The organism is Acinetobacter sp. UBA1496, from assembly GCF_002324975.1.
In the GTDB taxonomy this organism is placed as follows: Bacteria; Pseudomonadota; Gammaproteobacteria; order Pseudomonadales; family Moraxellaceae; genus Acinetobacter; species Acinetobacter variabilis.
In genome coordinates, this window is sequence record NZ_DCRI01000031.1 from 1 (window position 1) to 53,545 (window position 53,545).

The window sequence follows — 53,545 nt, forward strand, 5'->3', positions numbered from 1 at the left end:
ACGTCAGCCATTACGACGTCGATTGTCGCTAAATAAATGATTAAGTCAGATACAAGACTGCCGTTAATCACAGAAGGCATTTGCTGTAAATGCGTGAAAGTTGGTGTACGAATACGGGTACGGTAACTCATGGTTGACTTGTCTGAAGTCAGATAATAAGTCGACGCACCTTTCACCACCTCTGCCATCACAGATGATTCACCTGCAGGCATTACAGGGCCCCAAGAAACGCTTAAGAAGTGCGTAATCAAGGTTTCAATATCTTGTAATGTTTTGTCTTTTGGTGGTGGAACAGCCAGCGGATGGTCCGCTTTGTACGCGCCAGAAGGCATATTCTCTAGACACTGCTTAATGATTTTCAGTGACTGTTCGATTTCACGGAAGTGAACAATCACACGAGCATATGCATCGCCTTCGTACTCAACTGGCACTTCGAAGTCATAGTTTTCATAACCACTGTATGGACGGTATTTACGAACATCAAAGTCGATACCTGTCGCACGCAGACCAGTACCTGTTACACCCCATGCCAATGCAGATTTCGCATCGTACTGAGCCACATTACGGGTACGACCCATGAATACAGAGTTTTTCAGTGCTGCAGTATAGTATTCGTTCAAACGTTTAGGCATCCAGTCGAGCAAGTCTCGAACCAGTTTTTCCCAACCATTTGGCAAATCATGTGCAGTACCACCGATACGGAACCATGCTGGATGCATACGGTAACCAGTAATCGCTTCCACGATGTCATACACTTTCTGACGGTCAGCGAACATATAGAATACTGGGGTCATACCGCCGGCATCCTGAATCGCAGTACCGATGTACAGCAAGTGGTTATTGATACGGAACAGTTCCGACATCATGACACGAATACATTGTGCGCGGTCTGGCACAGTAATACCTGCCAGTTGTTCCACACCCATCACATACGGCATGTTTTGAGCACAACCACCTAAGTAGTCCACACGGTCAGTATAAGGAATGAATGAATGCCAAGTTTGACGTTCAGCCATCTTTTCCACACCACGGTGGTGATAGCCAATATCTGGCACACAGTCTTTCACTTCTTCACCATCCAACTGCAAAATTACACGGAACGCACCGTGCGCAGATGGGTGGTTAGGACCCAAGTTCAGGAACATGAAGTCTTCGTCTTTATTACCACGCTTTAAGCCCCAATCTTCAGGAACAAAGCGAAGGTGTTCTTGCTCGAAGTCTTGTTTGGCTTGGTTCTGCATATACGGTGTATATTCCGTTGCACGTGCAGAATATTCTTTACGTAGCGGGTGACCTTCCCAGTAGGTTGGCAACAAGATACGACGGAGCATTGGATGCCCTTCGAAATTGATGCCGAACATGTCATAAGCTTCACGCTCATACCAGTTCGCATTTGGCCAGATATTCGTTGCGGTCGGAATATTCAGATCGCTGTCGCTTAATGCAACTTTAATACGAATGTCACAGTTACGCTCTAAAGATAATAAATGATAGAACACTGTGAATTCTGACGCAGGCAAACCGTCACGGTGCGTACGTAAACGCTCATCTACTGCAGACAAGTCGAATAGCATCACGTATGGACGTGGCACGGTACGCAAGAACATTAGTACTTCTTGTACACGTGCGCGCTCAACCCAAACTGTCGGGAAATCCTCGAAAGTCGTTTGCACAAAGAAGTTCTCACCAAACTTGGTTTTGAGCTCTTCAATGATGGCAAATGCTGGGCGTGAATCAACTGCTGTTGATTCTGGCATAGCAATGTCAGTTTCAGCCATTGGCTTGGCTTCCTATTTAATACAAATTCAGTCAACCTAAACGACAACTACACCCATAGCGGGTGCACAACAAAAAACCGGTCGTTTAAATTATTTAATTTCATCCATAGAGCGTAAGTTCTTCACAGCCACACGCTGGTCTTTCTTACGGTCACGTTCCGGTATCATCTTTGGCTTATACACTGGCTTAAGATCATCACCGATTACCGCAGACAGCGGACGACGCTCTAATTGAATTTGGTCTTGTAACAGCATTAATGCCTGGATCAATGCTTCAGGACGTGGTGGGCAGCCCGGAACGTATACATCTACCGGAATAATCTTGTCCACACCTTGTACGACTGAATAAATATCGTACATACCACCTGAGTTCGCACACGCACCCATTGAAATAACCCATTTCGGTTCAAGCATCTGTTCATACAGACGTTGAATTACCGGAGCCATTTTCACGAAGCATGTACCTGCTACGATCATCAAGTCTGCCTGACGCGGTGAAGCACGGATAACTTCTGCACCGAAACGTGACAAGTCATGCACACCGGTCAAAGTCGTTGCATATTCAACGTAGCAGCAAGATGTACCAAAGTTAAATGGCCAAACTGAGTTCTTACGACCCCAGTTCACTGCTGTGTGCATTACATCCTCTAGGCGAGTCATGAACACATTTTTATTCACTTCTTCTTCTAGAAGCGGATCTTCTACAACGATACGCTCTTGAAGTGGATATTCATCAGCATTCGGATTCGCACGGGTTAATGTATATTTCATCCCGAGTTACTCCTTATCAGAGGGTTGAACTTGTGATTTTTTCACAAGACCAGATGATTGAGCTGGGATTTGACCAGTTGGATCCATAACCAATTCTTCAACAGAGTTGAAGCGCGTAATTTCTGCAAGATCCATATTTGGCGAACCAATTTTAGCTTTGTATCCTGCTGCTTTACGTCTGTCTGAAGGTGCCCAGTTCAGTGCGCCTGTCGATAATTCGTAAACCAAACCAACAAGTAAAACCAAAATAAAGATAGCTGCAGTTGCAAAACCAATCCAACCTACTTCACGAACAGAAGATGCCCATGCATACAGGTAAAGTGCTTCGAGGTCGAAGACTACAAAGAAAATTGCAACTAAATAGAATTTCGCAGACAAGCGGATACGAGCTCCACCTGCGCTGACTACGCCTGACTCAAACTGCTCCTGCTTGGCACGGCCCCATGATTTACCCCCGAGGAGTAATGGGACAGTGAGCATAAAGACGCATAAAAATGTAACGCCGATCACGAAGGCAATAATTGCCCATTCGTATGGAGTAATGGCACTCATGCGGGGATAACTCCTGGCAGGCCGATTTATTAACAAAGAATGTATGTATTGGCCTTCAAATACACCAAACACAAAATTAATCCCGCCAATTGTACCTGATTTTGGATTTCACTTGCTAGTTTATAAGCCTTAGTCTTTTGGATGATTTTTTAGACTTTCCTAATTTTATTCTGGCTTTAAGCTCAGAGAATCTCAACCGATCGTTTTTTTAAATTAAAGTTTAAATTTTCATTATTTTTTCTAAAACCAGATAGGCTTTTAAAGCTCTGCTTAGTTAAGCCTCACTCCTTTTACAGTGGCTGGCTACCCACCCAATGAAACGAAACTTATAAAGAATCAATCAAAAACATTTCACCTTTGCATAATGCCTCGAAAAAATCAGTGTGTTTTTAAAAGATGTTTAACATGAATGTTGTCATTCAATTAGAAGCCCCCTTTTCTACCCGCTCTCGGTAAGCCTTAAAAGAGCAATTGTGTATTTTTGCAACACGTCCAACAGTTTGATTCAGATTATGATATTTCTATTTTTAAATACACTATGACATTTATAAAGTAACAATAAGGAGTCCATGCATGTCTCTACGATTCACCCATAAACCTGATTATTTTTTCTTTGCTCAATTATTGATGCGACATGTAGAAAGCTATATCCAAAAACATCAGGATGCCAGCAATGCAATCTTTGACTTAGGGGATATTCATAAACTTTTCCAGACAGACTATGCCTCTTCCAGCATTAACCTAGACGGTATTATGAATATTGCCGATGAGTACAAGCTTGAAACCTTATCTGGTGACCAAAAGCTAATCCAAAGCTATCAGGTAGATGTTAAAAACAACAAGCTACTGATCAACTTCAATTCTGATGCCTTAAACAGCCTAAAAGAAGGCAAACCACTGATTGAACCGGATGCTACCATCCATGAATAATCCCCTTTAAATAGCCATAAAAAAACGATACCTATGTATCGTTTTTTCTCACCTAAACTCTTATTCTGATTGATCTGACACTTCAGCTTTTTCCGGTTTTTCGATCGGTTTTTGCTCGATTTTTTTACCGTAACGGCTGGCTGGCCAAATCATGATAAAGCGTGCACCACCCAGTGTCGGACTTTGATCGACCTGAATCTCTCCACCAAACCAGTAGGCAATCCGGCTGACAATAGACAAGCCCAAACCATACCCCCCTGAAGCACGGGTACGACTATCATCCAGTCGAGCAAAAGCTTCAAAGATACGAGCACGGTCAGCTTCCGGAATCCCCGGACCATCATCTTCTACACAGATATACGCCATGCCCTTAGCGTCTAGTCCGCCGCTGATCAGGATTTTTTGCTCACAGTAGCGTACTGCGTTCCCCACCAGATTTTGTACCACACGATGCAGGTAACGTCGTTCAGCTTCTACAGTCACAGGTACTGGCATCGGCAGTACTTCGACTTCTTTGCCAGTTTTTAAAGCATCTGTTTCGACTGCCACCTGATCCAACACTTCAAACAGATCAATATCTTCAAATTCAATTGAAGGCATGCCCTGTTCCAGTTTGGCATAGGTCATGATTTCATCGATCAAGGTATTTAAGGCTTCAATATCTTTATCGATCTGCTCAACCTGCTGCAAGCGATAATCATAGTCGTCTTCATCTGCCATCATTTCCACAGCAAAACGAATACGAGCAACAGGTGTACGCAGCTCATGCGATACGGCACGCATCAATTCACGCTGCGCTTCAATCAGACGCTGAATATGATCCGACATATTGTTATAGCTGGAAGCCAGCGTCGCCATCTCATCACTACCCTCTACCGGAAGACGTAATGACATATTGCCAGTTTTCATCTTGTTCAGGGCATAGCTCACTTCACGCAGTTTACGCTGCATTGGCACCAGCAGACCATAAATCCCCAGACTCAAGACAAACAGACTGAGCAAGGTAATCCCGGCAGCTAACTGGAATGGCATCCAGTTAAATAATGGCACTGGCCCCATTACCAGCACTTCAGACGTCGAGCTAGGAATAGGAGAAATGATCGAAATTGTAGTACCGCGAATTGAGGCACTATCACGATATAGAATAATGCTGTGATCTAGACGCAAACGTCCAATCTGCTCGGAATCTAGTGGCAGGCTCTGGACATTTTCGATCGAGATTGGATAAGAGAAATAGTCCTGAATTCGCTTCAGGTATTCTTTTTCCTGACCTGGGTAGTACACCAGATAATCCAGAATAAAGACCGGTAAAGCCTTCATCTGACGTTCAGTAATATTATCCGCCTTAATATAAAGATAATGACTTGGATCATCACGTAGCCCGATGACAATATAAGCTACCCCGGTTTTGGCATCCCAACGCACGACTGCCTTACGGTTAGCCAGACGTCGACCTTCCGCCCGGGTAATATCCACTTTACTGGATTCGACATAGTAGATCGGTAATTCCAGCAGATCAGACGCATCTGAAACCCAATCCATCTTTTGCTGCAGATTAGGCTGTCTCGCAACCCCCTCACTGATGATATACGCCATACCATCAGTCAGGGATTCACGATACTCCTGCGCACGCTGGTAGTTGATGATCTGTACCAGCAGATAGCTGAATACTGCCACCAGGACCACAAGCATTACCAGGCCTGCGTATATCCGCAAAAATATACTGTGTTTAAACACCTATTAATTATCCTGTTTATTCAGGCGGCTAAAGGCACCGATTAGATACCGTTAGTTTCTTTGACGAATAGATAACCTTTACTACGTACTGTTTTAATACGTTTTGGATTTTCAGGATCGTCACCAATCTTTGGACGAATGCGTGAGATACGCACATCAATTGAACGGTCTTGGCCGTCATATTCGATGCCGCGTAAACGCTCAAAGATATCTTCACGTGACAAGATGCGACCCGCATTTGAAGCCAGCAGCCACAACAGGTCATATTCTGCACTGGTAAAGTCAACCAGCTCACCATTCAAGGTCACTGAACGACCACCATTGTCGATGACCAGGTCATCAAATTCGATGCGCTGAGCCACTTCATCCTCAGGCACTTTGTCGGTACGGCGTAATAAAGCACGAATACGAGCCAGCAGGACACGCGGCTGAACCGGTTTAGCGACATAGTCGTCTGCACCCATTTCCAGACCTAAGACCTGATCCATATCTTCAGTACGTGCAGTCAGCATTAAAATCGGTTGATGATAATGTGGACGAACTTCACGACAGATGGTCAAACCATCAGCACCTGGCAACATGACATCTAGAACCACCATGTCTGGTTGCTCAGCAATAATACGACGAATAGCACGGTTGCCATCCGGCTCTACCCCAACCTCAAGACCATTACGGATGAGGTATTCTTGTGTTAAACGAGCAAGACGCTCATCATCTTCAACAATTAGAATTTTAGGTAACTTTTCTTCTTGGCTCATGTGTTGCCCCTTTATTTGATGGACGTATGCTACGGACGTATCCTTTTGAAATCCAATAGATACGTTTTTAATATGCTTGCAATATACACACGTTTACATTGTAAACAAGATAGCGTTCACCAAACCAATACATCAAAGTAGCATTTTGTAATATTTTATCGTGCACATTTCACTCGAATGTGCATTTAACTACCGTTTATCGGCTTATTTGCATCGATTACAGCTAAATCTGAACAAAATGTGACTAGTTGATTCAGGCCTTTTTAGTTATCCACAATGTTATCTATAAGCACTTTTTGCCAGCTTTGATATGCTATGCTTTGCCGGATAAGGCTTATGCAAGAATCAATAAAAATTGAGAAAAATATTTAGCAAAATGTCAATATTGATCTACCCTAAATTTTCCCGTATCTTGTGTTCAATTGATTTTATAACCACTAGGTCTTGTGTTTATTCCTCGAACACTGTGGCACGATTTTTGCCCAGTTCAAACGGTCCATAAACATAAAAATAGATGACAATGGAGCTATGCTAACATGAGCGTAATCACGTCCACTCCGGGTCAACTTCAGGTGATTAAACGCACCGGTGATGTTGCCGCTTTTGATGCAGAAAAAATTTCTGTTGCAATTGGAAAAGCATTTTTGGCAGTAGAAGGCCAGCAAAGTGCAGATTCGAGCCGTATACACGACCGTATCGAACAATTAACGGAAATGGTTCTGAATACATTCAAACGCCGTTTACCATCGGGTGGCACGATCCATATCGAAGAAATTCAGGATCAGGTTGAACTTGCGCTGATGCGTACTGGCGAACAGAAAGTTGCACGTGCCTATGTCATCTACCGTGAACAACGTTCTGAAGCACGCAAACAGTTAGGTGCCAACCATCACCCTACACTGCAAGTGACTGATGCAGAAGGCAAGTTAAAACCGCTTGACTTAAGCGAATTGACTGCGACTGTAACTCGCGCTGCTGAAGGCCTTGAAGGGATCGACGTACAGGCGATTGTCGATGAGACCGTAAAAAACCTTTATAACGGCGTAAAAGAGTCTGACATCTCTACAACAATGATGATGGCGACTCGTACTCGTATTGAGCAAGAACCTAACTATACTTATGTGACTGCACGTCTGTTGCGTGATGACCTGGTGGCGACCGGTTTAGATTTCTTGGGTCTATCCACTGATACCAATGAAGGTGATGCGCTTGAAACTTTCCTGAAAAAAGGAATTGAGTTAGAGCTTCTTTCACCTGAATTGTTAAACTTTGACCTGGCTAAACTGGCTGCAGCGATTCAACCAGAACGTTCAAACCAGTTCACTTACCTAGGTCTGCAAACCCTATTTGACCGTTACTTCATCCACTCAGATGGCGTGCGTTTCGAATTGCCACAATTGTTCTTCATGCGTGTGTCTATGGGTCTTGCCCTAAACGAAGATAACCGTGAAGACCGTGCAATCGAGTTCTATAACTTATTGTCTAGCTTCGACTACATGGCATCTACGCCTACTCTATTCAACTCAGGTACGCTACGTCCACAGTTGTCTAGCTGCTACTTGACTACGATTGATGATGACCTGTTTGACATATATGGCGCAATGCGTGATAACGCAATGCTGTCTAAATGGGCAGGCGGTTTAGGTAATGACTGGACTCCAGTTCGTGCCCTGAACTCTTACATCAAAGGTACAAATGGTAAATCACAAGGTGTGGTTCCGTTCCTGAAAGTAGCGAACGATACAGCTGTTGCAGTAAACCAAGGTGGTAAGCGTAAAGGTGCAGTATGTGCATATCTTGAAACCTGGCACCTGGACATCGAAGAATTTCTGGAACTGCGTAAGAACACGGGTGATGACCGTCGTCGTACCCACGATATGAACACTGCGAACTGGGTTCCTGACCTGTTCATGCAACGTGTATTCGAAGATGCAGAATGGACACTGTTCACACCTTCTGAAACGCCTGATCTACATGACTTAACAGGTGCAGAATTCGCTGAGCGTTATGCTTACTACGAAAGTATTGCCAAAGAAACAAACATGTTGCACAAGAAAATCCGTGCAAAAGATTTGTGGCGCAAAATGCTGTCTATGCTGTTCGAAACAGGTCACCCTTGGATCACATTCAAAGACGTATGTAACCTACGTTCACCACAACAACACGTGGGTGTGGTTCACTCTTCTAACCTGTGTACAGAAATTACCCTGAACACCAGCAAAGAAGAAATCGCAGTATGTAATTTAGGTTCGATCAACCTGGTACAACACGTTCAAGGCGGCAAGCTAGATCGTGAAAAACTGGCTCGTACAGTAAAAACTGCGGTTCGTATGCTCGATAACGTCATCGACATCAACTATTACGCGGTTCCACAAGCACGTAACTCGAACCTGAAACACCGCCCTGTCGGTATGGGTATCATGGGCTTCCAGGATGCGCTTTACGAAATGGGTATGGCTTACGGTTCTGACGCTGCGGTTGAGTTTGCTGATGAATCAATGGAAGTGATTTCTTACTACGCAATTTCAACTTCAAGTGACCTTGCTGTTGAACGTGGTACTTATGAAACATTCAAAGGTTCACTGTGGGATCAAGGTATTTTACCAATCGACTCACTTGACCTGGTTGCGAAAACTCGTCCAGAGCGTATGTTTGAAGTTGACCGTACACAACGTCTGGACTGGGACACTTTACGTGCCAAAGTTCAAAAAGACGGTATGCGCAACTCGAATGTGATGGCGATTGCTCCGACTGCAACCATTTCGAACATTTGTGGCGTGTCTCAATCTATTGAGCCGACATTCCAGAACCTGTATGTAAAATCGAACCTGTCTGGCGAATTCACTGTGATCAACCCTTACTTGGTACGTGCGTTGAAAGAACGTGGTCTTTGGGATGCGGTGATGGTCAACGACCTGAAACACTTCGAAGGTTCAGTACAGAAGATTTCTCGTATTCCTGAAGAGTTGAAAGCGATCTTCGCGACTGCGTTTGAAGTTGAGCCACGCTGGATTGTTGATGCTGCTTCCCGTCGTCAAAAATGGATCGACCAAGCGCAATCTCTGAACCTGTACATCGCGGGTGCAAACGGTAAGAAACTGGACATCACTTACAAGATGGCTTGGTTACGTGGTCTGAAAACGACTTATTACCTACGTGCATTGGGTGCGACTTCTGCTGAGAAATCAACTATTAATACTGGTGCATTGAACGCAGTTAAACCTGCAACCGTTGCGGCTCCTGTAGTTGCAGCGTCAGTGGTTGAAGAGAAAAAACCTGAAGCGCCTGTAGAGGAAGAAGGTTTCACTCAGGCAGCGCCAGTGCCACAAGCATGTTCAATTGACAATCCTGATTGTGAAGCTTGTCAGTAATCTGACGGGTTTCTAATCCACCCCGACCCTCCTTTATTAAAGGAGGGAGAAAGTCCCCTTTTTTAAAGGGGGATTTAGGGGGATTACGAAATTTAGGCAATAAAAAAGCCCTCTAGCGTCCGTCAAAACTAACTAGAAGGCTTTCAATCTCGAAGTGATACCAAGATGGTCACGACGAGGCTGGCATATGTGAATGCGATAGTGATTCTATCATCGAATTAGCTATCGAGCCAGTACAAGTCATCTTGATTTGTATGGGAGTAAGCGATATGTCACCTCGAAAGAAGTGTGTACATGTGCGTTCATACATTCGACGTCGATTGAATCGATTTGAGACTGTATGTTCACATTATCGTAGTAATCCTAAGTAATTAGGAGAATTTGGGAGATATCAATGTCTCCCAAATTTAAACCAAAGGAAACCTCAATGCCCCATATGACCCACAACTACATGTTAGGACTTGCGGCATTGCTGATTTCCTTTGGCATTACTTTTTATTTACCAATTGCTTATTTCTGGCTCAAAGTTCGCCAGCAGCGTAATCAAAATAAGTAGTACTCGGATTTTTAGCACAACTTCTTTTGGTTATGTCAGTTCTTTAGCTGATGCCAGAAAATGAAAAAGGGACATCGCGCCAACGATATCCCTTTTCCTGAAAGATATATGACTAACTTTCAGGCGATGACTTTTCTTACGAAAAAGCTAGGGAATATTTTCTACTAGTTTTCAGCCATCGTCAAATAAGTCTAAACACGATTGCTCAAACTATAGGAGTATTTCAAATGAGTAAGTCAAATGATCGCATGATTTATGAGAAAAATGGTAAATGGGTAAATAAAGCCAATGGTAACTCCAAAGCTTCATCTGCTCATGATACTCAAAAAGAAGCTTACAACTCAGCCCGATCTATGCTTCAAAAATCGGGTGGCGGTGAGATAACCATCAAAGGTAAAAATGGTCTAATTCGTGAAAAGAACACCATTTCGCCAGGAAACGATCCAAGAAAGATCAAAGGATAGTTCTCTTTAAAAAAACAGTAAAGATAGATATTTTACCTCGACTATGTCGGGGTAAAGTCAATGCAAAAACACAATATAAATTAATGATTTTATTACATTTCTTATTTCTATTAAAAAACAAAAGTATATCTATAAATTCGCTTATTTTTTATCTAATCACATTTGAAATAACTATCAAATTTGGGTAATGATAACTACAATATCTACAATTTTTTAATTAAAACTATTTCGCCCCTTTGAATACTTGAGCAGCACTTACTTTATTGTTACTCACAAATTCATCCAATGGAGCGTATAATTTTTGAGAGTATTAGTATGTCTATCCTCAGTTGGGACGATTTCGAAGATGATTCGCAAAAACCGGCTGCACCTGAACAGCAGCCTACGCCCGTCGAGCCGAAAAAAACGGCTAATCCGCAGATGGTATCTGATGCAAGCAACACATCGTCGAATGTGGCAGCTGCACAACCCGCTGCAGCCCCTCGAAGCGCAGGATCAAATTCAACCGATTCACTGGCAAGAGCATCTGCTTCCCTAGACCAACTGGACGTTGCGCCTGGTCTTGAAGAACTTGAGATGGGCGCACAGCGTGTACAGGTTGATGATAAACGTATGATCAACTGCCGTGCTGACTTGAACCAGTTAGTACCATTCAAATACGAATGGGCTTGGCAGAAATATCTGGATGGTTGTGCGAACCACTGGATGCCTCAAGAAATCAACATGAACCACGACATCGCGTTGTGGAAGTCTGAAAATGGCTTGACTGAAGATGAACGTACCATCGTGATGCGTTCACTTGGTTTCTTCTCTACTGCGGATTCACTGGTAGCAAACAATCTGGTATTGGCGATCTACCGTCATATTACCAACCCTGAATGCCGTCAGTACATTCTGCGTCAGTCATTTGAAGAAGCGATTCATACGCATGCTTACCAATACTGTATTGAGTCGCTAGGTATGGATGAAGGCGAAGTCTTCAACATGTACCGCGAAGTTCCATCAGTTGCACGTAAAGCGGCTTGGGGCCTGAAATATACCCAGTCTCTAAGTGATCCTACTTTCAAAACCGGTACGCCAGAAAACGACCAGATCCTGCTTCGCAACCTGATCGCGTTCTACTGTGTCCTTGAAGGTATCTTCTTCTACTGCGGTTTCACCCAAATTCTGTCTATGGGTCGTCGTAACAAGATGAATGGTGTTGCTGAGCAATTCCAGTACATCCTGCGTGATGAATCTATGCACCTGAACTTCGGTATTGATATGATCAACCAGATCAAGATCGAGAACCCGCATTTGTGGACTGCTGAATTCCAGCAAGAAGTGATTCAGATGATTCTTGAAGGTACCATGCTTGAAATCGAATATGCACGTGACACGATGCCACGCGGTGTATTGGGCATGAATGCCGGTATGATGGAAGAATACCTGAAATTTATCTGTAACCGTCGCTTGAGCCAGTTAGGCTTGCCTGAACAGTTTACTGGTGTGAACAATCCATTCCAGTGGATGTCAGAAATGATGGACCTGCGTAAAGAGAAGAACTTCTTCGAAACTCGCGTAACAGACTACCAAACTGGTGGTGCGTTAAGCTGGTAAGAAATATCACATGATATATAAAGTATTATGATCGAAAAAACCGCCTAAAATGGCGGTTTTTTTATTGGATGAATGCTCAACTTATTTCATCTTTTCAACGATTTGTTCAGCTTTTTTCAGATGTGTCGCTACCGCAGTACGGGTTTGCGTCAACATGCTTTTTAATTCCGCATTTTTCGCATTTGGAATCAATTGTGTGTCCAAAGTGTTCAGGGCTTTACGATGTACTTCAACTTGGCTCATCATATAGTCTTTATCAGCTGCAGATGGCTTGCTCAGGTCAGTAACAATCTTGTCACTATCACTTTGCAATGCCGTACTGAGACTGCTTGCTTGCGGAGTTAATTTTAAACGGTCTGCCAGAGCCTGACCTTTTTTCTCATTCGCTGTATGTTCGCTAATCATCATTTGCGCATACTTACGTGCGTCATCTGTTTTAAGTTTTGGCAAGGCTGTTTTTGACTGTTTGATTTCACCGTTATTGACCGTACTTACAACCTTAATCACTTGACTCTCGGTTAAATGCATTCGGCTGTCATTTGATGCTTTAGAATTTGCTTGAGCAGCAGTTGAAGATTGCTGATTCATTGCCATTGTTTGCCCAGCAGTGAATAGCAATACACCACTCATCGCAACACAGTTAATCATCTTCTTCATTGGAATAGCTTTCATCATGGCACCCTTTAATGTTTTATTAATTAAAAATGCCTTTATAAAATAGGTGAATTAGCTTAAAAACAGTGTAATGTTTAAGTCGTTTTATGAGATTAATATATAAGCGTTTATTAACTTAAGCAAAGTCTGTTGAGGATTAGTTTCTTATTCAAACTCTACGTAAAAATTCGCAATATATTCATATTGAGTAAAATACTAAAATTAATTAAGTTATTGATTTAAATTATTTTTATAAATCTTAGTATATTCTTAGCTTTATTAAATTTACTTCAGTTTTTCTTCCCTTGAATTATTGCTTTTTATTCAAAAAATTAAGAAAATCTAAATTTAATTAAACTATTCATTATCAGCTAAATCAACTTCTTATTAATCAGAATTTCTAGCTTTAGATAGTGAAAATTTATTACCTAAATATTTTTATAAAAGCTTGATCTCAAACTAAATTTCCTATGCTACTATCAGCCATATATGAATAATATTTATACAAATCCATAATAGCCAGAAGATAAATAGAGAGGGCTTATGAAAGGTTCCATCCTGGATTTTTCTATTCAAGATAATACGGGTTTTATCACAGGGGATGATCACAACCGCTACAGTTTTAGCGGTGCAGACTGGCGTGGACAACGCCCTCCATCACGCGGTGACCGGGTTGATTTTATTGTTAACTCAACCGGTCAGGCAGCAGATATTTATCTGGCTTTGGGCAGCTCGATTCATCTGGGAGAAAGCATTAGCAATCAGATTAACAAATATTCCAATCTGGATCAGGCTGAAGAGAATTATAGCAGTATCGACTGGTTTGTAAAATGTCTAACCAATTATGCAAATTTTTCTGGTCGTGCACGCCGTAAAGAATTTTGGTTCTTTATGCTGTTTTGTGTAATTTTAGGCATTATTAGTGAAGTCATTGATGCAGTTTTAGGGACCAAACCTTTGGTGAATGGCCTGCTAAATTTAGCTCTTTTACTCCCAAGTCTGGCTGTAGGGGCGCGTCGTTTGCATGACATTGGACGCTCTGGATGGTGGCAATTGCTTGTGCTTACAGGGATAGGAATAATTTTACTCATCATCTGGTGGGCAAGTGATACCAAAAAAGAAAATAATGAATATGGCGCTCCTGCCAAGTAATGGAACATTACATATCCCGTCTTGATACGGGATATGTTTATAGATTATTTAATTTAATATCAAAGCAATACGTGGGCAATTCATGCTGCAAGATCAGTTATCCAAACTTCCCAATGCAATATGGGTGCAAATTTATAAAGATAAAATGCAACTGATGGACAATGAGGGCACGATTGTGCAAACAATGGTCCCTTCCGTTCCCTATGCTCATGAACGCAGCATCATTGCCGACTTTAAGGCTGCCTCAGAAACCCTAAAACAGCTGGTATCTACTTCAATTGTTCAAAAACTTTGGGGCTCTACAACGCTGCTGCAAGTTATGGATATGCCTGAAGAGGGTCTGACAGCTCTTGAACAGCGTGCCTTGCTAGAGTTAGGTTATGAAAATAGTGCACAAAAGGTGATTCTGTATGATCCTGAAGGTCAGGAAATTACGAAAGCAAGCTTGAGCACCACGTATCCTAAAACCAATCTAAAAATCTTTCTGGTTATCTTAATTGTCGTCATTGCTGCTTCTATCTGGTTTTTAACACTTTAAATGCCCATGTAAAATTAAAAAATCCCGCATCAAGCGGGATTTTTTAATTGAAGTTCAATGACATCATAAATTTTTATGAATAATCCATTTTAAAAACTTCTGGTTAGATTGGATTATATTTAATGATGTCATCCAGCTGTAAAGTTGCACTGTCTACATTCTGCAATATCAGCAAATCAGCGCGCGCAAAGGTGGTATCGGTATCGGAACCATCACGATCGATCGTCACGACTGTATCATCTCCACGTTGTTCGAGCGTGATATAGTTCCCCAGATTTGATGCATCTACTGCCTGATCACTTAATAATGCAGAGACATCGATGGTATCACCTTCAACTGCATTGAAGTCAGTCCAGGTATCTGTACCATTGCCGCCTGTTGCATCAGCATTATTCAGTAAATAATAGATCGCTGTGTCTGCTCCTGCACCACCCGTCAGGATGTCATCACCTGCGCCACCCTGTAACAGGTTATCTGCTGGATCATCAGCATAGTTAAGAATCTGGTTTACGCGATCAATATTAATCACCAGACTTGCTGAAGCACTTTCCTGATCGGCCTGTCCCGCATTACGCGTTACTGTATATTCAAATACCTCACTGAGTAATGGGCTCTGTCCTACTGAACTATTGTATTCATAACTGAAATTACCATTTTCATAGAGTTTGAGCTCACCATACGTCCCTTCGATAAGGGTAAAGTTATCTCCCTCATCACTTAAATCGAAAGTTACTGGCTGCCCATTAATCTCAGTTAATACGCCACCCGCCCAATTTTCCGCTTGTGTGCCGTCGGCTGAAGTTTCCTGAATATTGCCTGTTGCACGGTAGATTTCTCTATTAACTTCGTAGACTTCAGCAGTGGTTCCACCAAATAGCATTAATGGATTACTTAAGGCTTCTTGAGCGATCAGGTCTATCAAGCCATCAACAGCAGATAAAACATCACCCAGCCCTAAAGTACTCAGCAATGTATTTAATGATCCTAGTAAGGTATTTAAACCAGTCGTCAGGCCAGTATCTTCAAGCACGGTATCTAGCAAAATATCGCTAACTAATGGTTCTACCAGGTTATCGAATAATGCCTGGCCTGCACCGTCTACCCCTTCTAAAATTCCATTTAGAAGCGCATCTAATGCTGTACCCAGTCCTAAGGTAGTTAATAGGAATCCTAATGCCCCGCCTCCATTTCCTGCAAGTAAACTCCCTACGGAGGTATTGTATACATCACCTAATATTGGGCGAACTAGTATGTTATCCAGAGCCAATGACAAAACTGAATCAACTGCTGTGGTTAAAGTATTTATAATTGGTACAGAAGAACCTGTAGTTAAATCCGATAACTCACGAAGTGTCAATTGCTCCAGAATTCCACGAGGATCAGCATTTTGGCCAGTCAAGGTAGCTTCCAGTAGACCTAATACGGTATCTGACACCAGATTGTTAACCGTGTTATCCCCTAAACTTGCTAGATCTATAGTGGTCAGGATATCTGCTAATTATGAAGAATCACCATATACAGAGACTTCATAGGTTCCAGCAGGCAAGTCATTAATATCTAGCTTCAATCCTTGAGTATCTGCCACTTCACCCAGTAGCTCCAGTCCCAATGCACCAGCAATCAAGCCGCCTTGACTGGTATTTGCTGAAGCGACCTCAAATTCTTCGCCAGTGGTTGTATTACGTACCACGAAAGTAAAGGCATTCGCCAAGCCAACCAGATTTTCTTGCTGTACAGCGATCACTACACTAGAAGTATTTTTCTCAATCGTAAAACCGACTACGGCAACTTCCGAAGTGCCATTGAGCACGTCGATACCACTACTATCACTATATGTTGCCACTACAGTCGCATCTTGTGATCCTTCCAAAATTGCGGACACATTATCATCGGTAAGATTCAGTAAACGTTCTGAATTATTTACAACTCCGTTGGGTAGATCCACTGTGCTAAAGCTTGCAGCATCGTTCCCTGCCAAGTCCTGAATCGCATTCTCATCATTCCCAGCAGTTGGATCGGTATATTCCACACTGACAGTCTGACCTGCTGCAATCACCGGACTGGTAATTAGCGTTAAGGTATTTCCATCGGCAACAATATTAATCACATCGACCGTAGTTTGATCTGGTGCGGTACCCACTGTAACGACCAGACTATCTAAAGGAGGTAAATTATCTGCATCTAAAGTTTCGTTAAAACTGAGTTCGATGTTACCATCAGCATTCACTTCGACAGCTAAAAGTACGGGCCCACTAATATCCGGATTCTGCACTCCCCCCACATCATCTGAATCCAGATCTTCTAATACATTCCCTTCTGAATCCTTAATTCCCTGATTATCGTCAGGTGTACTATCCTGATATTCAACCGTAACTTCTTGTCCGTCCCGGATCTCTGGTTCCGTAATCAGGATAATCTTATCATCTTGTACAATAATATCGGTGACGGGAATTTCTTCTCCATCCACCACCACTGTGAAATCTTCAGCGCGTGGATTTGAACCATTTATATTTTCATCGAAACTCAGTTCAAGCTGGCCTTCTTCATTTACAATGACGCCGGTTAACTTCGGCGGACTCATATCCCGATTATCCGAACTACTTCCTGAGGATGAGCCTCCACCTGCCGCTGCCGCAATAGCTCCTAGAGCCAGTGCCCCACCCAGCCAAGGTAAAACACCCGCACCTACGGTTCCACTCTCAGCCAGATCTCCTGTAAGCGGGTGATATTGAATCGTATCGAGCATTACCCCATTTTCATCGGTAAATTCCGCCCAGTACAATTGGCCTTCATGCTCAAAAACGATTCGATTATCATTCACTACATAATCAAAATAATTTTCGATCGTAATAGTTTCACCATTTTTAAAATGGATAACAGCCAAATTACCTTGACGCGTAATTTTTGCCACTTCATCAATCGTGGCATTTACCTTAATCACTGATTTTTAGGTTAAATTCAAAATATTAGTATTAATATCCTGAATTAATTCTCCATTTTCTGCCGACAATATCTGTATATTCGCCATATTATTCCCATCCTTTTTTATAATTTATTTATTGCTTAATTAAACGTGAAATACATAGCATCAAAATCAAGGGATGAGAATCTGAAAAATGTTATCTTTAACTTGTTACCAAATATTGAAAACATAGTGAAATAAATAAATTAAAAACTTATTATAAAATTAAGCTGTTGAATTTTAATATTTTAGCTAGATTTAATAAATAGATATTAAAATATGGCAAATATGTTTTTGTGAATTATAATTAAACTATGACATTCATCACATAAAATAAATTATTATATTTATGTAAGCCTAAAAAATATTAGAACAAAAGTATACAAATAATTAATCAAGTTAACGCAATAAAACAGATTTCTATTCAAAAAATAAAGTTAAAAATTATTGTTAATAATGAATATAAAAAATGCTCCTAAACATAGAAGCATTTTATTTTTAATGAAAATAAAAAATTATTTTAAATAGTTTAATAAATGACTAAAGTTCTCAATCGTATACTTGGGCTGTGCCTGCTGTAATTCAATTTCTGAACCATAGCCGTATTTGACTGCAATCGACTCAATCCCATTATGGCGGGCACCAAAAATATCATGCTCACGGTCACCCACCATAATGCATTGATCAGCCTGTATGCCTTGTTGTTCCAGGATATACTGAATCAATTCCCCTTTATTGGTCCGGTCGCCATTCAGCTCACTGCCATAAATCTCAGTAAAATACTGGGCCAGATTAAAATGTTCCAAAATCTGTTTGGCATAAACGGTTGGTTTTGCTGTTGCGAGAAACAGGCGATAACCACGGCGTTTAAGTTCCGCCAGAGTTTCAGCTACGCCTTCAAAGACGTGATTTTCATATAGACCAGTCACTGCGAAACGCTCACGATATGCCATTAGTGCCTGTTCAGCCAGAGTATCATCCGCATCTACATTCAGAATTTTGGCTAACGAAGCTTTTAGAGGAGGCCCAATAATCCAGTCAATATTCGTGTCTTCACTGATCGGATGACCCACCTTTTCCAGACCGTAGCGGGCAGAAGTCGTAATCCCCACTTTTGGGTCAGTTAATGTACCATCCAAATCAATTAAAATATTCTGAATCACACCTTGTCCCCTATGTTTGCAGCCGACATCAATTCATATCGTGAGTATAGCCAGATTTCTCTACCCTAAAGCAATTATTAGGCCATAAAAATAAGCCAATAACGCCCATTTTCAGGGTAGTCAACTCTATATTTTGATCAGATAAACATACGAAATTTTGCCTGACAGACAGTTCTTGCAAGTGATATAAATTAATATCGAGAGTTTGAATAAATTTGCCTATACTAAGGCAATTTTAGTGAATGAAGGACATCATTTTGCGACCTACCGTACTTTGCTTTTCAGGTTTAGATCCTTCAGGTGGAGCAGGCCTTCAAGCAGATATTGAAGCCATCGGTCAAAGTGGTGCTCATGCTGCAATTGCCTGTACAGCCCTGACCATCCAGAACTCGCAACAGGTCTTTGGTTTTGAAGCAACTTCAAAGGAATTACTGCTGGCTCAGGCCAATGCCGTGGTAAAGGATCTACCGATCCGCTGTGTTAAATCAGGCATGCTGGGTACTACTGAAAATATTGAGGCGCTGGCAGAATTTCTAACAGCGCATGCAGATTATCAGTATGTACTGGATCCGGTGCTGGTAGCCAACAGTGGTGGCTCACTCGGCAATCAGGCCACACTGGTCAAAGCGTTTAAACAACTGATTCCACTAGCCACGATTTTAACTCCGAATACAGTTGAGTTGCGTGCCCTAACAGGTGAACAGGATTTAGATCAAGCCACGCAGAAACTGTTTGAAATGGGTGCTCACGCGATTCTGGTTAAAGGCGGCCATGAAGATACTCCCGACTATATCCAGAACCGTCTATATATTCAGGGTGAATTGATCAACGAAACCCGTTGCCCGCGTCTGGAGGGTGAATATCACGGCTCAGGCTGTTCACTGGCGAGTTTCATTGCCGGACGTCTAGCCTTGGGTGACCAGTTGAAAACAGCCGTACAACATGCAGAAACCTGGTTATTTGGTGTATTAAAAAATGCGGAAATTCCGGTACCGAATGGTCAGCGGATTCCAAAACGCTTCTAATCTTCCCTAAATAAAAAAGCCTGAACGATTCAGGCTTTTTTATGGTGATTTTTTTCAAGAATGGACAAATAGACATGATGATCTTGTTACAATGAAATTTAAAACTTGCGCCTTAACCTGCCAGTTTCACAGGACGCAGTTTTTCAGTTTTCTCCTGAACAGGAACAGAAATATGTTGATAATGCAATTGCCACTGATCTTGCTGTTTGCTCAAGACCATGCTGAAGCGGCACCATTGTAAAGGAAAATATCGTTCCATCGCCGCATAGGCAATCCGGACATACCCATACACGAAAGCCATGTCATTATTGACCTGAATGGTGACCTCCTGCCGTTCAACGCGCATACCATTGTTGCGTATATATGGGCGGTACTGTTGCCATGCAGCCTGATAAGCCTCAATCCCTTTCAGCTCGGAGCTAATATCAATCAGACAGACATCTGGTCGGCAAAGTTGACGAATTTCGCTGAATTCAAGTGAACAAATAGCTTGATCCCATTTTTGTAAAAATGTCCTGACTTCCTGAGCCAGACATTCTTCCCCTATTATTTTCATTGAATACCTCTCTATAAGGTTTTATTCAGACTTGAAAACCGAGATTTCAAGCATCTCATCATTTTTCAGTCTTTCTTGTTTTTCATTATTTTTAATTATGTGGATGGGTTCTGGTTTTACCCATCCCCCATAGATTAGGTCAAAAGTGTGACCTAATACCTAAAATTACACCATTTTTTAATCATAGGCAAAATTTTCTGATCAACTGCAATCATCAGGTGAATTTTGACTGATTATTTAAATTTTTATGCTCTAGTTTTATTTATCGTTCTTTATATTTCAAAATTGCTTTGATACTTCTCAATTTTTTATTAAATTCTTATACATTCAAGATAAAGAGAGGAACTAGGAAAACTTCATTTCCTAGTCCTCACTTCAATCTAAAAAATTCAAATAATAGCTTTAGTGTAAGTTTCTTTGTCCATTTCCAGAATTTCAACACAGAGCTGAATCTTTAGCCCTGGCTGCGAGACAATGTGCTGCTGCATGACCTGAAGTACCAGCTTGGAAATTGCTTGACGAATGTCCAGACTACGACCAGTCAGGAGAGAAACTTTAGCATGCACATAAGCCTGATCTGTCTTCTGCTCTAGTCCAATCACAAAATCTTGCTGTACAATCGCCCGGCTTTTTAAATCATTCGGGTCATTAATATAACCGGCGTTAAATAAGGCCTGATGAATTGCCAACATTAAAGGTTGGGTTTCGAGCTGCTGAATATTATCTGAATATTCAAAATGAAGATGAGGCATAAAGCATAGATCCAGGCATGATATAGTGATCAGAAGAGATTGATCTTCGAGTTTGAGGAAGAAGCATAAACCTTCAAACCCGAAGACCGAAAGCACTCATTCGTATAAGAACGTATTAGGCTTTTTTCACATATTCAGATTTGAGCTTCATGGCGCCAATGCCATCAATTTTACAGTCAATATCATGTCCATCAGTTGCATCGGGTAATAGACGAATATTTTTGACCTTAGTCCCGACTTTAACCACTGAAGAAGACCCTTTAATTTTAAGATCCTTAATCAGCGTAACTGTGTCGCCATCAGCCAGCAGATTGCCATGCGCATCCTTGATGACCACGGGTTCCTCAGTTGCTTCCCCTTCTTTCCACTCATATCCACATTCTGGGCAGATTAACAAGTCACCATCTTCATAGGTATATTCAGACTGGCATTTTGGGCATTGTGGTAGAGCCATAGCAACCTCGACAAAATAAAAAAATAAAAGAAAAAACAAAAAATTAAAGCTGAATTATAGCATCTTTGGATAGGTTCATGCTCAAGCTTTAAAAGGATCTCCCGCTCAACTTAATTAACTGAACTTAACCATCCAAAATATGTGGATTGACCAGCCAGGACAAAAGCTGCAATGACTCTTGCCAGCTTAAGTAGCATGCAGATGGCGGTACTAGATCCGGATAACCCACCTGAATAATATGCAGGCTGGTGCCTACAGACACTTTTTCAAAGATGAGCGTGACTTCAATTTCACCTTTGACTTCAGGTGTAGAAAAGCAATCGGTATAGCGCAGTAGCTGGTTGGGAATAACTTCATGATAGGTGCCATGTAAATGATGCTGGGTACCGGTAGCAAAATTGGTCAGGGTGATTTTATAGCTGCCTCCCGGTTTGACTTCGGCATGCTCAACTCTGGCAGTGAAGCCATGCGGTGCCAGCCATTTTGCAATAGCATCTGGATGAATAAAGGCCCGGTACACCCGTTCCGGTGGCGCACTGAATACGCGATGCATTTTTAGGGTATAACTCATTTCGGCCTACCTTTTTTTCTTGTTCTTACTGAAAGATTATTTTTATTTATTATTCGGACGGATCATCCTGATTTCGTCGGCCTCAGTATTTAAATAACTGCCCAACATACTGTACGGCCTAAATATAATTGTTATCTATCCATTTTATAGGATGTATAACAAAAAACTACAGTTGACCCGACCAATACCGCAGGCGATAAAAAACCCGGCTTAACCGGGCTTGAATAAGGAAATTTTGATTAGCTGCTACGCAGTTTGCTTTCGCCCTCTTCCGGGTCGACTTCATCATCATAGACATAGGCCATACAGCCCCAGCCGTCATATTCACCCTGAAATTCAGCGGCAATTCTGGTAAACCATTGTTCCAGATCGACAATATTTTCATAGGTAGGCTGCATATAGACATGAATAGTAATTGTCCATTCCAGCGTATCGCTCTCCTCATCCTGATATAGGCTTATCTTTTGTTCTTCTTTAAGCAAGTTCAATGCACAGCGGTCAGCCTGTTCTTCACTATTAAAGGCTATCGAGAATTCAATTTCATGGTCGTCCTGCAGATCATCACCATCCTGATACATTTGCCACAGTACATGACCATTTTCATCGTCAGGGAATTTGTCATAATCGCGTGCCATAGAGATACCCTTATTATGATGTTTTATTATTCGATTCAGCTTAACTTATTTTATTTGAATTATCGAGTACAGAATATGAAAAAAAATTAACTTTCTCTAAATAACCAACTGAATTTTATCAATATAAATTTAATAATTTGAGAAAAAAAGCTGCATTTTCATCTAATTTAAAATACCTACATATCAATCTGCAGATTAAAAAATTTCATCGGTTGATTTGTCTTTTTTAATTGGAGTTAGGAAGCGATTACTGCAGATGGCTCAGACACTTGATTCTGTCGAAGCTCGAGTAAAATGGCGGCGAATTTAAGCTCTTCCAGACGTAAGTTCAGATAAGACTCCTGAATCATGGCTTGGCTCAAGCTTTGTCCTTTATAGTTCATCAGGCGATAATCATCTTTTAAGGATTGCAGCATTTCTCCCAGATTATGAGTATTTAACTGGGACAAATAGAATTCTGCCCTGCTATTAAATGCCAGACTCAAAATCTCGATGGTGCTCTTGCGACGGTCTTCATCAACATAGTTACAGCTAGCCATCTGCTGCTGTTCTTTGGCCTGCTCAATCTGTGTTCTGATAGTCAGTAAATGCCGAGCTGCATCAGTATCATTGTAGCCACTAATGAGCTGATCCAGAAGCTGCGTGACCGGCACATCAAAACCATGTTGATAGCCCTTGATCTTCTGCTCGAGAGCCTCAACTACTTCTTGCAGTCGCTGCTGTTCTTTGGCCTGCTGATAATAAGCCTGTAAAGCTTTTCGGGCCTGCTGCTCAATATCAGCTTCGGCCTGAGCCTGTAAACTCTGTAAATATGCTTTGACCTGAGCGATATAGGCTTTGAGATCATCCAGCATGATGGAAGCATCAAGCTTGGTTACTTCTACGAAATTTTCAGCCTGCAAACTGCGGTTAATAATGTACTGCTCGATGTCACAGATATCCTGATATTTTTTATATTTATTCAGTTCAGTTCTGGCGCTCCCCAACTGCATCCGTAGCTGGGTCATTTCATAATTTAATTCATCAACTTGTGTTTCATAATCAGCTAATTTACTGCGTGAATGATCCAGATTTTCCTGTAGAGACCGAATATTGTTTCTTGATAATTTCAGGCTATTGAATACCCCTAGTAATACAATGATTAAAACACTTGCGAGAACAAAGAGCGCGCCACTTAGCATCATCCTGTCCCTTACCCCTTGCACCATATATAGGCACTAAAAAATTAAAAATTTATGATGTTTTAAAGTTATTCTGCATAATTTAATGATGAGAATCAAAGATAAAAATTGACCATAAATATTTAATATATTTGATCTTTTAAATGATCTTTCACCTATAAAACCTTAATATTTTTATGCCTATCAATTTACTTAACATGAATCTGTTGGTGATAAGCGATTAGAGTGGTTTTTATTTTTATATCAAAAGTTATAAGATCGAATTTCGGATAGGCTGAAAATCTTGAGAAAAACCTAATAAAAATAGACAGATCAAACAGTTAAACTAAAGATAAAGTGATAAATCCCCCTTAAATGATTCCTGCAATGTTTTCTGGTACACATTTTTTATTTCAAAAATTCATTACTTGATAAGACATGATTCAGAACATAATTTTTCTAGAAAACTGTTTAAATTCAACTCCATAATTTTCCGATGATTGAAATAAATTCTAACATTTCTGTTGCAGCTTACTGAAATTCAAATATTTATCAGAATCTATATTCATTTTTTGAATGGTTAAGTCTCACTAAAATGGCGCAGGTGCAAGAATCTCAACTTTATGACCACTCAAGGGTTGAGTAAAAGTCAGTTCACTGGCATGCAAGGCCATGCGATTAAGAGCACTACGCGTTGGTTCCGGATGATAAATTTTATCGCCCGTAATCGGATGACCGATATGCAGCATGTGGACTCTGAGCTGATGTGAACGTCCGGTAATTGGCGTCAGTAATACCCGGCTGATGTCTTGCTCAGGCAGATATTCCAGCCGTTGATAGAGTGTTTTGGCAGCTTTACCCAGTTCAAAATGTACCATTTGCCGTGGGCGATTTTCCCAGTCAGTAATTAAAGGCACATCGACACTGCCCTCGGTCTGAATCTCTCCCTGTACCAGCGCAATATAGTGCTTGCTGACTGTACGTGCCTGGAACATTTTACTGACCGCCACTTCGGCTTCGCGATGTTTGGCAAACATCAGTATTCCGGACGTCGCCATATCCAGACGATGGGTAATTTTGGCATTCGGATAACGCTCTAGTACCCGTAGATAAGCACTGTCATGATGCTCAGGCAAACGTCCCGGAACAGACAACAAACCAGCCGGCTTCTCAATGACGACTAGATCATCATCTTCATACAGAATATGCAATGGGTCTTGAGGCGGCGCGTAGACAAAGTTGTCGTTAATAGGCATGTGCTGTAAGCATTCAGGAGAAAACGCGCAAAATAACAATGTCAGGGAATACTGTCAATCCAGCCCTGTTATAGAATCAATGCCCGACTAAGCTTTGGACGCTGCACTGATGGGAGATACTGAATGACCTGACTGATACTGGGTTTTCAGGCTGTCGAGATCTTCATTTAAGAATGTCATAAGATATTGCTGAACCTGTGACATAGTCAGACTGCGAAATGACACATAGTCTTTGTTTTTCAGGCTAAACAGTCCCAGAATTTTATGCTGAGCTTCGACTTCAATATCACTTTCCAGCCTGAACTCAAGCTGACCTGAGGGCGCCAGTTCATTTAGCGTGATCTGGATCGACTGTTCAGTATCGGAATCTGTTACGGTAAAAGTGGTAATGGCGGCTTGCATCTGTAATTGTAAAATCCGTAACTGTTGCCAATTGATGGACTTAAAAGTAGAGAGAATTTCTTCTGCCGATAAGCTGCCTAGCTGCTCTGCTTCGTCTTCTTCCTGATGCGGATAACTGATTTCTAATTCATATTTTTTCATGAGACGTGCCCCTTTCTTATATGTAAAATTATCATAGCATTCTGTTTTATTTTTCAAGGATATAATTTGTGAGCAAATATTAAACATATTATATTTTAAATTATTTATATCAAATACTTATAAACAACCGGTGACATTAGAATAGTATTTAAATAAAGGATAATTGAAAGCAATAGGCTACAAATAAAATAGATTAGATATGTGATTTTAATAGTATTTGATTGAATCTCAAATGAATTTAAAGCTATTTGAGGAAGAAGATAAGTGACTGGGTAAGGAAAGTATTAAGCAGTTTGGAGGAGAAGATTTATTATTAGAAGAGAAAATTTTGAGGGTGTTGGGAAAACATCTTGATGGTTTACTTCAACTATCACTCTTTGTAAGAAATGATCTTATAGCCTATAAACTTTTGGTCTATAGCGTCCTAAGCCGAATCGAGACCTTTTGGGTTCGTACTGCACTCGCGTTTTGCGCCACTCACAGCATGCTACTCTTTTCGATCCCATCACACCCTTGAGATATATAGTAGCCAAGCTGCGGTAAAATTAATTTCCTAAGATTTTTTAATTTTCCCAGTTTTTGAAAATATTTTTCTTAGAATATATTTATAGAAGAATTTTTTATCTTTTAGCTCAAAATAAAGATCTTTTATTGCGGAAAGAGCAGAATTACTGGAATTTATCTTCACTTAAAACTTCATTCTGCTCTAAATTTTTCAAACCGCTAAGTTCAGTTTTCCAGCCATTTAATCAGCCAGATAATAATCCACTGTAGAAACCACACGAACTTTCTTTAGATAAGGCGTATTGCTGTCACGGTCTTCAATGCTAAACAGACCTTGATTGGCTGTCTTGATTTTCCCGAGACGGCTTTGAGAATCTGCTGCAAACTTTTCTGCCACACTGCGGGCATTTTGTGTGGCCTCTTCAATCATCGCCGGTTTGATGTCATTCAGTTTGGTAAAAATATATTCCGTTCTTTGCCCGGAATCATCACCACCAAAAGCAATACCTTTTTTACCGAGAGCGACCAGACGGGTTTGCGCTGCACGGACTGCATCAATATTGTGGGTATAAACCGTAATGGTCTGATGCGCGGTATAACGTAGCGCGACATTGGCATCACCGCCGTATTGCTGGGCGTATTTATCTGTAGTGACTGGAGAACCTGTGGTAATTTCTTCTGCCTTAAAACCTTCGCCTTTTAAGAACGCCTGAATTTGTTGGGTTTGCAGCTCCATGGTGTCATACAGTTCTGTCAGATCCTGACTACCGCCACTAAAACGGATGGGCCAGACTGCGACATCGGCTTTCACTTCACGTTCCGACAGCCCTTTTACGGAAACAATCCGTTCATATTGTTTAATCTTGACCGCACTATTGCCCAGAATGAATCCGGCAATAATCATTCCCAAGCCGATCAATGCACCTAAAATTAAGGCAGGTTTAAACTGATTCATTGAGCCGAACTCCTTTTCTATATTATTTATTCTGTTTCGAGTATTTTAAGCGTTTAAACTGCTCTGTGTAATGCTAATGCGACTATCAATTTTATTTATTCTTGAAACCTGAGAAAGTTTTGTCTCCTAACTTTTCCCAATTAAATATATGGCTATCAGCGGAACCAGATTGAATAGGAGTATTCCGATTTTATAGAGGGCCATGCCGCCATAATGAACGGCATCAAAAGTCGAATCTGAAAGCTAAAACCATCGACTATGCAATCGTTGTACCCAGTCTCGTAAAAAGACAATGAGCAAGAACCAGAGCATTAAAATGCTGTAATTCAAAGCCAATGTATAAAGTAAAAACCGACACCAGAAATCGAGGTCCATAGTGATTCCCTGCCTGTAGAGCCATCTATCATTAAGTTAACAGATTGATCAAATCTTCAGGAACTACTGATTTGTATCTGTGATCTAAAGGGAAATGGTTTAAATATTTTGAGCTAAAAGTTTCAGTTTTGACTTCCAGCGATCACTTTTTAGCGTACAAACAGATGACGGGTATGATGATTGATATAGGCATTTAAGCCATCACCATACTGGGCCAGCTGTTTCATATTTTCCACATGCTGATAGCCCGCACTGCTATAGCTATACGTATACACTTTCGAGGTTTTCTTGAATTGAACCCGAATGAACTCATTGCCAATCTCATAATTGGCCACACCCGAGTCATGATTGAGATCAAGATAATGTTGCAATTGAGCAGCCCTAAAAAATGATAAATCTATAATTTTATATGAGGTCAAACTGACCGATTTTCAAACAAAATAAATAGTAAAACCCACTGTATAGCGGGTTTTAAATGATGCCCAATATGTCTATAAATCTCATTCTGTACAGCACTTATGACAGCCCTCTACTTTTTCCCTCGGCCAATTCATTCTTGCCCGTTTATAAGCCAGATCATAATTAGCAAAATATCCAATCAGAATCTGGTTATCAAATTCTGGCAGGTCTTCACAGCCTCGTGTTGCGTTATGAATATAGTGCACGCCTTGAGCAGACTCTTGTTCATCTACAATAAATTTAATCATTTACAGTTCCCCTAATATTGTTTTTATAAAGTTCAACCACAAATAAAACCATACAGAAATTATGTCTTTTGCAATTCCATAATAAAATTATGTCTTTATTGAATAAAAATCAAGCAATTTCATAAACAAGATAAGGACCTTTCTTTAAGCAAATATTTCATTAAGAATGAGTGATAAATATTTATTTATCTGACTTTTATAAGGCGGAATTTTCTAGCTTGTTTTTCTTTTTTAGACGTATCCAGCGAATTGCCATTATGGCTAGCATTACAACCAGCAAGGTAGCTAGCACTGGCAAAAGCAATGACAGGATGGATAACAGAATAGCCCCGATCCACTCTCCGGTTGAGAGTACGGGATTCGCAACACCGCCCGTGGTGGCAGTTGATAGTCCGCGTGCTGCAACACTGCTCATTTGCACAGCCCCAGCTGTTCCGCCACCGACAATAATCGCTGCGGCCCAAGCTGCAAACTGAGACATTTTTCCACTGCTGGCAGCCATCGTTATCAAGGTTCCGGCCAGCATGGCTGCAGGCGTTGCAATCGTATCGATGGCATTGTCCACCCAGGGAATATAATACGCAGCGATTTCACAGAGGGTCGCGATGGCTAAAGCCAGACAAACTGCCGGCATGGCCAGCCATTCAAAACCGGTCATCGGTTCAAACCAGCCCATCAATGCAGCAATACTCATCACCATTAAAGGCACAAAAACACGGAAACCACAGGCTGCACTCAAGCCGATACCGATACATAAACCGAGGATTGTTTCCATGCTGCTTATCCTTGAGATTTAAGCCATTTTTATGATGTAAATTATACGCTAACAAAAAAGCCCTATCGGGTGATAGGGCTTTTATTTAAAACAGGATCTTCTGTTTTGAATATCGTGTGCTTAGGCAACCTTATCGTTATATTGGGTGCCGAGGCATTTGGTACACGGTGGTAGTCGGTCTGTACCAATTTCTAAGAAGACGCGATGTCCGCATTGAATACAAAAATAGAAACCTGTTCCCGGTTTTGAGCCAGCTGTAACCATCTTTGTTCTCCGTTGTTTTAGAAAATGGTCTAAGCAGTATAACTCTATTGTGATGAATGTCTATTGTCCATTTTTGTAAATGATGATGGCATTTGGGCGAAGACTAGAAAACTAGCTATTAGTCACTAAGTCAGTTCTAATAATCAGCATTGATATAATTACATAACCTCTCATTCTCATTTTGTAGCCAATGCTCGAAATTATCTGGATCTTGAGAAACTTCAAGCATATTCTTCAACGAAGATCTATCCATTATCAAATCCAATCCGCTTTGACAAAACTTCCACCCTGCTACCAAGTTTTCTTCGATATACCTATCAAGCTCGTCAAAAATCTTTACAATTTCAATAAACTTATCTTCATTTAAAGGAATTGAGGTAAAGTAGACGCTATTTTTATAATCAGACATTGTTGCAGGAACTGCTCCATATCCCTCTAAATGGAAATGAAATGATTGACTCTTTTTTTCAAATCCACCATGAGCAAAAGTGTTACGATATTTTTCTTTTATTTGAATTAGATTGTCATAAATCTTTTTGGATAAACCTTTGCATCCTAACACTTCAATATATTTTTCAGACCAAAATTGACCAATGATTTTTTTAATTTCATATTTTGAATGGCTTTGTTGCATAAAGATTTTGTAAGCTTCTGATTTAAATAGGTTTGTATGAATTTCAACCTAAAAATTAAATGAACAAAATCAGTTGGTTATGTATTTATACAACAAAGCCTGAACGTACATAAAATTTCACAAATAAAAAACCTACATTTATGTAGGTTTTTTATATATTAAAATCAAATAAGACCAATTGAAATCATCAAGCCACATTCCCTTCCAAGAAATCCTGCGCAAAACGTTGTAATACCCCACCCGCTTCATACACAGAAACCTCTTCTTCCGTATCCAAACGACAAGTTACTGGCACTTCAATGGTCTGTTTTTTGCCATCTTCAGTCGCACGCTCAATCACCAGAGTCAAAGTCGAACGTGGCGCAATATTACCAATTACGCTATACAGTTCAGTACCATCCAGCTTCAAAGTTTTACGATCTGTACCCGGCTTAAACTCAAGCGGAAGAACACCCATACCGACCAAGTTTGTCCGGTGAATACGCTCAAAACCTTCAGCAACAATCGCTTCTACACCTGCCAGACGCACACCTTTCGCAGCCCAGTCACGGCTTGAACCCTGACCATAATCTTTACCAGCAACAATGATGAGCGGTTGCTTACGGTTCATGTAGGTTTCAATCGCTTCCCACATACGCATCACTTCACCTTCCGGCTCTACACGCGCTTTAGAACCTTGCTTAATGGTGCCGTCAGAACGTACCACCATCTCGTTATACAGCTTCGGATTTGCCAAAGTTGCACGCTGTGCAGTCAGGTGATCGCCACGGTGCGTGGCATAAGAGTTGAAATCTTCTTCAGGTAAGCCCATTTTCGCCAGATATTGACCCGCTGCTGAATCCAACACAATCGCGTTTGATGGAGATAAATGATCGGTAGTGATGTTATCGCTAAGGATTGCTAAAGGACGCATATTCGCAAGGGTACGTGGTGCAGCCAAAGCTCCTTCCCAATATGGCGGACGGCGGATATAGGTACTTTGCGGACGCCAGTCATACAGCGGACTTGCAGCTTTCTCATGCTCACCTAGATCAAACATCGGAATATAAACTTTCTTGAACTGTTCTGGCTTCACGGACTCTTTCACCAAAGCATCAATTTCTTCATCCGATGGCCAGATGTCTTTCAGGTAAATCGGATTGCCATCTTTGTCTGTGCCTAGTGCATCTTTCTCGATATCAAAACGGATCGTACCGGCAATCGCATACGCGACCACTAAGGGTGGAGATGCCAAGAAGGCTTGCTTCGCATAAGGATGGATACGGCCATCAAAGTTACGGTTACCCGACAAGACTGCTGTCGCATACAAGTCACGGTCAATAATTTCCTGCTGAATTTTCGGATCAAGCGCACCCGACATGCCGTTACAGGTGGTACATGCATACGCCACGATACCAAAGCCTAGTTTTTCCAGATCCTTCAGTACACCTGCCTCTTCCAAGTACAATGCAGCCGCTTTAGAACCCGGAGCAAAAGAAGATTTCACCCAAGGTTTACGCATCAGGCCAAGCTCATTGGCCTTACGTGCCAACAAACCTGCTGCCACGGTATTACGCGGGTTAGACGTATTGGTACACGAGGTAATCGCCGCGATGATGATTGCACCATCTGGCATTAAGCCATCAGTACGGTTTTCTACCACACCTGCAATGCCTTTTTCTTTCAGGTCAGATGTTGATACACGTGCATGCGGATTCGATGGACCCGCTATGTTACGAGTCACGGTAGACAAGTCAAAACGCAATACACGTGGATATTCTGCCTGAGTCATTTCTGATGACCACAGACCAATTTCCTTGGCATAAGTTTCAACCAGTTTCACCTGTTCAGATTCACGATCAGTCAGCGTCAGATAATCAATCGTATTTTGATCGATATAGAACATAGCAGCAGTTGCGCCATATTCCGGTGTCATATTGGAAATCGTGGCACGGTCACCGACTGACATGCTGTCTGCGCCTTCACCGAAGAATTCCAGATAAGCACCAACCACACGTTCTTTACGCAGGAATTCAGTTAAAGCCAGTACGATATCGGTTGCGGTAATGCCCGGCTGACGTTGTCCTACCAGTTCGACACCGATAATGTCCGGCAGACGCATCCACGATGCACGGCCCAGCATCACATTTTCAGCCTCTAAGCCACCAACACCGACTGAAATCACGCCCAGTGCATCGGTATGTGGGGTATGAGAGTCTGTGCCGACACAAGTATCTGGGAATGCCACGCCATCACGGTTCTGAATCACCGGTGACATTTTTTCCAGATTGATCTGGTGCATGATGCCATTACCAGCAGGAATCACATCAACATTTTCAAACGCAGTTTTGGTCCATTCAATAAAATGGAAACGGTCTTCATTACGGCGGTCTTCTACTGCACGGTTTTTCTCAAATGCATCTGGGTCAAAGCCGCCATATTCTACTGCCAGCGAGTGATCGACAATCAGCTGGGTCGGCACCACTGGATTGACTTTAGACGGATCACCGCCCTGATCGGCAATCGCATCACGCAGACCGGCAAGATCGACCAGTGCTGTTTGCCCTAAGATGTCATGACAAACTACACGCGCCGGATACCAAGGAAAATCATGTTCCTGTTTACGCTCAATCAACTGGCGTAAAGACTGTTCTAAAATCGCAGGGTCGCAACGGCGTACCAGCTGCTCGGCCAGCACTTTAGATGTATAAGGAAGTTTGGCATATGCGCCTGGCTGAATATCTTCTACGGCTTGACGCACGTCATAATATTCCAACTGGGTACCTTGCAGCGGTTTCCGGTAGTTATTGTTCATAGCTTGCCTGCCCTCTTTCATTACTCTTTTTATTCATCAAAATATCTTGGTGACTTGTTTTTTAATAAAGGCATTGTACGCTGTCGAAAGTCCATTTCCCAAATCTTATGATTTTCAAAATCTTAAATACTAAAAATGGCATTTTTACCGAAATTTATAACTCATACTTTAGAATTTTGACTCTAAATTGCATTTTTTCTGAAAAATAGGCCTAAATCTGTCTCATTCTTTAGTATGAGATGTTGATAACAGCATAAAAGATAATCAATTTATTGGAATGAGTTTAAGGATAAATTTCATATGAAATCAAAGCTTAGAATCTTTCAATTTTAGAAATAGCTCATTTAATAAAAAGCTGAATCTATGTTTTCTATTTCAGTGTTAAGCGTAGCTCTTAACCAGAAATAGTAAATTTCATTGCAGATATTGCTCGATGAGCTTAAGCGAAAAAATCATTTTTCAGGTTAAGACATACCCCGAAATAAGTTACATTTTCAATTCCATATATTTTTTAAGACTTTCTTACAATTTTAGAAATACGTTAAATATTTATAGGACAATGATTTATAAACATGAGCTTATAAAACGCATCCCTATCTAGAATACTTTACACACGTCATTTTAGCTTACCGTTTGTCGCCCTCCCCCTAATTTGGTGATAACAGTCTGTATCTCAACTTTGTAAATCTACCCTCGAATTACTTCACAACAACACTCATCACAAAAGCACATAAGGGTGATTACAATGATACAACTCGCCATTATCGGTATCGTTGCTGCAGTAATCGCTGTACTGGCAGCAAGCTGGAATGGAGGTAAAAATCCTTCCAATCCTAAACCGCCAACTCCCAACAACCCTAACCCACCAACCACTACCAATAATCCCAACAACCCACAACCTACTCCAACAACACCCGATATATTGATTAGCAATCCGCCACTATTGCAAAAAAATTCCAAAGGCACCCATGAACTGATTGTCGCTTATAAAACCGGCAAGATTTACAATCCGAGAAATAGTACCTGGGATCAACTGTTCGTCAGAGGTTATCTCACTAATGCCAGTTTGTTTAACAAGAAAAAAGCTGGAGAGTCTGTTGAAGACCTTTTAGTTGGTCCGCAAATCCGGGTCAAACAAGGTGAAACCCTGAAAATTAACCTAAATAACCAGCTTCCACCTGAACAGAAAGCCACCTGCCCAGACAAAGTGGATAATGTGAACGATCCACATTGCTTTAATACTACTAACTTGCATACCCACGGCTTCTGGGTAAGCCCTCAAGGCAATAGTGATAATGTTTTCCTGAAATTTAAACCTCAGGAAAAATTTGACTATCAGTACAAAATGGAGCCGAATCATCCGGCAGGAACCTACTGGTATCATGCCCATCTGCATGGCTCAACAGCTATTCAGGTATCGAGCGGTATGGCAGGCCCATTAATTGTAGAAGGCTCAAGAACACCAAAAGTAAAAAATGGCAAAGTCACTGAAACAGGCGATATGGACATTTTATGGAAAGAAAAAAATAGCTATCCAAATGAAAACATCCTGCTATTCCAGCAAATTCAATATCGATGCTCTAACCCTGACCCGGATGTAAAATTCGATATTCCTAACAATTGCGAAGGTAAAGGCTTTGGATTACTGGAAGATTATACAGATATCGCTAATCCTGGCTCTTGGGCCGACCAGAACTTCTATACCTCTATCAATGGTAAAGTTTTAGGAGAGATCAAAGTTGAACAGAATGCTTTTAATCGCTGGCGCATGATTCATGGTGGTGTACGCGACACTATTGGTCTGGTAATTAAAGAACTGCCAAACTCCAGTAAATTTAGCGCCGAAGACACCCTTAAAGCCTGTCTGGCATATCAGGAAGCAGATCCAAAAGAGTTTAATGAAAGTTTAAAAAGCTTACCGGTTTATACGATTGCTCAAGATGGTTTGACCATGACTCAGGTACAGCGCAGAACACTGTCTGTGTTCCAGCCTGGTTATCATCATGATGCAATGGTCACCTTCCCAACCACCAACAAATATTGCATTTATGACTCCAAATTAAATATTGAGGATGAAGTGAATGCACCGATCCCAACGGGTCAAGTTACCCCTCAACTTGCCCCGAACCATCCTCTCAATGCCCAACTACTGGGATGGGTCAATGTACAGGCAAGCAAAACAAAAGCGCAGACTCCTGCCGAGTTCCTGCAAGAGCGCGCGAAAAAAATTGGTTTAAGCAAAGAGATTCAGACTCAGTTATCCAAGCTTAATCTTACTGCCTTTACTGATCATCCATCATTAATGACTCCAGCAATTGACAAGCTGGTTGCCTCCAGACCGAAACAATACAGTAAATTTGAACTGGCTTTCGCAAATGGTCTTAAATTTGGCTTCCGTCATAAAGAAGATGGTGACTTACTCAGTTTTGGAAATGCATTTGATGGCGAAGGATCAGTCGGTCGGACACACGCCAAAGATCCGGATCGTGAATATGTGCGTCAGTTACAAATTGGACAGACGGATGAATGGGAACTGACGACCGAAGCTTTTGGTGGCCATCCTTTCCATATTCATGTTAATCCATTCCAGATTGTTAAAATCTTAAAAACTGTCACTGGCCCTAATGGTGAATCCAAAGAAGTTGATGTGAGTGAATTAGCGCCTGATGATAATGATACAGATGATGTGCAATATCGTGGTATGAAAGGACAATTCAAGGATACCCTGTTTATCAAGGCGAACTATAAATTTATTCTTCGAAGTTATTACAAGAAATTTGAAGGTGATTTTGTACAGCACTGTCATATCCTCGATCATGAAGATCAGGGCATGATGGAAACAGTAAGGGTCTGTGGAGGCAAATTCCCTTGTGATTCACCTCTCCCAACCTCGTCTCATCATCACTAATTAGACACTCCTGAAAAGGCCAACGATCCCGATTGTTGGCTTTTTTGTTTGCCTCTATTAAATGCTTGCTGCACAATAGCTTGATTGATTTTGAGTATTCAAACTGAGGCTGATCATGGCAACATCTCCTGCTTTTACCTTATTTACGCTGAATGGAGTAGATGCGCAAAAATTCCTTCAGGGTCAAGTTACTTTAAATGTCGAAATTCTGGCTGAAAACCTGACCCGCTATACAGCGATCTGTAGCTTGAAAGGACGTATCCAGTTCGGTATCTGGTTGAAAAAAATTAATCCGGAAAGCTTTGAAATTGTCAGCCCTGAAGATCAGGCAGCAGAACTGGCCAGCCATATTAAAAAGTTTGGCGCTTTTTCAAAAATGAAACTGGAACAGGTTGGCCCGGTTTATCCAGTTATCAATGATATCCAGACTGATTTTTTTGAAACTGAAACGGATATTATCCTTTGGCAACAGCAAGCCATTACCTCAGGTCAGGCTTGGATTCAGGCAGCTACTGCGACCCTGTTCCAGCCACAGGAATTGCGTATGCATCAACGTGAAGGCATTCACTATGACAAAGGTTGTTATCTGGGTCAGGAAGTGATTGCTCGCTTATGGTTTAAAGCCAAGCCAAAACACTGGTTGCATTTGATTCAAGGTACAGGTGAAGCACCTGCTGTTGCGACCAAGCTGCACAATGACATCGAAGTGGTCAATAGTATTGGTACAGATCAGGGTTATCAGGCTTTAGTGGTTGCCAAACCTGAAGCATTGGCTGAGCTGGATGTACAAGTTCTTGAATTGCCTGAAGCTTTAAGTGGTGATGTGGCACGTCCACAATAATGACCTATTATCTTGATGCAAAAGCCAGAATTTAATTCTGGCTTTTTTATTTTTATTAGGCTAAACAATTAAATAGAAAAAGATTGACTGAATAAAACACACCTTAACCCGAGCACGCTTTTATTGATTTATATCCTATATGATTCTCAAATAATTTGTAATTAGTCACATATTCAGTATTTACAAAGCCTGAAATCGTCTTATGATGTAGATGAAAACGACAAAAATCGCACCATGGAATTAGGTGTTAGAAAAATTAAGGTTATCGGAACAATGAAAAAATTAGTACTTGCTGCAATTCTTGCAGTGTCCAGCCAATTTGCCCTCGCAAATACTTCAAATGCCCCAGTCGATCCTCAATTTGCCAAAATTGAAGAGATGGTGAATGCCAAGAATTTCAAGGGTGCCTACGATGCTTTAAGCAAATTGGCCAGCCAGGGAAATGCACAAGCCATCTATAACTTAGGCTATTTAACGCAAACCGGCCAAGGCACTGCTAAGGATGAAAAAAAGGCCATCCAACTATATGAACAGGCCGCCAGCAAAGGTTATCCAGTGGCCAACTATGTACTAGGTAAGAATTATACCGGTGGCACTTTAGGTCTTAAGCAGGATTTGGGCAAAGCCAAGCAATACCTAGAACGCGCATCGGCAGCCAATTTCGATGAAGCGACGGTAGATCTGGCTATACTTTTATTTGCTGAAGGAACAACAGCTTCTGACCAGCAGGCTTTGAAAAAATTACAGCCTCTTATTAGCAAGAGTAATATGCCGGCCATTCATGCCAAAGCCTTATATGACATCAGTAACGGCTTTAAAACCAAGAATGAAAAGCCGATCCAGCAAGGCTTGAGCAGTATTCAGGATCTGGCGAAAAAAGGCTATATCCCTGCCCTGATGGCGATTGGCAATATGTTTGCCAACGGTAGTATTGTTCCGCAAAACCTACCTGAAGCTAAAAAGATCTTTGCAGCCCTAGCACAGGAAAATATTCCTAAGGCCAGAGAATCTCTAGCAGCAGTGGATAAAATGATTGCCGAGCAGAAAAAAGCACCTGCCAAAAAAAGTTAATCAAATTTTATCAAAATAAAAAAGCTCCTGTTGGAGCTTTTTTATGGGCTATAGATTTATAAGCCAGCTTGGTTAACTCCACCACAAAGTAATAAGTCCACTGGCAACCACAAAACCTGCAAGGGTACTCATTAATAATGGCGTTAGAGTCCGCTCATTGAGGCCGTACGCCTGCCCTAACATACCAAAAATCGTTGGCATAGGTAGGGCTGCGATCAAGGTACCCGCATAGATCATTTCCTGACTTAAATGAGTTAATCGACTCAGGCCCAGATACATCAGGATCGGCATCAGGATATTGCTGGAAAATACCAAATAGAAGCTTTGCAGATTCACATATTTCAGACTCATGCCCACGATTCCGCCACCAATCGCGAACAGCGCCAAAGGTGAGGCAGTCTGTCCAATCATGGCAAAAACCTGATCCAGATAAATTGGCAGGCGAATTTCAAAAATCGCACAGGCCATACCCAGCATCACCCCCATAAATAAAGGGTTCTTAAACAGCATCAGAATAGTACTTTTCACAAGACTCCCCAGATTGGCTTGATGTTGGGTACCGAGTGCAGCCAAGATTAAGACCATCGGAATCAGAATCATGCTTTCAATAATGACCACCAATGAGGTATAGGTCATCGCATGCTGTCCCACCAATAAAGTGAGTACTGCTGTACCAATCAATCCGGTATTGGACATCGCTGCGCCCAAGGACAGAACAGCACTATGCGAAGAGGTATTCTTGAATTGACGGCGCATCAGCCAGAAGCTGAAACCATAAAGTAATAAAGTGACAGAGGTATAGATCGCAAAGTATTCAAAATACCAGATTTCATGCAGATCTTTAGAAGCTAGAAACTGAAAGAACAGTAACGGTAAGGCCACTTTGATGACAAAGGCCCCTACCATTTCAACCTGTTCTTTTTTTAGAATTTGACATTTCACACTCAGGTAACCTAGTGCCAATAATAAAAATATAGGCACAATTACCGCAATAATCATATGAAATGTCCTGTTGTTTGAGATGCGTTATTATAAGCCTTTCTAAGAAAAAATGGCCTTAAAACGATTCAAACAACTGATTTAAGCCATGCGGTGCAGAACGTAAATATTGTGGAGAAATTGCTATTTTTTCATCCAGCGTTACTGCAGCATGCCAAGGCCAGCGTGGATCATAAAGTAAGGCACGTGCAATCGCGATCGCATCAGCCTGTTTATACTCCAGTATGCCTTCTGCCTGCTGTGCATCGGTAATCAGACCCACTGCAATGACTGGAATATTTACGTCCTTTTTAATCGCTTCAGCAAAAGGGACCTGATAATTTGGATGCACATCAATTTTCTGGTCGACATGTAAACCTGCACTCGACACATGAATATAGACTGCACCCAGTTTCTCCAGAGCTTTGGATAGTTCAACTGAAGATTCTACATCCCAACTTTCTACGCCATCCATCCAGTCCGTTGCTGAGATACGAACACCAATTGGAAAACCTTCTGGTACTGCAGCTTTAATTGCTTCAAATACTTCAAGCGTCAGACGAATACGGTTTTCAAACGAACCGCCATATTGATCCTGACGATGGTTCGATAACGGTGACATAAACTGATGCAATAAATAACCATGTGCTGCATGTAGTTCAATTAATTCAAAGCCTGCTTCAACCGCTCGCTTGGCACTGGCTGCAAAATCCTGAATTACTTGCTGGATTTCATCCATACTTAAAGACTTGGGTGGATGTTCATGAGCTTGGAAAGGAATATCACTGGCAGAAACAGTTTGCCAGCCGAGTGCATGATCTGGGGCGAACTGCCCTTTGCCACCCCAAGGTTTATCTGTAGAAGCTTTACGGCCTGCATGTGCAAGCTGTATGGCAAAAGGCATAGGAGAAATTGATTTGACCTTTTGCAATAAGGTTTTGATCTGGCTGGCCTGCTGGTCATTCCAAAGCCCTAAATCGGCATAACTGATGCGACCTTCAGGCTGTACAGCGGTGGCTTCCACAATGCAAAGACCTGCACCGGATAAGGCATAATTGGCCCATTGTTGTTCATGCCAGTAAGTGATTTCACCTTGCTCGGTTGCAGAGTACTGACACATCGGGGCAATCACAATTTTATTTTTAAGTTGCAATGATCCAAACTGAACCGGCTGAAATAGTAGTGACACGCGGTATTCCCTCTTTTTGTGAAGTGGCTTTTCAGAACTTTTTACCAAAAAATAAAAAACAGGCTCTGATGAGCCTGTTTATTTATAACGTGATTAAATTCTTTTTAGAAGATCACTCGTGTAGTCAAACCTAACACCAATGCATTATCCACCTGGTTGCTAGACCCCGGATTTATAACGTATTGCAGGTTTGGACGTAGCATCAGCCATTTTGTTGCGTTATAGCTGTAGTTGAGTTCGATATTGTATTCGGCACTCGCATCGTAGTCTACTTTAGCTAATGAACCTTCAGCAAAACGATCATTTACATGTACACGATTCACTGCCAGACCCAAAATATCATTCGGCTGGCTATCCATCAGACCAATATATTTCAGACCCAATTGTTGTGAATTATCCACTTTATTGGTATCACGATCATGCCAAGTAAAGTTAGCGAATGAGTGTAAACCCTGACGGCCATTACCCGTTGAAGTCAACTGCTGTTCTACGGCTAACCAGCCTGCAAAGGTACGGTTTTCTCCTTCACCTGTCGCAACATCTTTCTGGTTGGCAACATCATCAGCAGTGTTATACATACCGCCTACACGATAGCTGCCAGGCAAACCATTTACTAATGATTTTGGTGTCCAGATTACTTCTGCAGGAATCGTCACGCCATCAGCATTGTCGGTATCCAGACTCCAGCCCTGACCTTCTTTAGCACCATTGCCGTTATCTGGATTAAATTCATAAACACCGACTTGTACAGCAACGTCAGGGTTTAGCTGCTGTTTTACACGTGCACCCCATTGTGCGACTGGGGTATTCATCCAGATATTGCCTTGCCATTTGCCCATCTGCGCAGCACAAAATGCTGTACTGGCAAAATCACAAGCCATCACGTTAAAGTCCATACCCAGACCCAGACGACCAGCTTTAATACTCAGGCCTTGTTCCTTATAGTTCTTTTCAATTGAAAGTTCGGTTAAACGGCTGTCCTGATTACCACGACCAAATGTTCCTTGAACATTGGCCCATTGAGCTGCATCACCTTGTAAATCACGTACCGATGTACTTTGTCCCTGACGCGCAGTCGCAACTGCACGAACAGTTACGCCATCCCAGCCAGCCAGTTTTTCCATGTCTAACTGTGTACCTAACCATAACTGTGCTGAAGTTAAAGGATCGGCCCCTTCATTACGTCCGCCATCAGCCAGATACGCTGTATCTGTCAGCAAGTTTGCTTCAAACTTGATGCCTTGTTGAGCAAGTTCAGTACGTTTTCCATTCCAGTCGCCTAATAGATACTGCCCTTGAGAATCAAATGCAGACTCAGCCTGCGCAGAGGTCATGGCTGCTATCAATGGCAATAAAGCTAGACTTAACTTTTTCATATAAAACCTAAACATATGGAGAGAGTAAAGGCAACCTGATGCATGCCCTGTGTGACTTGATACAGAACGTTACATAACTTTTCACTTAAAAACTCAGCATTTTTTTTATTATTAGTAAAACTTTAAGTTATAAGAAAAGATATTTTATATAACAATAAATTTACATATTTTATATTTTTCAGTAAGTTAAATACTAAAAATCAACCAATATATTTCCTATTTTTATTATTTGGATCTAAAACCATCTCAATATTAAAGTTTATTTTTTAACCAATTGTTAAAATATTTTTGAATGCCCTGCTCATAACTTCTATTCAAACAGGACTTGCATTCAGACTTAAAACGCCCAATATTAGCCTCATGATATTAGCTGCTAAGTGTTATGCCTGAATTACCCGAAGTTGAAACCACCAAAACCAGCCTCCTTCCCCTTCTTAATCAGCAAGTGCTAAAAGTTGAAGTGCGTCAGCCTAGTTTACGTTGGCCAATTCCTGATGATCTCGCGCGTCTGCAAGGACAACGCCTGATTCAGCTTACGCGTCGCTCCAAATATATTTTGGCGCAATTTGAACAGGATACGATGCTCTGGCATCTGGGTATGTCAGGCAGCTTTCGCTTGTGTGAAACCAATGAAGAATTGCGCAAGCATGATCATCTGATTATTCAGTTTGAAGAGATCCAGCTGCGTTACCATGACCCGCGCCGTTTCGGCTGTATTCTCTGGTTAAATGCTCAATCACAAAGCAAACTGATTGATACGCTTGGGCCGGAGCCATTAAGCGATGCTTTTAATGCCGAATATCTATTTGAAAAACTAAAAAATAAAAACGTTGGCACCAAAGTTGCAATTATGGATAACCATGTCGTGGTCGGCGTAGGCAATATCTATGCAACTGAAAGCTTGTTCAATATGGGTATTCACCCGGCCCAGCCAGCCTCAAGTTTGAGTTTCGAACAGATTGAAAAACTGGTGGTTGAGATTAAGCGTATTTTGAAACAGGCGATTGACTTAGGTGGTTCTACTTTACGCGACTATACCAATGCCATGGGAGAAAATGGTTATTTTCAGCAGACGCTGCTGGCTTATGGCCGTGCAGGAGAAATGTGCGTGAACTGCGAAACCACACTGCAAAATATCAAGCTCGGCCAGCGCGCATCAGTTTATTGTCCTGAATGCCAGCCGCTAAAAAAGGTCAAGCTTTCACCTAAGCGTATGGTTGCTGTACGAGGTAAGAAATCATGAAGACCGCGATTGTCCGTCATATTCTGGTTAAGGATAAAGATACTGCTGAACAGCTTAAGAAAAAGATTCTGGCAGGTGCAGATTTTTCCAAAATTGCCAAACAATATTCGACCTGTAACTCTGCCAAACGTGGTGGTGAACTCGGTGAAGTAAAAAAAGGCCAACTCGTTCCAGTGATTGATAAACTGGTTTTTACTGCTGCAGAACATGTTCTACATGGCCCAGTCAAAAGTCAGTTTGGTTTTCACCTGGTAGAAATCAAGTTTCGGATGGATTTTTAATTCCTTTAGGGTTCCATCTCCTCTCAGGAGAGGGTTAGGGAGAGGTAAATTCCTAATCACCCTCACCCTTAAGCGGCAGTGCCGCTCATCTCCCATAAGGAGAGGGTGCAAAAAACGGCGCACTCAGCGCCGTTTTTTATTTACTCGAAAAGCTTAAGCTTCAGGACGTTTTTTTAGCTCGTCACGGATTTCACGTAATAATGCAATATCTTCCGGAGTAGCTTCTGGCTCTGGTTCTGCTTCTTGTTTACGGCGTAGTTTGTTCATCAGTTTCACCAACCAGAACACCACCCATGCCAATAACAGGAAATTAATGAGAATGGTCAGAAAATTACCATAAGCAAAGACATTTAGACCTGCCGCCTGTGCCGCAGCCAGATTGGTCACATTATTTGGATTATCACCTAATACGACAAACCAGTTAGAGTAATCAACATCACCACCCAAGATCCAACTCACGACAGGCATGATGATGTCTTTCACCATAGAATCGATAATTTTACCGAAAGCACCGCCAATGATCACACCCACTGCGAGATCCATGACATTGCCTTTTACCGCAAATTCTTTAAATTCTTGAATAATGCTCATAAAGTCACCAGTATTTTTATGCAATTTTGTGATGGATTATACATTAGTTAGGGATTTCTATTTAGAACTAATTTATTAAGTGTATGTAATTTCTACCCCAATAAAAAAGCCGCTGAACTGATTCAGCGGCTTTTTTCGTATCGGTGACCGGTCTTATTTAGCACGGTTACGTTTACGTTCGTTTTCAGTCAGGTAACGCTTACGGATACGGATTGACTTAGGTGTTACTTCAACTAGCTCGTCGTCTTCAATGAATTCAAGCGCTTGTTCTAGCGTATATTCAAGGTTTGGAACAAGAGTCAATGCTTCATCAGTACCAGATGCACGTACGTTAGTTAACTGTTTCGCTTTAGTTGGGTTAACCACCATGTCGTCAGAACGTGAGTTGATACCTACGATCATACCTTCATAAACTTCTAACTGTGGTTTAGCAAATAGACGACCACGGTCTTGAAGTGTGAACAGTGCATAACCCAAGCAAGTACCTTGAACCATAGAAATCAGTACACCGTTTTGACGTTTCGCAACAGTACCTTGTTTAGCAGGACCGTAATGCGAGAAGCTTGAAGTCATGATACCAGTACCAGAAGTCATGGTCATGAATTCAGAACGGAAACCGATCAAGCCACGTGAAGGAACAGTTGCTTCAATACGGATACGGCCTTTACCGTCAACTTCCATATTGGTCATTTCGCCTTTACGGTGACCCATTTGTTCCATTACAGAACCTTGGTGCTGTTCTTCAACGTCAAACGTTACGTTTTCGTACGGTTCTTGCATTTGACCGTCGATTTCTTTCATGATCACTTGCGGACGTGATACACCAAGCTCGAAGCCTTCACGACGCATGTTTTCGATCAGTACAGAAAGGTGAAGCTCACCACGACCAGATACTTTGAAACGGTCAGGACTGTCAGTATCTTCAACACGAAGTGCTACGTTGTGGATCAATTCTCGGTCAAGACGCTCACGGATATTACGTGAAGTTACGAATTTACCTTCTTTACCAGCGAACGGGGAGTTGTTCACTTGGAAAGTCATAGACACAGTCGGTTCATCTACAGAAAGTGCTGGAAGCGCTTCAACATTTTTAGGATCACAGATTGTATCTGAAATGTTCAGTGCATCGATACCAGTTACACAAACGATATCACCTGCAGAAGCTTCTTCAATGTCAACACGTTCTAGACCATGGTAACCCATGATTTTCAAGATACGGCCGTTACGGGTTTTGCCTTCTTTGTCGATAACAGTCACAGGAGTGTTTAATTTCACTGAACCGCGCTGGATACGACCAACACCGATTACACCTACGAAGCTGTTATAGTCCAAAGATGAAATTTGCATCTGGAATGGACCGTCAACGTCAACTGCTGGTGGCTCAACGATGTCTACGATTGTTTGGAACAATGGAGTCATGTCATCAGCAAGTTCTTCTGGAGAAGGACCAGCAACACCACGAAGACCAGAAGCATAAACTACTGGGAAGTCTAACTGTTCGTCAGTACCGCCAAGGTTGTCGAACAAATCGAATACTTGATCGATTACCCAGTCTGGACGCGCACTTGGTTTATCAACTTTATTGATAATTACGATTGGTTTCAAACCACGCGCGAACGCTTTTTGCGTTACGAAACGGGTTTGTGGCATAGGACCTTCTTGTGAATCTACAAGAAGCAGTACGCAGTCAACCATCGACATTACACGTTCAACTTCACCACCGAAGTCGGCGTGTCCCGGGGTGTCCACGATGTTAATACGGTATTCTGTATCTGTACGTTTATCTAACCACTTGATTGCAGTGTTTTTTGCAAGAATGGTAATACCACGTTCAGATTCTAACGCATTCGAATCCATGACACGCTCGATCTCACCCGCGCGATCACCGAGAGCACCTGATTGTTGCAAAAGTTTGTCTACAAGAGTGGTTTTACCATGGTCGACGTGCGCGATAATGGCAATGTTACGGAGAGTTTTAATATCTGACATGTAAATTCGATACGTTTTAAATTTGAGGGCAAATTATACAGAAAAATACAAACTTTTGACAGTGACTGTTTGTAGAGAGCGTCAATTTTTTTTCCAATTACTTTTGTAATGACGTGTAACTCGATTAGAATAGCGCCACCCAGCCTTAATTTGCATTGACACATGTCTGATTTTAATCAACCTCCTCCTTCTAAAGATCAACTTGACCTTGTCTACGGCCTTGAAGATCGTCCTAAACCGTTTATCGCATTTTTAGCCGCATTCCAGCATTTATTGGCCATTATTGTCCCAATTGTGACCCCTGGCCTGCTCATTTGTCTGGCGCTGGGGGTCTCCAAAGAAGACACCAACATGATCTTATCCATGTCTTTGGTGATTTCGGGGATTGCGACTTTCTTACAATCCAAGAAAGTAGGTCCCTTTGGTGCAGGCTTGCTGATTGTTCAGGGTACAAGTTTTAACTTTATTGGCCCGATCATCGGGATCGGTTCAGCGATGGTCGCTGCAGGCACACCGGTAGAAGCGGTGATGGCTTCGATCTTTGGTGTAGTGATTGCAGGTTCATTTATTGAAATGGGCGTGTCACGCATTTTGCCATGGGTGAAGAAACTCATTACGCCACTAGTAACGGGTATTGTAGTTTTATTGATTGGTTTAACCTTGATTAAAGAAGGTCTAATCAGTATGGGTGGTGGTTATCAAGCTATGGGCGACAAAACTTTCGCCAATGCAGATAACCTGATCATGTCATGTACCGTTCTGGCATTAATTATTTTACTGAACCGTGTACGCATCACTTGGGTAAAAAGCTCAGCGATTCTGATTGCACTGGTTGTGGGTTATATCCTTGCCGGCTTTATGGGTCATCTCAACTTTGATGGTTTAAAAGATGCACCTTTGGTTCAGATTCCGACCCCAATGCATTTTGGTTTAAGCTTCTCCTGGAGCTTATTCATTCCAATGGCATTCATTTACCTGGTGACTTCACTGGAAGCCATTGGTGATATTACAGCCACATCAAAGTTATCGAATCAGCCAGTGGATGGTCAAACCTGGATGAATCGCATTAAAGGTGGTGTGTTAGTGAATGGTGCTAACTCCCTTCTTGCAGGTTTATTCAATACATTCCCAAGTTCAGTGTTCGCACAAAATAATGGTGTGATTCAATTGACTGGTGTAGCTAGCCGTTATGTCGGGATCTGGATCGCAGCACTCCTTGTGATTCTAGGTCTACTTCCAGCAGTGGCCGGTGTGATTCAGGCCGTTCCTCAGGCTGTGCTTGGTGGCGCAGTGATGGTGATGTTTGGTGCAGTCGCTGCATCTGGGATTAATATCCTGTCTGGTATTAACTTAGACCGTCGTGCCCTGCTGATCATTGCAATTTCGCTTGCACTTGGCTTAGGGGTTGCGCAGGTGCCTCAGATTCTGGAACATTTTCCTGAATTATTCCGTAACATCTTTAGTTCCGGTGTTGCGACAGGCGGTATTGCAGCCCTCATATTGAATATTGTACTTCCTGAAGTAAAGAAGTAATTTCATGTCCAAAGAACACTGTCTGAGTTGGACTCGGACAGTGTTTTTTCTATTGGAGAGAGATCTATGGATCCTAAAAGCGAAGTTTTATTAAGACAATATGATTATTTGTCTGGTCGCGTATTGCTGGTAAATACACCGACCGATGAGCTTCTTGCTGAATGTGGTGAATCTATCCGGCCCTTTGTTTGGACATGGAATTATAATGATTTTCAATATTTCCAGTCACAGCAGGCCCAGGTTCATTTCGGTGTAGAATTTCCTGATCAAGAATTTGATCAGGCAGTTATTTTCGTACCTAAATCAAAAGAATTATTGAATTATCTGATTCACAATATTGCAGCCCGATTAAAACAAGGCAGCAGTGTCTTTCTGGTCGGTGAAAAGAAAGGTGGCGTAGAGCGTGCGGCAAAGCAGCTACAGGCTTATGGTAAACTCATCAAGCTCGACAGTGCACGACATTGCCAATTGTGGCAATTGACTCTAGACTGCACGGTCGAAGCAAAAGCGTTGGCAGATTGGGCACAGACCTATACAGTGGCGACACCAAAAGGTGATTTGCAGATTTGTGCACTTCCAGGTGTATTCAGTCAGGATCACCTGGATGTAGGAACAGCGGTGTTCTTACCCTATTTATCTCAAGTGACCTCAGGCAAGATTGCCGACTTTGGCTGTGGTGCAGGCGTGATCAGTGCTTATTTAGCCAAACTGAATCCTGAGAACCGTATTTTTGCTCTGGACGTGGATGCCTTTGCCTTGGCTTCTACCCAAATGACATTTGAGAAAAATCAGCTCAGTCCTCAGCAGCTGGAAATTAAAGCTGTATCAGGTATTGAAGATGCACCGCTCTTTTTACATGCCATTGTCAGTAATCCCCCTTTCCATCAGGGAATCCAGACCAACTATGCGGCCAGTGAAACTTTATGCAAGACTTCGCGTCGTCATCTTAAGTCTGGCGGTGAATTATGGATTGTGGCAAACCGCTTCTTAAATTATCCAATTTTAATTGAACAAAGTTTTGGTCAATGTACAGTCAAAACTGATCAACAAGGTTTTAAAGTGCTCTTCGCCAGCACTCAAAAAAATGCTAAGGAATCATGATGAGCGAAACTCAGAACAGCGTGCAGCTGCAGCGTAAGCTTGGTGCTCGTCATCTCAATATGATCGCGATTGGCGGGTCTATCGGTACAGGTTTATTCCTGGCCTCAGGTGCGACTATTGCCAGCGCAGGCCCGGGTGGCGCACTTCTCGCCTATGCCCTGATTGGCGTAATGATTTATTTCTTGATGACCAGCCTTGGAGAGCTTGCGACTCATAATCCGACCTCGGGCGCATTCTTTACCTACGGCACCAAATATGTCGAAGGTGGCTTTGGTTTCGCTTTAGGCTGGAACTACTGGTACAACTGGGCGATTACCGTTGCCTTTGAACTGGTTGCCGTACAGTTTATTATGAAATTCTGGTTCCCTGATATTCCGGGCTTTTACTGGAGTGCGATCTTCCTCGCTGTGATCTTTGGGATTAACGCCCTCACAGTAAAAGGTTTTGGTGAATCAGAATTCTTCTTCTCATTGGTGAAAGTACTGGCGATTATTGCCTTTATCATCATCGGGATCTGGATGATTGCCAAGATCATGCTCACACCGGGTGCTTCAGCATTTGCAAACTGGAGCGTGGGTGAAGCGCCTTTTGTTGGTGGTTTCCAGGCCCTTATTGGGGTTGCCATGATTGCCGGATTCTCGTTCCAGGGAACCGAGATGGTTGGTGTAGCCGCTGGTGAATCTAAAGATCCGCAAAAAACCATTCCAGTCGCAATCAAGCAGATCTTCTGGCGAATCCTGCTGTTCTATATCGTGTGTATTTTCATTATCGGTACATTGGTTGCCTATAATGATCCGCGTCTATTACAGGCAGCTGCAACAGAAGATGTGGCCCTTTCTCCATTCACTTTATTGTATGAAAAAGCAGGCTTTGCCTTTGCAGCGAGCATGATGAATGCCGTAATTTTGACTGCGATTCTGTCTGCAGGTAACTCAGGCATGTATTCTTCGACCCGTATGCTGTTTGATATGGCACGTAAAGGCAGTGCGCCTAAGCTGTTTGCCCATCTGGATCCACGCGGTGTACCGATGAATGCTCTGTATGCGACCACGGCGATTGCAGCACTATGCTTCCTGACCACATTCTTTGGCGAGCAGGAGGTCTTTAACTGGTTGCTGAATATGTCAGGTATGTGTGGCTTCATTGTCTGGCTCGGGATTGCAATCTCACATTACCGCTTCCGTAAAGGTTATCTGGCTCAAGGCTATCAACTTGAAGGTCTGGCCTATAGAGCTAAATTTTTCCCGTTCGCACCTTGGTTTGCCTTCGTTCTTTGCTCAATTGTCGTTTTAGGTCAGAATTATCAAGCTGTCCTAGATGGTGAGTGGTTGGCTGTTCTTTCTACTTATATCGGTATTTTATTATTCCTGGTGATTTGGCTGGGTTATAAGTGGAAATATAAAACCAAACTGGTTTCTTATCAAGAGATGGATGTTCGACCGATGAATATTGAAAAAGACTAATATCTCACCTTTATTAAAAAAGCAGCTCAAGTAGCTGCTTTTTTATATTCTGAAATCAGCTATGACGCATGACAAAATTACGGTCATCAATCACTATGACTTGCTGACAAATACCTTCTACTCGACGCTGCTGTTCGAAGACTTCTTTAGGCATTGCATCAAAACTATCAAAGAAACTGATTTCTTTTTCATTGATTTCATAAATTAATGAATGGTTCCCCACCCCTTCAAGCGTATCGTAGAACACGATTACAAAAAGGCCTTTATCCACTGATTTTTGAATATCTGTATAAGAAAGTGGATATTCATGAACAGGCACTTTGAGTTCTTGTGCTTTTTGATAAAACTGGATTTCAAGTAGCTGTTTATCAGGATCTGTTTCTGTAAAAAACTCAACATCGAGTCCCAATGTCTTAAGGGCAACAGCGAGCGCAATACTTGAAGCTCCCATCTCATCATTATGCTGTGTCAATTGCACCAGATCAGGAATATGCAGATCTATTCCATAATGATGAAAAATCATCCAGATCGCATAAATACCACTATTAGCTTCCAGACTTTGTAAGTCTTCAGGGAGTTCTATGCTCATGCTTTAACTCAAAATCAATTTCGAGCAGCAAGTGTATGCAAAAAACAGCCATAAAAAAAGCGACTCAAAGAGTCGCTTTTTTTAATCAGTGTTCAATAACGAATTATTGAGCAACTGGTTGTTCAGCTAGAACAGTACGGCTACCAGTGATTGTCGCGAATACACGACGGTTCATAGCACGACCTTCTTTAGTATTGTTGTCAGCAATCGGTTGATCCCAAGCGAAACCTTGAGTAGACAAACGAGATGCATCTACGTTGTATTCGTTAACAAGTGCAGATTTAACAGAGTTAGCACGAGCTAGAGATAAACGTTCGTTCAATGCACGTGGACCAGTGCTGTCTGTGTGACCTTCAATACGAGCAGTTGCGTTTGGATATTCAACTAGCTTCTCAGCAACTTTCGCAATTTCTGGTTTGTATTGGTCTTTGATATTTGATTTATTCGTATCAAAGAACACGCGAAGTTCCATGTTCAGGTCTTCAGTCAACTCTTGTGGAGCTGGAGCAACTGGAGCAACTGGCTCAACTGGAGCAACTTCTACAACGTCAGCAGCTGGTTTTAAACGGCCACCTAGAACTACGTTAAGACCAGCAAGTGCTGTATAGTTCCAGAATTTTTCATCGAAGTGGTAAGTACCACGAGCTTCAGTACGTAGCGCTAAAGCATCGTTGATGTGCCAGAATGCACCGATACCAGCATTACCTAGTGTACCTTCTTCTTCAAAACCACGACCAGTACGACCTAAAGCAGCTTCTGAAGCACCGTCAAACTCATATTTGTAGTGACCAGCACCTAACAATGCATATGGTTTGATTTTGCTGTCATAGTTGCCAGTGAACACATCAGAAGTTGCATAGAAATTACCTGCAATGTTCTGACCTTTGTATTCAGCACCTGGTAGATCTCGCATATCGCCTTTAACCTGGCTATATTCAGCTTCAAAACCTAACCATGGAGTTAGTTCAACACCAATTGCAGCACCAACAAATAGATCATCTTCCATTTCACCAGAAGTTGTTAGTTCGCCATCATCACCGCCATTGTTGTGTTGGGTGTCTTGCCAAGTATAACCTAACATTAATGGAGTAACAGTTACGCCTGCGTTTGCAGCAGCAAAAGGAGCAGCTACAAGCATTGCTAAAGCAATACGACTCATTTTCATGGATTTATCCTCCAGAGATAACAATTGTTGTTCAAGCTCAAGCCTTCTAATAGGCAATTCTGAGATAGGCTTTTTTACCCCAGTGTTATTTTTAAGCTATTCACTGCGCATCATACAAACACTTTATTATTTTTCCAAGTGCTTGATTAATCTAATCAAGTAAATTATTGACAAAATTACTTACAATTTCCGTTGTAATTCAGTAATTTTTTACTCAATTTTTTGTTGTGAATCGCCTATTGTCATTGCCAATTTATTTTTAAGCGCCTTTTTGAATTTTGAGTAAGGCGTTTCTTACTCGCTCAATTAAGCATAAAAAACGCACAATTAATAGCATGTTTCAAATAAAAATAATATATAAATCAGGTAACTCTATGTATAAAAAGATAACAAGAGCGTTCACTATTGTTGAGTTAATTATCTGTATTGCCCTTATCGCAATTGTGGTCACAATTGCCTTGCCTTACTTTCATGATTATTTATCCAAGCAGGAAGCTAAAAATATTCCGATGAAAATTACAGCAACCAATCGTTATGCACGCAGCCAGGCAGCTGTGTTTCACCAGAATATTGTGATTTGTCCCAGTCAAGATTCATTAACCTGTCAAGCAAACCAATGGAATAAAAATTTGCTGGTATTTATTGATAAAAACCGTAATCGTCAAGTCGACAATGACGAACAAATTTTACACATTGAACAACTTAATCTTAAATACGGTAACCTGAGTTGGCGAGGTGCCTTAAGTATACCGAACGTAACTTATCAAGCCCAGACGGCTTTACCTATTGGATCAAATGGCAGCTTTTATTATTGTTCTACTCACCTTGCATCCCAACAACGTATTGTCTTGAATAAAATGGGACATATCCGAATCGAACATCTGGCCTCCTGTTAATAAAACCCTAGAGTCTATGATTTATCCAGATTAGGACTTTAATCCTGCACTTTTTTCAATATACTGCTTAGGTTCGAGAAAAAATGATCAAAACTTATAGGGAGATATAACAATGACTGACATCGTAATTGTCAATGGCGCACGTACAGCGATGGGCGGCTTTCAAGGTAGCTTGGCTAGCGTTACTGCACCTGAACTTGGTGCTGTCACCATCAAAGAAGCGATTGCTCGTTCAGGCTTGCAGCCAACCGATATTGAAGAAGTCATTATGGGTTGTGTACTCCCGGCAGGTTTAAAACAAGGCCCTGCCCGTCAAGCGATGCGTAAAGCAGGTCTGTCTGATTCTACCGGTGCTGTCACCATCAACAAATTATGTGGTTCAGGCATGAAAGCAGTGATGCAAGCGGCAGATATGATTAAGGCAGGTTCTGCAACTTATGTAGTTGCAGGTGGGATGGAATCTATGACCAATGCCCCATATGTATTGCCAAAAGCGCGTGGCGGTTTCCGTATGGGTCATGGTGAAATCAAGGATCATATGTTCCTGGATGGCCTGGAAGATGCTGAAACTGGTCGCCTGATGGGTTCATTTGCTCAAGATATGGCAAATAGCAAAGGTTATACACGTGAACAGATGGATGAATTTGCAATCCGTTCACTGAAACGCGCTCAAACTGCAGTCAATGAAGGCTACTTTGCTGATGAAATCGTGCCAGTCACTGTTTCCACCCGTAAAGGTGATGTGGTCGTTGATAAGGACGAACAACCTTTTAATGCCAATATTGACAAGATTCCAACTTTACGTCCTGCTTTTGCAAAAGACGGGACAATTACGGCAGCGAATGCCAGCTCAATTTCAGACGGTGCCTCCGCCCTTGTTCTGACTTCAAGCGACAATGCAGCAGCTAAAGGTTTAGCACCTTTGGCTAAAATCATTGCTTATGCTTCAAACTCCCAGCATCCATCTGAATTCACGATTGCTCCTGTTGGCGCTATTCAGAAAGTTCTGGATAAAACTGGTTGGAAAGCTGAGGAAGTTGACCTTTGGGAAATCAACGAAGCCTTTGCCATGGTCACCATGTGCCCAATGGATGAGTTCAAGCTTGATCCTGAAAAAGTCAACATTAACGGTGGTGCATGTGCACTCGGTCACCCGGTTGGTTCTACAGGTTCACGTATTATCCTGACCTTGATCCATGCATTGAAACGTACAGGCGGTAAACGTGGTATCGCTGCGCTATGTATTGGCGGTGGTGAAGCAACTGCGGTCGCAATCGAACTGATCTAATTCTTTTATAATCAAGTAGTAGAGAGGGCTTTTATAGCCCTCTTTTTTATTTTATAAATATTTCATTTTTTTATTATCTCGCAGATTCAAATACCAAG

Annotated in this window: 49 protein-coding genes and 1 pseudogene; 18 read left to right on the forward strand and 32 right to left on the reverse strand. The window is 41.8% G+C overall.

The features are described 5' to 3' along the window. The 3 genes from nuoC to ndhC form a co-directional block, all read right to left on the reverse strand. On the reverse strand, positions 1-1,778 hold a 1,778-nt coding region (nuoC, locus tag B3143_RS03325), incomplete at its 3' end, for an NADH-quinone oxidoreductase subunit C/D (RefSeq protein WP_286739503.1). A 90-nt stretch (positions 1,779-1,868) separates the two neighbouring features. Beyond that, complete coding sequence (locus B3143_RS03330) at positions 1,869-2,549, reverse strand: NuoB/complex I 20 kDa subunit family protein (protein ID WP_008307457.1); 681 nt, start codon at positions 2,547-2,549, stop codon at positions 1,869-1,871. 6 nt (positions 2,550-2,555) lie between these two features. Then, the gene (gene ndhC / locus B3143_RS03335) at positions 2,556-3,101 is read right to left on the reverse strand and encodes an NADH-quinone oxidoreductase subunit A (RefSeq protein ID WP_004785092.1); all 546 of its coding nucleotides are present in this window, start codon (positions 3,099-3,101) and stop codon (positions 2,556-2,558) included. Between the two features lie 573 nt (positions 3,102-3,674). On the opposite strand from ndhC, the gene B3143_RS03340 reads away from it, so the two are divergent. After that, on the forward strand, positions 3,675-4,031 hold the full coding sequence (locus tag B3143_RS03340; RefSeq protein ID WP_004785094.1) for a hypothetical protein: 357 nt from the start codon (positions 3,675-3,677) through the stop codon (positions 4,029-4,031). Between the two features lie 60 nt (positions 4,032-4,091). Here B3143_RS03340 and bfmS read toward each other — a convergent pair whose 3' ends face one another. Continuing rightward, on the reverse strand, positions 4,092-5,768 hold the full coding sequence (gene bfmS / locus B3143_RS03345; protein WP_034593072.1) for a sensor histidine kinase BfmS: 1,677 nt from the start codon (positions 5,766-5,768) through the stop codon (positions 4,092-4,094). Positions 5,769-5,809: 41 nt separating this feature from the next. Next, positions 5,810-6,526 (reverse strand): response regulator transcription factor BfmR, encoded by a 717-nt coding sequence (gene bfmR, locus B3143_RS03350; protein WP_004785097.1) that lies wholly within the window; start codon positions 6,524-6,526, stop codon positions 5,810-5,812. Positions 6,527-7,062: 536 nt separating this feature from the next. Here bfmR and B3143_RS03355 point away from each other — a divergent pair. The 4 genes from B3143_RS03355 to B3143_RS03370 all read left to right on the forward strand — a co-directional run bounded on the left by B3143_RS03355 (position 7,063) and on the right by B3143_RS03370 (position 12,516). Beyond that, the gene (locus B3143_RS03355; protein WP_286739506.1) at positions 7,063-9,897 is read left to right on the forward strand and encodes a ribonucleoside-diphosphate reductase subunit alpha; all 2,835 of its coding nucleotides are present in this window, start codon (positions 7,063-7,065) and stop codon (positions 9,895-9,897) included. A gap of 427 nt (positions 9,898-10,324) precedes the next feature. Then, entirely contained in the window at positions 10,325-10,453 is a 129-nt protein-coding gene (locus B3143_RS03360) for a hypothetical protein (protein WP_286739507.1), read from the forward strand. 227 nt (positions 10,454-10,680) lie between these two features. Continuing rightward, positions 10,681-10,917 carry a DUF2188 domain-containing protein gene (locus B3143_RS03365; RefSeq protein ID WP_104425818.1) on the forward strand — a complete coding sequence of 79 codons (237 nt, stop codon included), beginning with the start codon at positions 10,681-10,683 and terminating at the stop codon, positions 10,915-10,917. 315 nt (positions 10,918-11,232) lie between these two features. Beyond that, complete coding sequence (locus B3143_RS03370; protein ID WP_004785102.1) at positions 11,233-12,516, forward strand: ribonucleotide-diphosphate reductase subunit beta; 1,284 nt, start codon at positions 11,233-11,235, stop codon at positions 12,514-12,516. Between the two features lie 81 nt (positions 12,517-12,597). Here B3143_RS03370 and B3143_RS03375 read toward each other — a convergent pair whose 3' ends face one another. Then, positions 12,598-13,188, reverse strand: coding sequence for a DUF4142 domain-containing protein (locus B3143_RS03375; RefSeq protein WP_171284713.1), 591 nt, complete (start codon positions 13,186-13,188; stop codon positions 12,598-12,600). A 525-nt stretch (positions 13,189-13,713) separates the two neighbouring features. Between B3143_RS03375 and B3143_RS03380 the strand changes: the two genes are divergently transcribed. Next, complete coding sequence (locus tag B3143_RS03380; RefSeq protein WP_034170083.1) at positions 13,714-14,322, forward strand: DUF805 domain-containing protein; 609 nt, start codon at positions 13,714-13,716, stop codon at positions 14,320-14,322. A gap of 82 nt (positions 14,323-14,404) precedes the next feature. Continuing rightward, complete coding sequence (locus B3143_RS03385; protein WP_104425808.1) at positions 14,405-14,860, forward strand: hypothetical protein; 456 nt, start codon at positions 14,405-14,407, stop codon at positions 14,858-14,860. 103 nt (positions 14,861-14,963) lie between these two features. Here B3143_RS03385 and B3143_RS03390 read toward each other — a convergent pair whose 3' ends face one another. From B3143_RS03390 to B3143_RS03400, 3 genes are all read right to left on the reverse strand, one after another. Further along, a complete protein-coding gene (locus B3143_RS03390; RefSeq protein WP_104425807.1) occupies positions 14,964-16,295 on the reverse strand; it encodes a type I secretion C-terminal target domain-containing protein in 1,332 nt (443 codons plus the stop codon). A gap of 63 nt (positions 16,296-16,358) precedes the next feature. Further along, positions 16,359-17,801 carry a SwmB domain-containing protein gene (locus B3143_RS03395; protein WP_104425806.1) on the reverse strand — a complete coding sequence of 481 codons (1,443 nt, stop codon included), beginning with the start codon at positions 17,799-17,801 and terminating at the stop codon, positions 16,359-16,361. Positions 17,802-18,337: 536 nt separating this feature from the next. After that, positions 18,338-18,985 (reverse strand): HAD family hydrolase, encoded by a 648-nt coding sequence (locus B3143_RS03400; RefSeq protein ID WP_104425805.1) that lies wholly within the window; start codon positions 18,983-18,985, stop codon positions 18,338-18,340. 257 nt (positions 18,986-19,242) lie between these two features. On the opposite strand from B3143_RS03400, the gene B3143_RS03405 reads away from it, so the two are divergent. After that, positions 19,243-20,010 carry a hydroxymethylpyrimidine/phosphomethylpyrimidine kinase gene (locus B3143_RS03405; RefSeq protein WP_104426976.1) on the forward strand — a complete coding sequence of 256 codons (768 nt, stop codon included), beginning with the start codon at positions 19,243-19,245 and terminating at the stop codon, positions 20,008-20,010. 112 nt (positions 20,011-20,122) lie between these two features. On the opposite strand, the gene B3143_RS03410 is transcribed toward B3143_RS03405, so the two are convergent. The 16 genes and pseudogenes from B3143_RS03410 to acnD all read right to left on the reverse strand — a co-directional run bounded on the left by B3143_RS03410 (position 20,123) and on the right by acnD (position 32,945). Beyond that, positions 20,123-20,566: a YybH family protein gene (locus tag B3143_RS03410; RefSeq protein WP_104425804.1), complete on the reverse strand. Its 444-nt coding sequence runs from the start codon at positions 20,564-20,566 to the stop codon at positions 20,123-20,125. Positions 20,567-20,955: 389 nt separating this feature from the next. Then, entirely contained in the window at positions 20,956-21,318 is a 363-nt protein-coding gene (locus B3143_RS03415) for a 5-carboxymethyl-2-hydroxymuconate Delta-isomerase (RefSeq protein WP_005237097.1), read from the reverse strand. A 115-nt stretch (positions 21,319-21,433) separates the two neighbouring features. Then, positions 21,434-21,772: a zinc ribbon domain-containing protein YjdM gene (locus B3143_RS03420; RefSeq protein ID WP_005237099.1), complete on the reverse strand. Its 339-nt coding sequence runs from the start codon at positions 21,770-21,772 to the stop codon at positions 21,434-21,436. 124 nt (positions 21,773-21,896) lie between these two features. Further along, entirely contained in the window at positions 21,897-22,343 is a 447-nt protein-coding gene (locus B3143_RS03425) for an SRPBCC domain-containing protein (RefSeq protein ID WP_005237101.1), read from the reverse strand. 239 nt (positions 22,344-22,582) lie between these two features. Further along, entirely contained in the window at positions 22,583-22,978 is a 396-nt protein-coding gene (locus B3143_RS03430; RefSeq protein WP_005237106.1) for a ribonuclease E inhibitor RraB, read from the reverse strand. 236 nt (positions 22,979-23,214) lie between these two features. Continuing rightward, entirely contained in the window at positions 23,215-24,159 is a 945-nt protein-coding gene (locus B3143_RS03435) for a DUF4041 domain-containing protein (protein WP_034581229.1), read from the reverse strand. Between the two features lie 569 nt (positions 24,160-24,728). Next, entirely contained in the window at positions 24,729-25,394 is a 666-nt protein-coding gene (locus B3143_RS03440) for a pseudouridine synthase (RefSeq protein WP_005237110.1), read from the reverse strand. Positions 25,395-25,481: 87 nt separating this feature from the next. Further along, positions 25,482-25,937 carry a hypothetical protein gene (locus tag B3143_RS03445; protein WP_005237111.1) on the reverse strand — a complete coding sequence of 152 codons (456 nt, stop codon included), beginning with the start codon at positions 25,935-25,937 and terminating at the stop codon, positions 25,482-25,484. 745 nt (positions 25,938-26,682) lie between these two features. Then, positions 26,683-27,396 (reverse strand): SIMPL domain-containing protein, encoded by a 714-nt coding sequence (locus B3143_RS03450; RefSeq protein ID WP_005237113.1) that lies wholly within the window; start codon positions 27,394-27,396, stop codon positions 26,683-26,685. 126 nt (positions 27,397-27,522) lie between these two features. After that, positions 27,523-27,771 (reverse strand): annotated as a pseudogene (locus B3143_RS03455) (DUF6868 family protein). Between the two features lie 149 nt (positions 27,772-27,920). Beyond that, entirely contained in the window at positions 27,921-28,142 is a 222-nt protein-coding gene (locus B3143_RS03460; protein WP_004785142.1) for a hypothetical protein, read from the reverse strand. A gap of 129 nt (positions 28,143-28,271) precedes the next feature. Then, positions 28,272-28,478, reverse strand: a complete 207-nt coding sequence (locus tag B3143_RS03465; protein ID WP_005237115.1) for a hypothetical protein — start codon at positions 28,476-28,478, stop codon at positions 28,272-28,274. 196 nt (positions 28,479-28,674) lie between these two features. After that, the gene (locus tag B3143_RS03470) at positions 28,675-29,253 is read right to left on the reverse strand and encodes a DUF4126 domain-containing protein (protein WP_005237117.1); all 579 of its coding nucleotides are present in this window, start codon (positions 29,251-29,253) and stop codon (positions 28,675-28,677) included. 120 nt (positions 29,254-29,373) lie between these two features. After that, positions 29,374-29,571, reverse strand: coding sequence for a zinc ribbon-containing protein (locus B3143_RS03475; protein WP_312074660.1), 198 nt, complete (start codon positions 29,569-29,571; stop codon positions 29,374-29,376). A gap of 82 nt (positions 29,572-29,653) precedes the next feature. Next, positions 29,654-30,151 (reverse strand): hypothetical protein, encoded by a 498-nt coding sequence (locus tag B3143_RS03480; protein WP_005237119.1) that lies wholly within the window; start codon positions 30,149-30,151, stop codon positions 29,654-29,656. A 187-nt stretch (positions 30,152-30,338) separates the two neighbouring features. Next, positions 30,339-32,945 carry a Fe/S-dependent 2-methylisocitrate dehydratase AcnD gene (gene acnD / locus B3143_RS03485; protein ID WP_286739521.1) on the reverse strand — a complete coding sequence of 869 codons (2,607 nt, stop codon included), beginning with the start codon at positions 32,943-32,945 and terminating at the stop codon, positions 30,339-30,341. Positions 32,946-33,690: 745 nt separating this feature from the next. Here acnD and B3143_RS03490 point away from each other — a divergent pair. From B3143_RS03490 to B3143_RS03500, 3 genes are all read left to right on the forward strand, one after another. Next, positions 33,691-35,853 carry a multicopper oxidase family protein gene (locus tag B3143_RS03490; protein WP_005237123.1) on the forward strand — a complete coding sequence of 721 codons (2,163 nt, stop codon included), beginning with the start codon at positions 33,691-33,693 and terminating at the stop codon, positions 35,851-35,853. A gap of 115 nt (positions 35,854-35,968) precedes the next feature. Next, positions 35,969-36,694, forward strand: a complete 726-nt coding sequence (locus B3143_RS03495) for a YgfZ/GcvT domain-containing protein (RefSeq protein ID WP_005237125.1) — start codon at positions 35,969-35,971, stop codon at positions 36,692-36,694. Positions 36,695-36,967: 273 nt separating this feature from the next. Next, positions 36,968-37,765, forward strand: a complete 798-nt coding sequence (locus tag B3143_RS03500; RefSeq protein ID WP_005237127.1) for a tetratricopeptide repeat protein — start codon at positions 36,968-36,970, stop codon at positions 37,763-37,765. A 72-nt stretch (positions 37,766-37,837) separates the two neighbouring features. Here the strand turns inward: B3143_RS03500 and B3143_RS03505 are convergent, their stop codons facing one another. From B3143_RS03505 to B3143_RS03515, 3 genes are all read right to left on the reverse strand, one after another. Continuing rightward, the gene (locus tag B3143_RS03505) at positions 37,838-38,764 is read right to left on the reverse strand and encodes an AEC family transporter (protein ID WP_005237129.1); all 927 of its coding nucleotides are present in this window, start codon (positions 38,762-38,764) and stop codon (positions 37,838-37,840) included. Positions 38,765-38,822: 58 nt separating this feature from the next. After that, a complete protein-coding gene (locus tag B3143_RS03510) occupies positions 38,823-39,932 on the reverse strand; it encodes an NADH:flavin oxidoreductase/NADH oxidase (RefSeq protein WP_005237131.1) in 1,110 nt (369 codons plus the stop codon). Between the two features lie 104 nt (positions 39,933-40,036). Beyond that, complete coding sequence (locus B3143_RS03515) at positions 40,037-41,308, reverse strand: carbohydrate porin (protein WP_005237133.1); 1,272 nt, start codon at positions 41,306-41,308, stop codon at positions 40,037-40,039. Between the two features lie 382 nt (positions 41,309-41,690). Between B3143_RS03515 and mutM the strand changes: the two genes are divergently transcribed. Together mutM and B3143_RS03525 are read left to right on the forward strand one after the other, a co-directional pair. Next, complete coding sequence (mutM, locus tag B3143_RS03520) at positions 41,691-42,551, forward strand: bifunctional DNA-formamidopyrimidine glycosylase/DNA-(apurinic or apyrimidinic site) lyase (protein WP_034171117.1); 861 nt, start codon at positions 41,691-41,693, stop codon at positions 42,549-42,551. Continuing rightward, on the forward strand, positions 42,548-42,832 hold the full coding sequence (locus B3143_RS03525) for a peptidylprolyl isomerase (protein ID WP_005237136.1): 285 nt from the start codon (positions 42,548-42,550) through the stop codon (positions 42,830-42,832). The genes mutM and B3143_RS03525 overlap by 4 nt, the downstream gene beginning before the upstream one ends. Before the next feature lie 153 nt (positions 42,833-42,985). Here the strand turns inward: B3143_RS03525 and mscL are convergent, their stop codons facing one another. Continuing rightward, positions 42,986-43,423 carry a large conductance mechanosensitive channel protein MscL gene (gene mscL, locus B3143_RS03530; protein WP_005237137.1) on the reverse strand — a complete coding sequence of 146 codons (438 nt, stop codon included), beginning with the start codon at positions 43,421-43,423 and terminating at the stop codon, positions 42,986-42,988. 153 nt (positions 43,424-43,576) lie between these two features. Beyond that, entirely contained in the window at positions 43,577-45,412 is a 1,836-nt protein-coding gene (gene typA / locus B3143_RS03535; RefSeq protein ID WP_005237138.1) for a translational GTPase TypA, read from the reverse strand. A gap of 162 nt (positions 45,413-45,574) precedes the next feature. On the opposite strand from typA, the gene B3143_RS03540 reads away from it, so the two are divergent. From B3143_RS03540 to B3143_RS03550, 3 genes are all read left to right on the forward strand, one after another. Beyond that, entirely contained in the window at positions 45,575-46,945 is a 1,371-nt protein-coding gene (locus B3143_RS03540) for a uracil-xanthine permease family protein (protein ID WP_005237139.1), read from the forward strand. 66 nt (positions 46,946-47,011) lie between these two features. Further along, a complete protein-coding gene (locus B3143_RS03545) occupies positions 47,012-48,046 on the forward strand; it encodes a methyltransferase (protein ID WP_004785179.1) in 1,035 nt (344 codons plus the stop codon). After that, entirely contained in the window at positions 48,046-49,509 is a 1,464-nt protein-coding gene (locus tag B3143_RS03550) for an amino acid permease (protein ID WP_005237140.1), read from the forward strand. Before B3143_RS03545 ends, B3143_RS03550 begins: the two co-directional genes overlap by 1 nt. A gap of 55 nt (positions 49,510-49,564) precedes the next feature. Here B3143_RS03550 and B3143_RS03555 read toward each other — a convergent pair whose 3' ends face one another. Next, positions 49,565-50,098, reverse strand: coding sequence for a cysteine peptidase family C39 domain-containing protein (locus B3143_RS03555; RefSeq protein WP_004785182.1), 534 nt, complete (start codon positions 50,096-50,098; stop codon positions 49,565-49,567). Positions 50,099-50,201: 103 nt separating this feature from the next. Then, the gene (gene omp38 / locus B3143_RS03560) at positions 50,202-51,263 is read right to left on the reverse strand and encodes an outer membrane protein Omp38 (RefSeq protein WP_005237141.1); all 1,062 of its coding nucleotides are present in this window, start codon (positions 51,261-51,263) and stop codon (positions 50,202-50,204) included. Between the two features lie 374 nt (positions 51,264-51,637). Between omp38 and B3143_RS03565 the strand changes: the two genes are divergently transcribed. After that, the gene (locus tag B3143_RS03565) at positions 51,638-52,159 is read left to right on the forward strand and encodes a GspH/FimT family protein (protein WP_004785187.1); all 522 of its coding nucleotides are present in this window, start codon (positions 51,638-51,640) and stop codon (positions 52,157-52,159) included. A gap of 112 nt (positions 52,160-52,271) precedes the next feature. Beyond that, a complete protein-coding gene (locus B3143_RS03570; protein ID WP_004785189.1) occupies positions 52,272-53,447 on the forward strand; it encodes a thiolase family protein in 1,176 nt (391 codons plus the stop codon). Positions 53,448-53,545 lie beyond the last annotated feature (98 nt).

Bases quoted from the DNA above. Each gene is read 5' to 3' on its own strand.
- B3143_RS03415 (WP_005237097.1), bottom strand. From the start codon at position 21,318: ATGCCTCATCTTCATTTTGAATATTCAGATAATATTCAGCAGCTCGAA.
- B3143_RS03470 (WP_005237117.1), bottom strand. From the start codon at position 29,253: ATGGAAACAATCCTCGGTTTATGTATCGGTATCGGCTTGAGTGCAGCC.
- B3143_RS03340 (WP_004785094.1), top strand. From the start codon at position 3,675: ATGTCTCTACGATTCACCCATAAACCTGATTATTTTTTCTTTGCTCAA.
- B3143_RS03380 (WP_034170083.1), top strand. From the start codon at position 13,714: ATGAAAGGTTCCATCCTGGATTTTTCTATTCAAGATAATACGGGTTTT.
- B3143_RS03515 (WP_005237133.1), bottom strand. From the start codon at position 41,308: ATGAAAAAGTTAAGTCTAGCTTTATTGCCATTGATAGCAGCCATGACC.
- B3143_RS03425 (WP_005237101.1), bottom strand. From the start codon at position 22,343: ATGAGTTATACCCTAAAAATGCATCGCGTATTCAGTGCGCCACCGGAA.
- B3143_RS03500 (WP_005237127.1), top strand. From the start codon at position 36,968: ATGAAAAAATTAGTACTTGCTGCAATTCTTGCAGTGTCCAGCCAATTT.
- B3143_RS03465 (WP_005237115.1), bottom strand. From the start codon at position 28,478: ATGATTAAATTTATTGTAGATGAACAAGAGTCTGCTCAAGGCGTGCAC.
- B3143_RS03330 (WP_008307457.1), bottom strand. From the start codon at position 2,549: ATGAAATATACATTAACCCGTGCGAATCCGAATGCTGATGAATATCCA.
- B3143_RS03570 (WP_004785189.1), top strand. From the start codon at position 52,272: ATGACTGACATCGTAATTGTCAATGGCGCACGTACAGCGATGGGCGGC.
- B3143_RS03550 (WP_005237140.1), top strand. From the start codon at position 48,046: ATGAGCGAAACTCAGAACAGCGTGCAGCTGCAGCGTAAGCTTGGTGCT.
- B3143_RS03355 (WP_286739506.1), top strand. From the start codon at position 7,063: ATGAGCGTAATCACGTCCACTCCGGGTCAACTTCAGGTGATTAAACGC.
- B3143_RS03410 (WP_104425804.1), bottom strand. From the start codon at position 20,566: ATGAAAATAATAGGGGAAGAATGTCTGGCTCAGGAAGTCAGGACATTT.
- B3143_RS03540 (WP_005237139.1), top strand. From the start codon at position 45,575: ATGTCTGATTTTAATCAACCTCCTCCTTCTAAAGATCAACTTGACCTT.
- B3143_RS03450 (WP_005237113.1), bottom strand. From the start codon at position 27,396: ATGAATCAGTTTAAACCTGCCTTAATTTTAGGTGCATTGATCGGCTTG.
- B3143_RS03480 (WP_005237119.1), bottom strand. From the start codon at position 30,151: ATGCAACAAAGCCATTCAAAATATGAAATTAAAAAAATCATTGGTCAA.
- B3143_RS03505 (WP_005237129.1), bottom strand. From the start codon at position 38,764: ATGATTATTGCGGTAATTGTGCCTATATTTTTATTATTGGCACTAGGT.
- bfmR (WP_004785097.1), bottom strand. From the start codon at position 6,526: ATGAGCCAAGAAGAAAAGTTACCTAAAATTCTAATTGTTGAAGATGAT.
- B3143_RS03490 (WP_005237123.1), top strand. From the start codon at position 33,691: ATGATACAACTCGCCATTATCGGTATCGTTGCTGCAGTAATCGCTGTA.
- B3143_RS03555 (WP_004785182.1), bottom strand. From the start codon at position 50,098: ATGAGCATAGAACTCCCTGAAGACTTACAAAGTCTGGAAGCTAATAGT.
- B3143_RS03545 (WP_004785179.1), top strand. From the start codon at position 47,012: ATGGATCCTAAAAGCGAAGTTTTATTAAGACAATATGATTATTTGTCT.
- B3143_RS03495 (WP_005237125.1), top strand. From the start codon at position 35,969: ATGGCAACATCTCCTGCTTTTACCTTATTTACGCTGAATGGAGTAGAT.
- B3143_RS03385 (WP_104425808.1), top strand. From the start codon at position 14,405: ATGCTGCAAGATCAGTTATCCAAACTTCCCAATGCAATATGGGTGCAA.
- B3143_RS03370 (WP_004785102.1), top strand. From the start codon at position 11,233: ATGTCTATCCTCAGTTGGGACGATTTCGAAGATGATTCGCAAAAACCG.
- B3143_RS03565 (WP_004785187.1), top strand. From the start codon at position 51,638: ATGTATAAAAAGATAACAAGAGCGTTCACTATTGTTGAGTTAATTATC.
- B3143_RS03365 (WP_104425818.1), top strand. From the start codon at position 10,681: ATGAGTAAGTCAAATGATCGCATGATTTATGAGAAAAATGGTAAATGG.
- mutM (WP_034171117.1), top strand. From the start codon at position 41,691: ATGCCTGAATTACCCGAAGTTGAAACCACCAAAACCAGCCTCCTTCCC.
- B3143_RS03420 (WP_005237099.1), bottom strand. From the start codon at position 21,772: ATGGCTCTACCACAATGCCCAAAATGCCAGTCTGAATATACCTATGAA.
- typA (WP_005237138.1), bottom strand. From the start codon at position 45,412: ATGTCAGATATTAAAACTCTCCGTAACATTGCCATTATCGCGCACGTC.
- ndhC (WP_004785092.1), bottom strand. From the start codon at position 3,101: ATGAGTGCCATTACTCCATACGAATGGGCAATTATTGCCTTCGTGATC.
- B3143_RS03375 (WP_171284713.1), bottom strand. From the start codon at position 13,188: ATGAAAGCTATTCCAATGAAGAAGATGATTAACTGTGTTGCGATGAGT.
- B3143_RS03435 (WP_034581229.1), bottom strand. From the start codon at position 24,159: ATGCTAAGTGGCGCGCTCTTTGTTCTCGCAAGTGTTTTAATCATTGTA.
- acnD (WP_286739521.1), bottom strand. From the start codon at position 32,945: ATGAACAATAACTACCGGAAACCGCTGCAAGGTACCCAGTTGGAATAT.
- B3143_RS03440 (WP_005237110.1), bottom strand. From the start codon at position 25,394: ATGCCTATTAACGACAACTTTGTCTACGCGCCGCCTCAAGACCCATTG.
- B3143_RS03360 (WP_286739507.1), top strand. From the start codon at position 10,325: ATGCCCCATATGACCCACAACTACATGTTAGGACTTGCGGCATTGCTG.
- B3143_RS03445 (WP_005237111.1), bottom strand. From the start codon at position 25,937: ATGAAAAAATATGAATTAGAAATCAGTTATCCGCATCAGGAAGAAGAC.
- omp38 (WP_005237141.1), bottom strand. From the start codon at position 51,263: ATGAAAATGAGTCGTATTGCTTTAGCAATGCTTGTAGCTGCTCCTTTT.
- B3143_RS03525 (WP_005237136.1), top strand. From the start codon at position 42,548: ATGAAGACCGCGATTGTCCGTCATATTCTGGTTAAGGATAAAGATACT.
- mscL (WP_005237137.1), bottom strand. From the start codon at position 43,423: ATGAGCATTATTCAAGAATTTAAAGAATTTGCGGTAAAAGGCAATGTC.
- B3143_RS03430 (WP_005237106.1), bottom strand. From the start codon at position 22,978: ATGGCACGCGATTATGACAAATTCCCTGACGATGAAAATGGTCATGTA.